This window comes from Advenella mandrilli, from assembly GCF_016595155.1.
GTDB lineage: Bacteria > Pseudomonadota > Gammaproteobacteria > Burkholderiales > Burkholderiaceae_B > Advenella > Advenella mandrilli.
On the sequence record NZ_JAENGP010000016.1, the window covers coordinates 57,301 to 98,520 of the forward strand.

At 50.3% G+C, this 41,220-nt stretch carries 42 protein-coding genes, 1 tRNA gene and 1 pseudogene (1 of these 44 only partly in view); 37 read left to right on the forward strand and 7 right to left on the reverse strand.

Annotation, left to right across the window (positions count from 1 at the left end):
* The 4 genes from JHL22_RS13535 to JHL22_RS13550 all read left to right on the forward strand — a co-directional run.
* A protein-coding gene (locus tag JHL22_RS13535) for a COX15/CtaA family protein (protein WP_200238541.1) crosses the window boundary here: on the forward strand, positions 1-866 show its 3' portion. The gene continues 151 nt to the left of window position 1, outside the view; 866 of the gene's 1,017 nt are visible here — the last part of the coding sequence; the start codon falls outside the window, past its left edge; its stop codon occupies positions 864-866.
* Complete coding sequence (gene cyoE, locus JHL22_RS13540; protein ID WP_200238543.1) at positions 863-1,756, forward strand: heme o synthase; 894 nt, start codon at positions 863-865, stop codon at positions 1,754-1,756. Before JHL22_RS13535 ends, cyoE begins: the two co-directional genes overlap by 4 nt.
* Positions 1,757-1,769: 13 nt before the next feature.
* A complete protein-coding gene (locus tag JHL22_RS13545; RefSeq protein ID WP_234041299.1) occupies positions 1,770-2,396 on the forward strand; it encodes an SCO family protein in 627 nt (208 codons plus the stop codon).
* A gap of 398 nt (positions 2,397-2,794) precedes the next feature.
* Positions 2,795-3,619, forward strand: coding sequence for an OmpA family protein (locus JHL22_RS13550; RefSeq protein WP_200238546.1), 825 nt, complete (start codon positions 2,795-2,797; stop codon positions 3,617-3,619).
* A 277-nt stretch (positions 3,620-3,896) separates the two neighbouring features.
* On the opposite strand, the gene rpoH is transcribed toward JHL22_RS13550, so the two are convergent.
* Both rpoH and fghA read right to left on the reverse strand, forming a co-directional pair.
* Positions 3,897-4,778, reverse strand: a complete 882-nt coding sequence (gene rpoH / locus JHL22_RS13555; protein WP_200238549.1) for an RNA polymerase sigma factor RpoH — start codon at positions 4,776-4,778, stop codon at positions 3,897-3,899.
* 143 nt (positions 4,779-4,921) lie between these two features.
* The gene (fghA, locus tag JHL22_RS13560; protein WP_200238551.1) at positions 4,922-5,761 is read right to left on the reverse strand and encodes an S-formylglutathione hydrolase; all 840 of its coding nucleotides are present in this window, start codon (positions 5,759-5,761) and stop codon (positions 4,922-4,924) included.
* 118 nt (positions 5,762-5,879) lie between these two features.
* Between fghA and JHL22_RS13565 the strand changes: the two genes are divergently transcribed.
* Both JHL22_RS13565 and glpK read left to right on the forward strand, forming a co-directional pair.
* Positions 5,880-6,581, forward strand: coding sequence for a hypothetical protein (locus tag JHL22_RS13565; protein WP_200238554.1), 702 nt, complete (start codon positions 5,880-5,882; stop codon positions 6,579-6,581).
* Between the two features lie 94 nt (positions 6,582-6,675).
* Positions 6,676-8,169 (forward strand): glycerol kinase GlpK, encoded by a 1,494-nt coding sequence (glpK, locus tag JHL22_RS13570; RefSeq protein ID WP_200238556.1) that lies wholly within the window; start codon positions 6,676-6,678, stop codon positions 8,167-8,169.
* Positions 8,170-8,203: 34 nt separating this feature from the next.
* On the opposite strand, the gene dbpA is transcribed toward glpK, so the two are convergent.
* On the reverse strand, positions 8,204-9,583 hold the full coding sequence (dbpA, locus tag JHL22_RS13575) for an ATP-dependent RNA helicase DbpA (RefSeq protein ID WP_200238559.1): 1,380 nt from the start codon (positions 9,581-9,583) through the stop codon (positions 8,204-8,206).
* Positions 9,584-9,872: 289 nt separating this feature from the next.
* On the opposite strand from dbpA, the gene JHL22_RS13580 reads away from it, so the two are divergent.
* The 22 genes from JHL22_RS13580 (at position 9,873) to tatC (ending at position 30,636) form a co-directional block, all read left to right on the forward strand.
* Positions 9,873-14,621, forward strand: a complete 4,749-nt coding sequence (locus tag JHL22_RS13580; RefSeq protein WP_200238561.1) for a glutamate synthase-related protein — start codon at positions 9,873-9,875, stop codon at positions 14,619-14,621.
* A gap of 27 nt (positions 14,622-14,648) precedes the next feature.
* Positions 14,649-16,115 (forward strand): glutamate synthase subunit beta, encoded by a 1,467-nt coding sequence (locus JHL22_RS13585; protein WP_200238564.1) that lies wholly within the window; start codon positions 14,649-14,651, stop codon positions 16,113-16,115.
* A gap of 147 nt (positions 16,116-16,262) precedes the next feature.
* The gene (locus JHL22_RS13590; RefSeq protein WP_200238651.1) at positions 16,263-17,099 is read left to right on the forward strand and encodes an ABC transporter ATP-binding protein; all 837 of its coding nucleotides are present in this window, start codon (positions 16,263-16,265) and stop codon (positions 17,097-17,099) included.
* The gene (gene mlaE / locus JHL22_RS13595) at positions 17,096-17,872 is read left to right on the forward strand and encodes a lipid asymmetry maintenance ABC transporter permease subunit MlaE (protein ID WP_200238567.1); all 777 of its coding nucleotides are present in this window, start codon (positions 17,096-17,098) and stop codon (positions 17,870-17,872) included. The genes JHL22_RS13590 and mlaE overlap by 4 nt, the downstream gene beginning before the upstream one ends.
* Positions 17,873-17,940: 68 nt before the next feature.
* A complete protein-coding gene (gene mlaD / locus JHL22_RS13600; RefSeq protein ID WP_200238569.1) occupies positions 17,941-18,417 on the forward strand; it encodes an outer membrane lipid asymmetry maintenance protein MlaD in 477 nt (158 codons plus the stop codon).
* Between the two features lie 79 nt (positions 18,418-18,496).
* Positions 18,497-19,312, forward strand: coding sequence for an MlaA family lipoprotein (locus JHL22_RS13605; RefSeq protein ID WP_407926779.1), 816 nt, complete (start codon positions 18,497-18,499; stop codon positions 19,310-19,312).
* 208 nt (positions 19,313-19,520) lie between these two features.
* Complete coding sequence (locus JHL22_RS13610; RefSeq protein ID WP_200238575.1) at positions 19,521-20,135, forward strand: MlaC/ttg2D family ABC transporter substrate-binding protein; 615 nt, start codon at positions 19,521-19,523, stop codon at positions 20,133-20,135.
* 63 nt (positions 20,136-20,198) lie between these two features.
* On the forward strand, positions 20,199-20,984 hold the full coding sequence (locus JHL22_RS13615; RefSeq protein ID WP_200238577.1) for an ABC transporter ATP-binding protein: 786 nt from the start codon (positions 20,199-20,201) through the stop codon (positions 20,982-20,984).
* Positions 20,984-21,769: an ABC transporter permease gene (locus JHL22_RS13620; RefSeq protein WP_200238580.1), complete on the forward strand. Its 786-nt coding sequence runs from the start codon at positions 20,984-20,986 to the stop codon at positions 21,767-21,769. The genes JHL22_RS13615 and JHL22_RS13620 overlap by 1 nt, the downstream gene beginning before the upstream one ends.
* Before the next feature lies 1 nt (position 21,770).
* Complete coding sequence (locus JHL22_RS13625) at positions 21,771-22,013, forward strand: BolA family protein (protein ID WP_200238582.1); 243 nt, start codon at positions 21,771-21,773, stop codon at positions 22,011-22,013.
* A complete protein-coding gene (murA, locus tag JHL22_RS13630; RefSeq protein WP_200238585.1) occupies positions 22,006-23,262 on the forward strand; it encodes a UDP-N-acetylglucosamine 1-carboxyvinyltransferase in 1,257 nt (418 codons plus the stop codon). The genes JHL22_RS13625 and murA overlap by 8 nt, the downstream gene beginning before the upstream one ends.
* A gap of 1 nt (position 23,263) precedes the next feature.
* Complete coding sequence (hisG, locus tag JHL22_RS13635) at positions 23,264-23,929, forward strand: ATP phosphoribosyltransferase (RefSeq protein WP_200238654.1); 666 nt, start codon at positions 23,264-23,266, stop codon at positions 23,927-23,929.
* An 81-nt stretch (positions 23,930-24,010) separates the two neighbouring features.
* A complete protein-coding gene (hisD, locus tag JHL22_RS13640; protein ID WP_200238588.1) occupies positions 24,011-25,309 on the forward strand; it encodes a histidinol dehydrogenase in 1,299 nt (432 codons plus the stop codon).
* 18 nt (positions 25,310-25,327) lie between these two features.
* The gene (hisB, locus tag JHL22_RS13645; protein ID WP_200238590.1) at positions 25,328-25,915 is read left to right on the forward strand and encodes an imidazoleglycerol-phosphate dehydratase HisB; all 588 of its coding nucleotides are present in this window, start codon (positions 25,328-25,330) and stop codon (positions 25,913-25,915) included.
* Positions 25,916-25,930: 15 nt separating this feature from the next.
* Complete coding sequence (gene hisH / locus JHL22_RS13650; RefSeq protein WP_200238593.1) at positions 25,931-26,611, forward strand: imidazole glycerol phosphate synthase subunit HisH; 681 nt, start codon at positions 25,931-25,933, stop codon at positions 26,609-26,611.
* Between the two features lie 162 nt (positions 26,612-26,773).
* On the forward strand, positions 26,774-27,523 hold the full coding sequence (gene hisA, locus JHL22_RS13655; protein WP_200238596.1) for a 1-(5-phosphoribosyl)-5-[(5-phosphoribosylamino)methylideneamino]imidazole-4-carboxamide isomerase: 750 nt from the start codon (positions 26,774-26,776) through the stop codon (positions 27,521-27,523).
* Positions 27,520-28,323 (forward strand): imidazole glycerol phosphate synthase subunit HisF, encoded by an 804-nt coding sequence (hisF, locus tag JHL22_RS13660; protein WP_200238598.1) that lies wholly within the window; start codon positions 27,520-27,522, stop codon positions 28,321-28,323. The genes hisA and hisF overlap by 4 nt, the downstream gene beginning before the upstream one ends.
* The gene (gene hisI / locus JHL22_RS13665; RefSeq protein ID WP_200238601.1) at positions 28,320-28,712 is read left to right on the forward strand and encodes a phosphoribosyl-AMP cyclohydrolase; all 393 of its coding nucleotides are present in this window, start codon (positions 28,320-28,322) and stop codon (positions 28,710-28,712) included. The genes hisF and hisI overlap by 4 nt, the downstream gene beginning before the upstream one ends.
* A complete protein-coding gene (locus JHL22_RS13670; RefSeq protein WP_200238603.1) occupies positions 28,709-29,062 on the forward strand; it encodes a phosphoribosyl-ATP diphosphatase in 354 nt (117 codons plus the stop codon). Before hisI ends, JHL22_RS13670 begins: the two co-directional genes overlap by 4 nt.
* A gap of 96 nt (positions 29,063-29,158) precedes the next feature.
* The gene (gene tatA, locus JHL22_RS13675) at positions 29,159-29,383 is read left to right on the forward strand and encodes a Sec-independent protein translocase subunit TatA (protein WP_200238605.1); all 225 of its coding nucleotides are present in this window, start codon (positions 29,159-29,161) and stop codon (positions 29,381-29,383) included.
* 69 nt (positions 29,384-29,452) lie between these two features.
* The gene (gene tatB / locus JHL22_RS13680; protein WP_200238607.1) at positions 29,453-29,863 is read left to right on the forward strand and encodes a Sec-independent protein translocase protein TatB; all 411 of its coding nucleotides are present in this window, start codon (positions 29,453-29,455) and stop codon (positions 29,861-29,863) included.
* Positions 29,863-30,636, forward strand: coding sequence for a twin-arginine translocase subunit TatC (gene tatC / locus JHL22_RS13685; protein ID WP_200238609.1), 774 nt, complete (start codon positions 29,863-29,865; stop codon positions 30,634-30,636). Before tatB ends, tatC begins: the two co-directional genes overlap by 1 nt.
* Before the next feature lie 77 nt (positions 30,637-30,713).
* Here the strand turns inward: tatC and JHL22_RS13690 are convergent, their stop codons facing one another.
* Positions 30,714-31,940: a S1C family serine protease gene (locus JHL22_RS13690; RefSeq protein WP_200238611.1), complete on the reverse strand. Its 1,227-nt coding sequence runs from the start codon at positions 31,938-31,940 to the stop codon at positions 30,714-30,716.
* Positions 31,941-31,953: 13 nt separating this feature from the next.
* Here JHL22_RS13690 and JHL22_RS13695 point away from each other — a divergent pair, with 13 nt between their 5' ends.
* The gene (locus tag JHL22_RS13695) at positions 31,954-32,730 is read left to right on the forward strand and encodes a Nif3-like dinuclear metal center hexameric protein (RefSeq protein ID WP_200238614.1); all 777 of its coding nucleotides are present in this window, start codon (positions 31,954-31,956) and stop codon (positions 32,728-32,730) included.
* Positions 32,731-32,779: 49 nt separating this feature from the next.
* Here the strand turns inward: JHL22_RS13695 and mscL are convergent, their stop codons facing one another.
* Positions 32,780-33,241: a large conductance mechanosensitive channel protein MscL gene (gene mscL / locus JHL22_RS13700; protein WP_200238617.1), complete on the reverse strand. Its 462-nt coding sequence runs from the start codon at positions 33,239-33,241 to the stop codon at positions 32,780-32,782.
* A 121-nt stretch (positions 33,242-33,362) separates the two neighbouring features.
* Here mscL and petA point away from each other — a divergent pair, with 121 nt between their 5' ends.
* The 6 genes from petA to JHL22_RS13730 all read left to right on the forward strand — a co-directional run bounded on the left by petA (position 33,363) and on the right by JHL22_RS13730 (position 37,650).
* A complete protein-coding gene (gene petA, locus JHL22_RS13705; protein WP_200238620.1) occupies positions 33,363-34,004 on the forward strand; it encodes a ubiquinol-cytochrome c reductase iron-sulfur subunit in 642 nt (213 codons plus the stop codon).
* Positions 34,005-34,057: 53 nt separating this feature from the next.
* On the forward strand, positions 34,058-35,446 hold the full coding sequence (locus tag JHL22_RS13710) for a cytochrome b (protein WP_200238623.1): 1,389 nt from the start codon (positions 34,058-34,060) through the stop codon (positions 35,444-35,446).
* A 13-nt stretch (positions 35,447-35,459) separates the two neighbouring features.
* Entirely contained in the window at positions 35,460-36,311 is an 852-nt protein-coding gene (locus JHL22_RS13715) for a cytochrome c1 (protein ID WP_200238626.1), read from the forward strand.
* Positions 36,312-36,449: 138 nt separating this feature from the next.
* Positions 36,450-37,061: a glutathione S-transferase N-terminal domain-containing protein gene (locus JHL22_RS13720; RefSeq protein ID WP_189384359.1), complete on the forward strand. Its 612-nt coding sequence runs from the start codon at positions 36,450-36,452 to the stop codon at positions 37,059-37,061.
* 4 nt (positions 37,062-37,065) lie between these two features.
* Complete coding sequence (locus JHL22_RS13725) at positions 37,066-37,485, forward strand: ClpXP protease specificity-enhancing factor (protein ID WP_200238629.1); 420 nt, start codon at positions 37,066-37,068, stop codon at positions 37,483-37,485.
* A gap of 89 nt (positions 37,486-37,574) precedes the next feature.
* Positions 37,575-37,650, forward strand: a tRNA-Thr gene (locus JHL22_RS13730).
* 105 nt (positions 37,651-37,755) lie between these two features.
* Here the strand turns inward: JHL22_RS13730 and JHL22_RS13735 are convergent.
* Together JHL22_RS13735 and JHL22_RS13740 are read right to left on the reverse strand one after the other, a co-directional pair.
* Positions 37,756-39,144 (reverse strand): HAMP domain-containing sensor histidine kinase, encoded by a 1,389-nt coding sequence (locus JHL22_RS13735; protein WP_200238630.1) that lies wholly within the window; start codon positions 39,142-39,144, stop codon positions 37,756-37,758.
* A 17-nt stretch (positions 39,145-39,161) separates the two neighbouring features.
* Positions 39,162-39,857, reverse strand: coding sequence for a winged helix-turn-helix domain-containing protein (locus tag JHL22_RS13740; protein ID WP_200238633.1), 696 nt, complete (start codon positions 39,855-39,857; stop codon positions 39,162-39,164).
* Positions 39,858-40,121: 264 nt separating this feature from the next.
* Between JHL22_RS13740 and JHL22_RS13745 the strand changes: the two are divergent.
* Both JHL22_RS13745 and JHL22_RS13750 read left to right on the forward strand, forming a co-directional pair.
* Positions 40,122-40,568: pseudogene (locus tag JHL22_RS13745) on the forward strand (tripartite tricarboxylate transporter TctB family protein); the annotation flags it as partial.
* A gap of 107 nt (positions 40,569-40,675) precedes the next feature.
* Positions 40,676-41,220, forward strand: a 545-nt coding sequence (locus tag JHL22_RS13750) for a tripartite tricarboxylate transporter permease (protein ID WP_200238639.1), incomplete at its 3' end; no start/stop codon positions are given.

Sequence of the window (41,220 nt, forward strand, 5' to 3'; positions counted from 1 at the left end):
CGTTTGGCGCATCGGGGCAGATTGCCGATGCACTGGTGCAACAGCCATATGGGCCGGTGTCCATGTCAAAGGCCTGGATTGAAATGATTCACCGGTATTGGGGTAGTGTACTGGGCATGCTGATTATTGCCATTGTGTTCATGGCATGGCGTTACCGGAAGCAGATTGGCCGCCCGGCGGGGCTGGCGACCTTTTGCCTGGTTGCAGTTTGCCTGCAGGGTGCTTTCGGCGCCTGGACCGTTACGCATAAATTAATGCCGGTGATCGTGACCGCCCATTTGTTGGGCGGCATGTTGTTACTGGCGCTGATGAGCTGGCTGGCCGCCCGTGAAAAAACGCATGCCCCGGTTTCTGTTGAGGTGGCATTTGCGCGACCATGGATGTTGTTTGGCCTGCTGATATTATTTGTGCAAATTGTGCTCGGCGGCTGGGTCAGTACCAATTATGCCGCCCTGGCCTGCATGGATTTTCCAACCTGTCACGGACAATGGGTACCCGAGATGGATTTTGCCGGTGGTTATTCAATTTTTCGTGAGTTGGGTGTATTACCCAATGGGGAGATCATCTCGCAACAGGCCCTGACTGCCATTCACTGGGTGCACCGGAATTTTGCGGTTTTTGTTTTCGTGTATCTGTTTGCCATTGCCTTGCGCCTGCGTCAAGAGCAGGGTTTACGCGCTCCCGCACAATGGCTGGTTTTGCTATTATTGATGCAGGTATTAACCGGACTAAGCACAATATTTTTCCAATGGCCATTACTCATTGCCGTTTTGCATAATGGTGGGGCCGCAGGGCTGGTGATTGCGGCGGTAACAATGCTTGTACGATTGAATCGTGCAGGATCTGACTATAAGGTATTGCCATGACGATAGCCTTGACTGCGCAAACAAAATTTTTTCAACAGTATTGGGTGCTAACCAAACCCCGGGTAACCCAGCTGGCGGTTTTTTGTGCCGTGATTGGCATGTTTCTGGCGTCAAACGGGTTGCCCCCGGTTAGTGTGGTGGTGGCAGGCACCATCGGGATCTGGCTGCTGGCTGCGGCCGCATTTGCCATTAATTGCCTGATCGAGCAGGAAATTGATGCCCGCATGTTAAGAACCCGACGCCGGGCAACGGCACAGGGCACGATTACCTCTTTGCAGGTGGTGCTTATGTCGGGCATGGTGGGTGGGCTGGGCATGCTGGTGCTGTACTGGTTTGTGAATGCCCTGACCATGTGGCTAACGTTTGCGACATTTATTGGCTATGCCTTGATCTATACCATTGTATTAAAACCGCGCACCCCCCAGAATATCGTTATTGGCGGTTTGTCGGGTGCGATGCCGCCAGCGTTGGGCTGGGCGGCCGTGGCAGGCTCGGTACCGGCAGAAGCGTGGTTGCTGGTGCTTATTATTTTTGCCTGGACACCTCCGCATTTCTGGGCGCTGGCCCTGTATCGCAGCCATGATTACCAAAAATCCGGTTTGCCCATGTTGCCAATAACGCATGGCAATGCTTTTACCCGCTTGCATATTTTGTTATATACCTTCATGCTTGTGGTCATAACGCTAATGCCATTTATTATCCGCATGAGCGGCCTGTTTTATCTGGCCGCGGCACTGTTTTTAGGGGGTTGGTTTATCAAGTACGCATTAAGCCTGTATAAGGTTTACAGCGATGAACTGGCCCGAAAAATATTCCGGTTTTCGATTCTCTATCTTGCCTTGCTGTTTGGGGCATTGCTGGTGGATCACTGGATCATGATTTTGATGTGATGGTAGGTATTTAATGAATAAATCATATAAAGCCAGAAAGCTGGCAATCAGTATGGGCCTGGTTTTTTCCATGCTCTTTGGCTTGTCAGCCTGCAAACAGGAAGTACTTGAAGGGGCCTCTGCGCAATCGTTGGCCTTTATCGGCTCGGATATTACCGGTACCGGTTTTGGTAAAAATGTCAGTGGCATTAACCAGAATGGCCAAGCGGTTTCTTTCAACGATTACAAAGACAAGGTGGTGGTTGTTTTCTTCGGTTTTACCCAATGTCCCGATGTCTGCCCCACGGCCATGGCTGAATTGTCGCAGCTCATGACAAAATTCACCCCTGAAGAAGCGGCACAGGTGCAGGTGGTCATGGTTAGCATAGACCCCGAGCGTGATACCCCAGAAATGCTTAAGGCTTATGTATCCGCTTTCGATGATCGTTTCAATGGTATTACTGGTACACCCGAACAAATTGCCCAGTTGGCCAAGTCCTTCAAGGCCTTTTATAAGAAAGTGGCCCATACCAATGGTACTTATTCAATGGAGCACAGTTCCAGTTTATATGTGCTGGATAAAAATGGTGAATCCCGCATTCTTTTCAAGCCGGGTACACTCATAGAAGATATGGAAAAGGATATTAGAAGCCTGTTTTGAGTTTTTCGTTGTAGTGCGTCATTATCTGCATCCGGCTTTCAGGCCGGATGTTTATTTTTGGGATAAAAAAATGTGGAGCCCGAGGGGGCAAGGTCCGGTGCTAAAAATAAGCGTGTAAGCCATTACATAATTCTTGTTTTGTATCTTAATGTTTTTATTTGTTATCTAAACATTATTTATTAAGATCTATGTTGTGTGATTGAAACAATAATTTACGATTAATGATTAAAATGCATGCAATTTAATTGAGTCATTGGCTTTCTGTCTTGGCTGGCCTGCCTGCGTTTTATTTAATAATTGTTGGCAAGAGTTTGGTCGTTCATGACAAAAAATTTCTATAAATATAGTATACGAATTCTTGGTCTGGATTTGTTTTGGACAAAATTGGTTGGAGTAAAATGAATTTCCCCAGAGTAATTGTGACAGCACTGGCAGGTGTTTCCCTGGCTGCTTGTGGTTCACTTAGCAATGTCATGCCCGACGGCACAAGTGATAATCCGGTTTTCCCAGAGATCCACAATATTACCTATGATAATGGCAGGGGCGTCGCCCCCAATCCAGAAAATCTTAAACTGGTACGTTCGGGTGTCACCAAAGACCAGCTTTATTACTTGCTGGGCCGTCCTCATTTTTCAGAAGGTTTTGCACCCCGCGAATGGGATTTCCTGTTTTACCTGAATACGCCGGGTAAAGGTACGAACAATGTGTCTTCCTGCCAATACAAAATTCTGTTCGACAAGGATATGCTGGCCCGCAGTTTTTACTGGAAACCGGTAGGCCCGAATGACATTTGCGAACCTGAATCCCTTGAGAAAGTGGCGGAACAAGCCAGAAAAGTCACCCTTGAAGCAGACGGCCTGTTTGCATTTAATGGTGCCGGCATTAATGATTTGCAGCAGCGCGGCAAATTGCGTCTTGAAGCCTTAAGCCAGGAAATCCGCAACCAGCCCAGTGTCAAATCCGTGGTTATTATCGGCCATACCGATCGTCTGGGCCCCAAGGCCTATAACCAGGCTTTGTCTGAAAGACGGGCAAGCAGTGTTGCCGGGTATTTAATATCCAAAGGCGTGTCTTCTTCCCTTATTACGGTGCAAGGACAAGGTGAATTGCAGCCGCTGGTTCAGTGCGAGAATACCGGTAATCGCCAGGAACTGATCAGTTGTCTGGCACCCAACCGCAGGGTTGAAGTACTGGTCAATCTTGAAGAGAATCAGGACAAATAAACAGCAAAAAAAAAGCACTTCATCTACTGAAGTGCCTGAATCATCCGTTTCAAAAGGGAGGGGAAAGAGGAGGAGCAGAAACGGATGTTAAACCCAAGCCTGCATTGCACAGATATTGCCGGGGCTTATAGTGTTTAGGCTTGCTGTTCCTACAATAGTTCAATAAGTTTCCCGTCCAGTTGTTTTAATATGTTACTGCAATATATAAACCCGGCGCGGTAAAAAAACGTCATCCCCTTATGTCAGGAATGACGTTAAATGTTTGAATCCAGAAAAACTATTCGCTTAATGCCTTGCGCATTTTTTTCAGGGAGGCGGCTTCAATTTGCCGGATCCGTTCGGCCGACACGCCAAATTCGGCAGCCAGTTCATGCAAGGTGGCGCCGCCACCTTCATCTTGTAGCCAGCGGGCTTCAATAATGCGGCGGGAGCGCTCATCAAGCAGCGAAAGTGCCTGGGAAATACCCGAGCTTTGCAGGGTATCGTAAGCCTGTTTTTCAATCACGGAGGTGGGTTCGTGATCGCCGTCGTCTGACAGGTAAGAAATGGGGGCGAACTCGTCATCATCATTGGTTTGTGATTCAAACGACATATCGCGGCCTGAAAGACGGACTTCCATTTCACTGACATCTTCGGGGCGGACATTCAGTTTGGCGGCAATGCCTTCAATATGTTCCGGATTAAGGGTTTGGCCATCGGGACGCATGCTGCGCAAATTGAAGAACAGCTTGCGCTGGGCTTTGGTGGTGGCAATTTTTACCATACGCCAATTGCGAATGACATATTCATGAATTTCGGCCTTGATCCAATGAACGGCAAAAGAAACCAGGCGGACACCACGGGACACGTCAAAACGCTTGACCGCTTTCATCAGGCCAATATTGCCTTCCTGGATAAGGTCGGCGTGTGGCAGGCCATAGCCCAGATACTGGCGGGAAATGGACACCACCAGACGCAGGTGCGACATGATAAGGTCACGGGCCGCATCCAGATTGCCTTCTTTTTGCAATTGTTCAGCCAAATTCTTCTCCTGTTCTGCCGACAGGAGCGGTAAACGGTTCACTGCGCTAATGTATGCCTCTATGGTGCCTAATGCTCCCGGGTTGGAGATGGCCATGGCTACATTGGAATTTGACAGTGCAAGCGCTTGATTTGACATAGATTTTGTTTGACTCCGTTGAAATTATATCTTCGTTGTATATATTAGCACTCAATAACAAAGAGTGCTAATAAGATATTGAAATCAGGAAAAAGTTCCTGTTTCAATCTATTTATGGCTTTTTTCCGGCGTTATGACCCACTTTAAAGGCGTTCGGCATGAAAACGGATATGGTCTTCCATGAAGGTTGAAATGAAATAATAACCGTGGTCATAATGCTCGTGGTGACGCAGGACCAACGGCTGGTTGGCTTGTTCACATGCCGCTTCGAACACCTCGGGATACAGCTGTTCTTGCAGGAAGCTGTCTTTCAGACCCTGGTCGACCAGGATGCCCTGGGGAAAAGGGTTGTGCAGGGTTTGCATCAGGCAGGAGGCATCATAAGCTTCCCATTGGGTTTTATCGTTGCCTAAATAACGGGAAAAGGCCTTTTGTCCCCATGGACATTTGACTGGGGCGGCAACCGGAGCAAAAGCAGAGACGGATTTGAACAGTTGGGGGTTTTTCAGGGCCAGTACCAGTGCGCCGTGGCCGCCCATCGAGTGGCCGAAAATACCCATCCGGTCTTTGGCTGCACCCAGTGTTTCGGCTATCGCATAAAGCTCTTTAGTAATGTAGCTGTACATCCGGTAGTTTTTATTCCAGCCGGGTTCGGTGGCATCCAGATAAAAACCGGCACCGGTGCCAAAGTCCCAGTGTTCGTCTTCTCCTTCTATGCCTGCCCCTCTTGGGCTGGTGTCCGGGGCAATTAGCATCATGCCGTGTTCGGCCGCGTAACGCTGGGCGGCTCCTTTGGTCATGAAGGTTTCTTCGGTGCACGTCAGGCCGGCCAGGTAAAACAAGGCGGGCAGGGCACCATTTTCGGCCTGGCGGGGTATAAATACGGAAAAACGCATGGGCAGGCCGATTTCACTGGACTGGTGTCGGTAAAAACGCTGTATCCCGTCAAAACAGGCATGTTCGCTGATAATTTCAAGATTCATGTTGTTGACCTAAGAATAGAAGGAAGAAAAACAAGTTGGCGTAAACACAAAGATTGTACCTGTAGATGGCTATGTTTTTCGCTACAATTTGTCTTGTCTATTCTTTGATTGAATTATCATGGCCCGACTTCCCCGTCTGTATGCGCCACACACCGCACAATTGGTGCATGCAAAGCTTGTCCATTCTTTTGATGCGGCCCCTGATGCGGGGCAACTTATGAATCAGGTTCTGGCCTGGCTCGCAGACCTGGTGCGCATGCATAACGTTGCCTTGCATGGCTGGACGCTGGTTGATGACAGCATTCTGCTTCTGGCCACCCCTGAAAACGAGCAGGGCATTTCCCGTGTCATGCAGTCGCTGGGCCGGAACCTGGCCGCTTCATTGCGGTCTGGTCCCGTTTTTTTAGGCCGTTATCATTCAACCTTGCTTGAACCCGGGCAATGGGTGCTGCCAGTGATGGTCTGGCTGGAGTCTTTTACCAGTCGCGAGAAAGGCATGGATGCACCCGAATTATGGCCTTGGTCATCGGTGGGCATTCATACCGGGGCCGGTTTGGGGGCCGTACCCTGGCTAACTGATCATGAAGACTACTGGCTTACCGGCAATACGCCGTTTGACCGTCAGGTCCGCTACAGAGAGATTTTTCATCATGGCTTGTCCATGAACGAGAGCGCCCGGATTGCTACCGCTTTGGCAGGGCAATGGGCGCTGGGTAGCGAAGCGTTCCTGCAGTCGCTGTCCAGCAGTGCCAGCAGGCGTGTCAGCCCCGGTAAGCGTGGCCGCCCAAGAAAAATCCAGCCTGAGTCCGACATGAAGTAAATGCTTGTTCATGGCTTGCTCTTATTTGTCGTCCTGTTTAAGCGTAATATTGGAACCGATATACTGTTCAGACATAAAAACGAAAAGGATGGGTATGGACTATTTACTGGCCCTTGATCAGGGAACCTCAAGTTCGCGCAGTATCTTGTTTGACCTGCAGGGCAATATTGTTGCCATGGCGCAGCAGGAGTTCCCCCAGTACTATCCGCAATCGGGGTGGGTGGAGCATGAGCCGCAAGAAATCTGGCAATCACAGCTGGCCACCCTGCGTGACGTTATTCGCCAGTCAGGAATCAGTCCAAACCGGATAGTAGCGGCGGGTATTACTAACCAAAGGGAAACCACCTTGGTCTGGCACCGTAAAACCGGGCAGGCATTATGCCGGGCGATTGTCTGGCAAGACCGGCGCGGTGAAGCCCTGTGCAGTGAGTTAAGGGAAAAAGGGCTGGAACTGTTTATTCAGACGCGCACCGGCTTGAAACTGGATGCTTATTTTTCGGCCACCAAATTAAGCTGGATGCTTGACAACGTGCCCGGTGCCCGCAAGCTGGCCGAGCAGGGAGAGTTGGCCTTTGGAACGGTGGATAGCTGGCTGTTATGGCAGTTAAGCAAAGGCCGGGTGCATGCGACCGATGTCAGCAATGCTTCACGTACTTTGTTATTCAATGTCAGGAATAATGGCTGGGATCCCGAATTGCTGGATTTGTTCGGCATTCCGGCCAGTATGCTGCCCGACGTACTGCCGTCAAGCGCTTTTTATGGACAAATTGATGAAACCATTGCTGGCCATTCCATTCCGATTGGTGGTGTGGCGGGAGACCAGCAAAGTGCCCTGTTCGGCCAGGCCTGCTTCCAGCCCGGCATGGCCAAGAATACCTATGGTACTGGCTGCTTTGCCCTGTTACATGCCGGTGGGCATTTTAGGGTGTCGGAAAATGGCTTGTTAACCACCCGGGTGGCCCAGCATCAGGATGGGCTTGAGTATGCCCTGGAAGGCAGTGTGTTTATAGGTGGGGCAGTGGTGCAGTGGTTGCGCGATGGCCTGGGGATCATTCAGCAAAGTGCCCAGGTACAGCCGTTGGCCGACTCGGTAAGCGATAGTGATGGTGTATTGTTTGTGCCCGCCTTTACCGGTTTGGGCGCACCTTATTGGGATGCCAATGCCCGCGGAACCATTACCGGACTTAGTCGTGCTACTACAGCGGCGCATATTGCGCGGGCAGCGGTAGAAAGCATTGCCTATCAAAGTGCCGCCCTGTTAGAGGCCATGAGCCTGGAGGTCAAGGCAGATAATGGGGTGCCCTTACAGGAATTACGGGTTGACGGTGGCGCTTGCGTGAATAATTCTTTAATGCAATTTCAGGCGGATTTGCTGGGCATTCCGGTGGTCCGTCCCCAAATGATTGAAACCACTGCCCTGGGCGCGGCTTATCTGGCTGGCTTGCAGCTTGGAGTGTGGTCGGGTACCGATGAGCTTGCTGCATTATGGCGCGAAGAACACCGTTTTGAGCCCAATATCGGGCGGGATGAAGCGACCAGCCTGATGGAAAAGTGGAACCGGGCAGTTCGCCAGACGATGGCGACATGATCGCCACAGTCTGACCGCGCTTTGCGCTGGATATTTATTCCATGAAGCGCATTTGCAATTGCCGGCCTTTAATGGTGCGTTGACGAAGTTGTGTGATGGTGTCATCGGCCACTTTGCGTTCGATGGCAACAAAGGAAACAAAATCGTAAATATTGATTTTGCCCACTTGTTTGGCGTGCAGGCCAATATCCTTGGTTAAGGCGCCCAGCAGGTCTCCGGGGCGGATTTTGTCTTTTTTGCCGGCTCGCAGGCAAATGGTTTTCATGGGGGGCTGCAAAGAACGGGCGTTGGTTTTGACTGACGGTAAATCCTGCCAGTCCAGCGCTGCCTCAAGCGCCTTTTCAATGCGTTCTGCCCTGAATTTTTCTTGCGGACTGCATAAGGTAAGTGCCAGCCCCTTGGCTTCACTTCTGCCGGTGCGGCCAATACGATGAATATGGGTTTCCGCATTGGGTGAAATATCCACGTTAATCACGGCGTCAAGGGTTTGGATATCCAGGCCACGGGCGGCCACATCGGTGGCGACCAGCACCGAGCAGCTTTGGTTGATAAACTGGACCAGGACATCTTCACGGTCACGCTGCTCCAGGTCTCCATGCAATATAAGTGCCCGGATGCCACGCTGTTGCAGGTCTTCGGCAAGTTCCTCGCATTGTGCCTTGGTATTGCAAAATGCCAGGGTAGATACCGGACGGAAATGGTTGAGCAGGTTGGCGGTTGCCACAAAACGCTGTTCAGGATTGATTTCATAAAAAATCTGTTCAATCTGGCTCTGGCTGGGCAGGGATTCTACCTGAACCTTTTCAGGGTTGATCATGAAGCCTTCGCAATCTTTCAGGATAGGCGCCGGATAAGTGGCTGAAAACATCAGGGTCTGGCGTTTAAGTGGACATGCACGGGTAATGGCACAAATATCATCATAAAAACCCATGTCAATCATACGGTCGGCCTCATCAAATACCAGTGTTTTGACGGTATTCAATTCAAGCTGCCCACGTTCTTGCAGGTCAAGAATGCGTCCGGGGGTGCCCACCACAATATGTGCACCGTGTGAAAGGGACTCGATTTGAGTGCGCAATGCCGCGCCGCCGCATAAGGTCAGGATCTTGATATTGCCTAATGCACGGGCCAGTTTGCGTAGTTCCCGGGAAACCTGGTCGGCTAGCTCCCGGGTGGGGCACAGCACCAATCCTTGAATGCCAAAAAAAGCAGGGTTGATTTTTTGCATGATACCCAGGCCGAAAGCGAGCGTCTTGCCGCTACCGGTTTGGGCCTGGGCCAGAACGTCCCGACCGTCCAGGATCAGGGGCAGACTTTCTACCTGTATGGGTGTCATGGCGGTATAACCCAGTTCTGACAGATTGTGTTGTTGTTCGGCAGAAAGGGGAAGGGAAGTAAAAGAGTTGGCGGTCATGGCGGGTGTGTTGTATTCAGGAAGGAAAAATAAAAGAGAATTGTAATCGTAATCGCGTCCGTACCCTGGTTTTATTTTGGCAAAAGGAAATTTTAATGATTAGACAAAAGCATGATTTTCCAATAAAAACAAAATCTTAAATGATCTGTCCCTTATTATTAAAAATAAAAATAACAAATTAAAAAAATAGGGTTTGACCCTTTTTATTTTTATTGCAAACGGGTGTTTTTGTCTTTATTCTTGAAAACTGAAAAGAGCCCATTTAGCCCGAACCCATTGCGGAGCATGTATGTCTACCCAGATTAACAAAGATGTTGTGACTGAGGCGTTTGTTGATGCCTCGGCTATCGGTTTAATGCCGCACCGGCAGCCCGAGTCCCAGGGCCTGTATGACCGGCACCATGAGCATGATGCCTGTGGTGTCGGGTTTGTGGCCCATATCAAGGGGCAAAAAAGCCATGCCATTATACAGCAGGGCCTGAAAATCCTTGAAAACCTGGACCACCGGGGAGCGGTGGGTGCCGATAAGTTAATGGGTGATGGAGCCGGTATCCTGATCCAGATTCCCGATGCCCTGTACCGGGATGAAATGGCCCGCCAGGGTGTTACGCTGCCGCCCGAGGGCGAGTATGGGGTGGCCATGGTTTTTCTGCCCAAAGAAACCGCCTCGCGGCTGGCCTGTGAAAAAGAGCTGGAACGGGCGGTGCGCGATGAGGGCCAGGTCCTGCTGGGCTGGCGCGATGTACCGGTAGACAGTGACATGCCCATGTCACCGGCGGTGCGAGAGTGCGAGCCGGTTATTCGCCAGCTGTTTATTGGCCGTGGACCCGATGTGATGGTGCCTGATGCACTTGAACGAAAACTGTATGTAATCCGTAAAACGGCCAGTCACGCCATTCAGGCCATGAATCTGGCCCATAGCACCGAGTATTTTGTGCCGTCCGCTTCGGTACGGACGGTAGTTTATAAGGGTTTACTGCTGGCCGATCAGGTGGGTACCTATTACCGTGATCTGGCCGATACACGTGCCGTTTCCGCCCTGGCCATGGTGCACCAGCGCTTTTCCACCAATACCTTTCCGGCATGGCCATTGGCACACCCTTACCGCATGATTGCGCATAATGGGGAAATCAATACGGTCAAGGGCAACTTCAACTGGCTGCGTGCCCGTGAGGGCGTGATGGAGTCGGCGGTGTTGGGCAATGACCTGCAAAAACTGTATCCTATTGTTTATGAAGGCCAGTCGGATACAGCCACCTTTGATAATTGCCTGGAATTGCTGGTAACCGCGGGTTACTCGCTGGCCCACGCCATGATGATGATGATTCCCGAAGCCTGGGAGCAGCATGCCGATATGGATGTTAACCGTCGTGCTTTCTATGAATACAATGCGGCTAAAATGGAGCCCTGGGATGGCCCGGCCGCCGTGGCATTTACCGATGGCCGCCAGATTGGCGCAACGCTTGATCGCAATGGCCTGCGTCCGGCCCGTTACCTGATTACCGATGACAATATGATCATTCTGGCTTCCGAAGCCGGCACTTTGACCATACCCGAACACCGCATCGTGAAAAAATGGCGCTTGCAGCCCGGCAAAATGCTGTTGATCGATCTTGACCAGGGCCGTATTATTGATGATGAGGAAATCAAGTCTCAATTGGCTAACAACCGCCCCTACCGGCAGTGGATCGAGCGTTTGCGGGTTCGCCTGGATGATTTGCCCGCTACCGATACCGTTCATGCCGCCGATTACATGAGCCATGCCTCATTGCTGGATCGCCAGCAGGCTTTTGGCTGGACCCAAGAGGACATCAAGTTCATTCTTGAACCCATGGGAAAAAATGCTGAGGAAGCCATTGGCTCTATGGGCAATGATGCGCCGCTGGCCGTGCTGTCCAGCCGTCCGAAGTCTTTCTATAACTATTTCCGCCAGCTGTTTGCGCAGGTTACCAACCCTCCCATTGATCCGATCCGCGAGCAGCTGGTGATGTCGCTGGTTTCCTTCATTGGGCCCAAACCCAATTTGCTGGATATCAATAACGTCAATCCGCCACAGCGTATCGAGGTCTCCCAGCCCGTGCTGGATAGCATTGGCATGTCCCGTCTGCGTGAAATTGAACGTTATACCAATAACAAATTCCGTTGTCATGAACTGGATATTACCTACCCGGCAAGCTGGGGGGGGGAAGGGATTGAAGCCTGTGTTGCCGCTTTGTGTGCCAGTGCCGTCGATGCGGTCAAGAGCGGTTATAACATCTTGATTATCTCTGACCGGAAGGTGAACAGCGAGCAGGTGGCTATTCCCGCCTTGCTGGCCACTTCGGCCATTCATCAGCATCTTATCCGTTCTGGCCTGCGAACCAATACGGGCCTGGTGGTGGAAACCGGTTCAGCCCGGGAAGTGCATCATTTTGCCTTGTTGGGCGGTTATGGTGCCGAAGCGGTTTATCCCTATCTGGCGATGGAAACCCTGGCCACCATGGATGCAACGGGCAAGGCGGTTAAAAATTACGTCAAGGCGGTGGGCAAGGGTCTGAACAAGGTCATGTCCAAAATGGGTATTTCAACCTATATGTCTTATACCGGTGCGCAGATTTTTGAGGCGGTGGGTCTGAAAAACGACCTTGTCCGTAAATACTTTACCGGTACGCCCTGCAATATAGAAGGGTTGGGTATTTTTGAAGTGGCCGAAGAGGCATTCCGGCTGCACCGGCAGGCTTTTGGCAATGATCCGGTATTGGCTAATGAGCTGGATGCCGGCGGTGATTACGCTTTCCGGATCCGTGGTGAAGACCATATGTGGACCCCCGACTCTATTGCCAAGCTGCAGCATGCCACCCGCGCCAACAATTACCGTACCTACAAGGAATATGCCCAGCTGGTCAATGACCAGTCGCGCCGTCATATGACTTTCCGTGGATTGTTTGAGTTTAAAGTGGATCCTTCCAGGGCGATTGCGCTGGAAGAGGTTGAGCCGGCCAGGGAGATTGTCAAGCGTTTTGCCACGGGGGCCATGTCTTTAGGCTCAATCTCCACCGAGGCGCATGCCGTGCTGGCAGTGGCCATGAACCGGATTGGCGGTAAGTCCAACACCGGTGAAGGCGGTGAGGATGAGTTGCGCTATCGGGCTGAAATGCAAAACGGTAAAAGCAAGATCAAGACGGGTGATACGTTGGCTTCGGTATTGGGAACCGACCGAATTGTGGCCGAGGTTCCGCTGCTTAAGGGAGATTCGCTGCGTTCAAAAATCAAGCAGGTGGCGTCGGGCCGTTTTGGTGTCAGTGCCGAATACTTAAGCAGCGCAGACCAGATCCAGATCAAAATGGCCCAGGGGGCCAAGCCCGGTGAGGGCGGGCAGTTGCCGGGTCATAAAGTGTCTGAATATATTGCCAAATTGCGTTACTCGGTGCCGGGTGTGGGACTTATTTCGCCACCACCGCACCATGATATTTACTCTATCGAAGATCTGGCCCAGTTGATTCACGATCTGAAAAATGTCAATCCGGCGGCTTCCATTTCCACCAAACTGGTTTCAGAAGTGGGGGTGGGCACGATTGCTGCGGGTGTGGCTAAAGCCAAGTCTGATCATATTGTGATTGCCGGCCATGATGGTGGTACCGGCGCCTCTCCCATTGCCTCTATCAAGCATGCCGGTACGCCGTGGGAGTTGGGGCTGTCTGAAACCCAGCAAACCCTGGTGCTGAACAAGCTGCGCAGTCGTGTGCGGGTGCAGGCCGATGGCCAGATGAAAACCGGCCGTGACGTAGTGATTGGTGCCTTGCTGGGGGCGGATGAATTTGGTTTTGCTACAGCGCCCCTGGTGGTGGAAGGCTGCATTATGATGCGCAAGTGCCACTTGAATACCTGTCCGGTCGGCGTGGCAACCCAGGATCCGGTCCTACGCCAGAAATTCCAGGGCAAGCCCGAGCATGTGGTGAATTACTTCTTCTTTGTAGCTGAAGAAGTTAGGGAAATCATGGCCCAGCTGGGGGTTCGCAAGTTTGATGACTTGGTGGGCCGGGTGGGTTTGCTGGACATGCGTGCCGGTGTGACACACTGGAAAGCCAAAGGACTGGATTTTTCCCGCGTGTTTTACCAGCCGGAAACCGAAACCGGCAAATATCATACCGAAGAGCAGGATCATGCGCTTGAAAATGCCCTAGACAAACAGTTGATCGAACGCAGCAAGGGCGCGATTGAGCGGGGTGAGAAAGTGTCTTTCATCATGCCGGTACGTAACCGCAATCGTACGGTGGGTGCCATGTTGTCGGGCATGGTGGCCAGAAAATACGGTCATGAAGGGCTGCCTGATGACACCATTCACATCCAGTTCAATGGTGTTGCCGGCCAGAGTTTTGCTGCCTTTCTGGCCCATGGTATTAGCGTTGACCTGGTGGGTGAGGCTAATGACTATGTGGGCAAAGGCTTGTCCGGCGGGCGGATCTCCATTCGTTCACCCAATGATTTTCGCGGTTATGGCCCCGAGCATATTATTGTGGGCAATACCGTGTTGTATGGTGCGCTGGGCGGAGAAGCCTATTTCAATGGTGTGGCGGGCGAGCGTTTTGCCGTGCGCAATTCGGGTGCTGCGACGGTTGTCGAAGGTACCGGAGACCATGGTTGTGAATACATGACGGGTGGTACTGTGGTGGTACTGGGAGAAACGGGACGCAACTTTGCCGCCGGTATGTCGGGGGGCGTTGCCTATGTGTGGGACCCCGAAGGCCGGTTCAGGCAACGCTGCAACCTGAGTATGGTTGAGCTGGAAACGGTTGTGCCAGGGCAAGAGCAGGAAAAAGAAGGCCGGATTGAACGCTGGCATACCGTCAAGCGGGGTGAGACCCGGCAAACGGATGACGCTATTTTACGCTATCTGGTTGAAGAGCATTTTCGTCTGACAGGCAGTTTTCGTGCCCGCGACCTGCTGGGCAACTGGGATAAATCGCGTGGCCAATTTGTCAAAGTGATGCCGATTGAATATCGTCGGGCACTGTCGGAAATGTGGCAATCAGAACAAATCAGTCAGAAAGTGGCTTGAGTGGCGTAAGGGTTTTTAGGAAAAATCATGGGAAAAACAACAGGTTTTCTGGAATTTGAAAGAGTAAGTGAGTCGTATGAGCCAGCTGTGTCACGGATTAAGCATTACCGGGAGTTCGTGCTGGCCTTGGACGACAAGCAGGCGCAACAACAGGGCGCGCGTTGCATGGATTGCGGTATTCCTTTCTGTACCAATGGCTGCCCGGTTAATAATATTATCCCGGACTGGAATGATCTGGTTTACCGGCAAGACTGGAAACAGGCCTTGGCCACGCTGCATTCCACTAATAATTTTCCGGAATTTACCGGACGTATTTGCCCGGCGCCCTGTGAAGCTGCCTGTACCTTGAATATCAACAGTGAAGCGGTGGGTATCAAGTCGATTGAGCATGCCATTATTGACAAAGGGTTGAAAAAAGGTTGGGTAGTGCCTCAGCCTCCGGTAAAAAAAACCGGCAAACGGGTTGCTATTGTGGGATCTGGCCCGGCGGGGCTGGCTGCTGCCCAGCAATTGGCCCGTGCCGGACACAGTGTGACGGTTTTTGAAAAAAGCAACCGGATGGGTGGTTTGCTGCGCTATGGCATTCCCGATTTCAAACTGGATAAAAGCCTGATTGACCGGCGCATGACGCAAATGGAAGCCGAAGGCGTGGAGTTTTGCGGCTCTACCTATATCGGTTCACCCGGTGATAAAGTGGCAGATGGACTGACTATAATAAGCGCCGCAGACTTGCAACAGGCGTTTGATGCGATTGTGATGGCAGGGGGCGCTGAAGTACCCCGTGACTTGCCAGTACCCGGCAGGGAACTTAATGGGGTTCATTTTGCTATGGATTTCTTGCGCCAGCAAAACAAGGTCAATGCCGGTCATCGTTTAACCGGTCAAATTGTGGCCAAGGGCAAGCATGTGCTGGTGATTGGTGGTGGCGACACCGGGTCGGACTGTGTGGGCACCAGTAATCGCCAAGGAGCGGCATCGGTCACCCAGATCGAGCTGATGCCTAAATTGCCTGAAGAAGAAAACAGGGAACTGACCTGGCCGTATTGGCCGGCCAGATTGCGCACGTCTTCTTCCCATGAAGAGGGTTGCCATCGTGACTGGGCCATTGTGACCAAATCGTTTCAGGGAGAAAAAGGCAAGGTTGGCAAACTGGTGGCGGCCCGGGTTGAATGGGTGCGTGACGAAGCCACCAGCCAGATGAAAATGACTGAAATCGAGGGCTCTGAATTTGAGTTGAAGGCAGATCTGGTGTTGCTGGCCATGGGCTTTGTGGCACCTGTGCCCGCCGTGCTGGATGCGTTTGGGCTGGATCGGGATACGCGCGGCAATATTCGCGCCAATACCGAAGACTACCGTACCAGTGTGGACAAGGTTTTTGCCGCGGGTGACATGCGTCGTGGTCAGTCTTTGGTGGTTTGGGCCATTCGCGAAGGACGGCAATGTGCCCGTGCGGTAGACCAGTATTTAATGGGACAGACTGTTTTACCAAGATAAAGGGGCAAGATAAACAATCCTTTGACACATTTTTCCAAGCTATAACAGAAATCCCGAAAAGTTTTTTCGGGATTTCTTTTTTTTGCATTAGTTGATGTAGCGTAAACGTTGATCAGTTACAATGGTTCTTTTGAATTTTTAAGGGTTATCCCGTTGAACGATCATCTTTCCGAGTCAGATATCATTCTACGATTTTCCGATGTGTCACTAGGCTACGGAGAACGGGTGATACTTGATAGCCTCAATTTGCAGGTGAAGAAGGGGCAGGTTGTCGCGCTGATAGGTGGCTCTGGTTCAGGTAAGACAACCTTGTTGCGGGCCGCCATTGGTCAGCTTATTGCCAAAAAAGGGGTGGCTACCGCCTTTGGCCAGAATCTTGCCAAGGTAAATCCAGATAAGCTGCGTCAGATTCGTCGGCGGATGGGGGTTCTGTTTCAGCAGGGTGCCTTGTTCACTGATTTGAACGTATTCGATAACGTGGCTTTTCCCTTGCGCGAGTTAACCAATGACAGTGAGTCGATTATCCTTGAAAAAGTCCTGGACAAGCTGGATGCGGTTGGCCTGAAAGCCGCTGCGCACCTGGCTGTTTCGGAAATTTCCGGTGGCATGGCGCGGCGTGTCGCATTGGCCCGGGCAATCGTGCTTGAGCCCGAACTGGTGCTTTATGACGAGCCTTTTGCGGGGCTGGACCCCATCTCGCTGGGCATGACGGCTCAGCTTATCCGTAATCTCAGTGACCGTCTTGGTTGTGCGTCGGTATTAATTACCCATGATATTGATGAATCCTTTCAAATTGTTGATCAGGTATACATGGTTGGGCATGGAAAATTGCTGGCGTCCGGTACCCCAGAGGATTTGCGCGGCTCTGAAGACGGCTATGTCAAACAGTTTCTTCATGGTTCGCCCGAAGGCCCGGTGGTTTTTGAGTACCCGGATACCCCGGCATTTTCCAGCTGGCTGTCAAAACGCAAAGAGGGCTTATGATTTTCAAGAGTATCAGTGCCTTGGGGGCATTTATCATTAATGTCATCAGCGGCCTGGGTGTGTTCAGCAAATTTACCTGGGAGCTCTTCTGCAAATCGGGTATTGCGCTGCGTCGTCCACGGCTGGTCATCGAGCAGGTGCATTTCATTGGCAATCATTCTTTGCTGATTATTGCCGTATCGGGGCTTTTTGTCGGTTTTGTCCTGGGCTTGCAGGGGTATAACACCCTGTCCATGTATGGCTCCGAAGAAGCGCTGGGTTTGCTGGTGGCTCTTAGTCTGGTGCGTGAGCTGGGGCCGGTCGTCACCGCCTTGCTGTTTGCAGGCAGGGCAGGCACTTCTATTACCGCTGAAATTGGTTTGATGAAGGCCGGAGAGCAGTTGGCGGCTATTGATGTCATGGGCATCAGTCCCTTGCGCCGGATTCTTGCACCACGCCTGTGGGGAGGGGTAATTGCCATGCCTGTCTTGGCGGCCATTTTCTCAGCCGTGGGTATTATCGGTGGCTGGGTGGTGGGTGTCCTCATGATCAGTGTTGATGCCGGTTCGTTTTGGGCGCAAATGCAAAACGGGGTAGACGTTTTTTCCGATGTGGGTAATGGTCTGATTAAAAGCATTGTGTTTGGTTTTGCCGTCATGCTAATTGCCCTGTTTGAAGGTTGGTATGCCAAGCCGACACCCGAAGGGGTTTCCAGGGCGACAACAAGAACGGTGGTCAGAAGCTCCCTGGCGGTTCTGGGGCTTGATTTCCTGTTAACAGCAGTCATGTTTTGATCAATAAATGAAAAATGTATCAGGCAGGCGGGTTTTCTTGCCGTACCCTGATACCGGGATGAATGACAATGAGTAAAAAAACCGATTTTCTGGTGGGTTTGTTTGTATTGCTAGGCGCGGCGGCGCTTATGTTTATGGCATTAAAAGCGGGTAATTTAAGCTCTTTCAGCTTTGAGCCCACCTATACCGTTAGTGCTAAATTTGAAAATGTGGGCGCGCTTAAGGCGCGTGCCGCCGTTAAAAGCAATGGCGTGCTGGTGGGGCGTGTAAAGAGTATTCAATTTGATAATCGGGAGTTCAAGGCTGTGGTAGAGTTAAGTCTGGAATCCCGTTATCAGTTTCCCCTGGATTCATCCGCCTCTATCATGACGGCAGGCCTGTTGGGCGAGCAGTATATTGGTCTGACCCCGGGCGCAGATGAAAGCAACCTTGAAAATGGCAGTGAAATCCTGTTTACACAGGGGGCGGTTGTGCTTGAAGAGTTAATCGGTAAATTTTTGTTCTCAAGTGCTGAAAAGGAAGGTTCCTCAGCACAAGGGAAGTAACCGTCATGCAACGCTTTAGCGCCGGCATATTTGTGTTAAATTATTTTAAATGCCAAGATGCATATAAGAGAACATCATGATTAATAAAAAAAACATCAGAAAAACACTCGGTCTGGCCAGTGTCGGGTTTCTGGTCAGCGGGTGTGCCTCGGTGCCTCATCCCAGTCCTGAAGATCCCCTGGAAAGTTATAACCGCAGCATGTTTGAGTTCAACGAGGTTGTAGACAAAACATTGTTCAAGCCGGTAGCAACCGGTTACAAGGCGGTTATGCCCAGTCCGGCACGTACCTGTGTACGGAATATTTTTGGTAACCTGGGTGATGTCTGGTCGGCCATCAACAGTATGTTGCAGGGCAGGGCACTCGACTCAATCAATACCTTCGGACGGGTCCTGTTCAATTCCACCATGGGTATTGGGGGGTGTATAGATGTGGCCACCATGAATGGTGCCCATAAAATTCCCAATGACTTCGGTACTACGCTGGGTGTTTGGGGGGTTGGTAATGGTCCTTATGTCGTGCTGCCTTTCTTTGGGTCAAGCTCTGTGCGTGACAGTGTTGGTCTGGTTGGCGATGTTGCCGGGGGGACCGCAGTTTATGCTTCACCTGGCGCGATTAGTGATGTGCCTGTGCGCAATGCCCTTATTGGCCTTAGGGTGGTTGATACACGTACCAACCTGCTTGATGCCGATGAGCTGGCCGAGGAAGTTTCCCTGGATAAATACTCTTTTGTACGTGATGCTTACCAGCAAAATCGCAAGGCGCTGCTTGAAAGCAAGTTGCGCCCTGAAGTACAAGACAGCGCTGCGGGCGGTTTATCGGTTCCCGATTATGATGACCCCGAGCAGGCGGGTCATGACGCATCCGTGCCACAGTATGAGGATCCTGGCGAATAATTGGTTTGTAACGTAAAATCTTCAAACCCTGAAAAACCGCCTGTTGAAAAACAGAGGTTTTTCAGTTGATTTCAGTTTGCTCCCATCTTTAACGCTTTCTGACAAATCCTTAATTTACTTAATGTATTTGGGGGTGGTTTGTGTTTACATTAAAGCGTTCGTTTAGTTTATTTATTATTTTATTTTTTGTGAATATTCAGGAGAAATCATGAAGCTCCAATCCGTGTTTCTGTTGGCCCGGCGTTTTGCCGCCATGGCTTTCGTATCGGCCGGCTTGCTTGGCACGGCCCAGGCTGCTCAAAGCCCAACGCAATTTATTGAGCAAATTGCCAACCAAACCCTTGATGCTGTCAAACAAAACAGCGCGGCACGCAGTGGCAATGTCAATACCATCAACGAGATTGTCAATGACAAGTTGATGCCTCATCTTGATTTTCAGAAAACGACACGGCTGGCTACCGGGCAGCCCTGGCGTCAGGCAACCCCTGAACAGAAAACAGCGCTGACAAATGCTTTTAAAAGTACGTTGGTTCGTACCTATAGCGGCGCCTTCAAGCAAGTGTCATCAAGCACAAAAATTGATCTGCTGCCATTCCGTGGCAATCCGAATGCCAACGATGTAGTGGTTCGCTCAACCATTATTTCGGACTCTGGCCCGGTATCGGTTGACTATCGTCTGGAAAAAGCGGGCGATAGCTGGAAAGTATACGATTTCAGCGTTGAAGGCATCTGGTTGATCCAGAATTACCGTAACCAGTTCTCTTCGCAGATTGCACAAAATGGCATTGATGGCCTGATAAAAGCGTTAAATCAACGAAAGTAATGTGTAAAGGGCTATAATCAAGGGTCTGTTCCGTGTCAGGAGCAGGCCTTTTTTTATGTAAATATGTCAGCCGTTAAAATAGAAAATATTTCCAAAATCTATGCACCTTCCCTTTCCTTAAGGCAAAGGTTGCTTTCTGCTTCGCCTGCCCGCAAGGGGTTCCAGGCGCTCAATGATATCAGCATCAATATCGAGCAAGGAGAGTTTTTTGGCCTGCTTGGTCCCAATGGTGCCGGTAAAACATCGCTTATTTCCATTTTGGCAGGTTTGTCGCGTCCTACCAATGGCAAGGCCAGCATTTGTGGCTACGATGTGGTGGCCGATTATAAAAATGCACGGCGCGCTTTGGGGGTGGTTCCCCAGGAACTGGTCTATGACCCGTTTTTTACCGTCCGTGAAACCTTGCGCAATCAGTCCGGTTATTTCGGTTTGCGAAATAACGATGACTGGATCGATGAAATTCTCTTGAACCTTGGCCTGTCCGACAAGGCTGATGCCAATATGCGTGCCTTGTCAGGCGGCATGAAGCGCCGGGTGCTGGTTGCCCAGGCATTGGTGCATCGTCCGCCGGTCATCATTCTTGATGAGCCCACGGCCGGGGTTGATGTCGACTTGCGACGCAGCCTCTGGGACTTCATTTCAAGATTGAATAAAGAAGGCCACACCATTTTGCTAACGACCCATTACCTCGAAGAAGCACAAACCCTTTGCGGCCGTATCGCTTTTCTCAGAAAAGGTAAAATGATTGCGCTTGATACCACCCAGGCCCTGATGGCCAAGTTTGGCAGTGAAGATCTTGAGGAAACTTTTGTGCAAATCATGCATACCGGCAATGAGCAGGCAGCGTAATGAACCCTTTACAACAAAATATCAACTTCGGTTCCGGTTTTCCCACCTTGTTGCGCAAAGAGTTATTGCGTTTCTGGAAAGTATCTCTCCAGACCGTGGCGGCACCGGTCATGACTGCCTTGCTGTATTTACTGGTTTTTGCCCAGGTCCTTGAAGGGCGGGTGCAGGTTTATGGCACCTTGTCTTATGTGTCTTTTTTAATGCCCGGTCTCATGATGATGAGCATGATGCAAAATGCCTTTGCCAATCCCTCATCATCGCTTATCCAAAGCCGTATTACGGGTAATCTTGTCTTCGTGCTGCTGCCACCCTTGTCTTACCTGGAAATATTTGGCGCTTACGTGCTGGCGGGTATTGTACGGGGGGTTTGTGTAGGCCTTGGTATCTGGCTGGTGGCAATGCTATTCATGCCACTGTGGCCGGTTCAGCCGTTGTGGGTAGTGTTTTTTGTCATTATGTCCTGCGGTATTTTTTCCTGTCTGGGGCTTGTTGCCGGGCTTTGGTCCGAGAAATTTGATCAGTTGGCGGTGTTCCAGAATTTCCTGATCATGCCTGCCACGTTCCTGTCGGGCGTGTTTTATTCCATCCATTCCCTGCCACCATTCTGGCAGGCTGTGTCACACTGGAATCCGGTGTTCTACATGATAGACGGCTTCCGTCACGGATTCTTTGGCATTTCTGATGTCTCGGTCTGGCACAGTTTTGCAGTCGTGCTTTGTTTTTTCATCTTAACGTCATTGCTGGCAGTAAAATTGCTGGCAAGCGGCTATAAACTTAGGACATAAAATGTTACCCACTCCTGAACAGATTCGTGAATACATTGCTTCCAACCTGGCCTGTGAACACATAGAGGTGGAGGGCGACGGTTCCCATTTCCAGGCAATTATCGTGAGTGCGGCCTTTGAAGGCAAGCGCCCGATCGCCAGGCACCAGCTGGTATACGCGGCATTGGGCGATAAAATGAAGGCGGAAATCCATGCCTTGTCAATGAAAACGCTAACCCCTGAAGAGTATAAAGTGAATGGATAAACTGCGCATTATCGGTGGTAACCGGCTTTCCGGAGAAGTCACCATATCAGGCGCCAAAAACGCCGCCCTGCCTATTTTATGCGCAACCTTGCTAACCGCCGAACCGGTTGTTTTACGCAATGTGCCAGCACTGAATGATATTCATACTACGCTGAAAGTCTTGGGACAGCTTGGAGTGAAAATCCAGTGGCTGGAAGAGGGTGTCGTACAACTGCAGGCTGATCAGATCAACAGTTACGAGGCATCTTACGAACTGGTGAAAACCATGCGTGCCTCTATTCTGGTCCTGGGCCCTTTGCTGGCCCGTTTTGGCCAGGCCAAGGTTAGTTTACCAGGGGGTTGTGCCATTGGACAGCGGCCGGTAGACCAGCATATCAAGGGGCTGGCTACCCTGGGCGCCGACATTCGTGTCGAGCATGGCTTTGTGTTGGCCAAGGCCGCAAGGCTTCAGGGTGCCTCTATTCATACCGACATGGTTACCGTTGGTGGTACCGAGCAATTTCTTATGTCTGCGGCGTTGGCAAAAGGCACCACTATTCTTGAAAACGCGGCACGCGAACCCGAAGTTGTGGATTTGGCCGAACTGCTGATTGCCATGGGTGCCAAAATCAGCGGCCACGGCACTGACAGAATCGTTATCGAAGGTGTGGAACAGCTGCATGGCGCTAACTATCAAGTGGTTCCCGATCGTATCGAGGCGGGTACTTTCCTGTGCGCGGTGGGTGCCACTGGCGGCGATATCCTGTTGCGCAATGCGGCCCCTTCAACCATGGGCGCCATTCTGGACAAACTTGAAGAGACCGGGCTTACTCTGGAAACGGGGCCTGACTGGATTCGGGCCTCAATGAATGGCAGGCCCCGGGCAGTAGGGGTTAAAACCTTTGAACACCCCGGCTTCCCCACTGATATGCAGGCCCAGATTATGGCGCTTGATACTATCGCGAGCGGAACTGCCGTCATTGTTGAAAATATTTTTGAAAACCGTTTCATGCATGTCCCCGAGCTGATTCGCATGGGCGCGGATATTGAACTGGATAGCCATACTGCCGTGGTGAATGGCGTGCCACAATTGTTTGGTGCCAAAGTCATGGCCACCGATTTGCGCGCATCAGCCAGTCTGGTGATTGCGGCGCTGGCCGCCAGCGGAGAAACCATTATCGACCGGATTTACCACCTCGATCGTGGCTATGAACAAATGGAAGTAAAATTGAAAGGGCTGGGAGCACAAATTGAACGACTGCGCGGGTAATATGTCTAACGAAGATAATGAAATGCTAACCATGGCGCTTTCCAAAGGGCGCATTTTTGAAGAAACCATGCCTTTGCTCGAGGCGGCCGGGATTTCCGTCAATGAAAGTCCCGAGTCATCGCGCAAGCTGATTTTGCCAACCAGTGATCCCCGTTTGCGTTTGCTCATTGTACGGGCTTCCGATGTGCCCACTTATGTGCAGTATGGGGCGGCTGATTTTGGTATTGCCGGTCGCGATGTCCTGTATGAATATATGCAAGAACAGCCTGGTGGGCTGTATCAGCCCACCGACCTGAATATTGCCAAATGTCGTCTGGCAGTGGCGGTACGCGAGGGCTTTGATTACGAAGAGGCCGTGAAAAAAGGCGCCCGCCTGCGTGTGGCAACCAAATATGTCAATGTGGCGCGAGAACATTTCGCCAAGAAAGGGGTCTATGTTGATATCATTAAACTATATGGATCAATGGAATTGGCGCCCTTGGTAGGATTGGCAGATGCCATTGTCGATGTGGTTTCCACCGGTGGCACGTTACGTGCCAATAACCTGGTCCCCGTTGAAGATGTCATGCCGGTTTCCTCCCGCCTTATTGTCAACCAGGCAGCCCTGAAAACCAGGGCGACACGGCTGATGCCTATACTGGAAGCCTTTGAAAAGGCGGCCATTTAGACCACGTGGGCGACCTTTGACACAAAGGTTCTTACTGAGCCGGAAGGGTGGTTTGTTTTTACTATTTTTGCAAAGAGTGATATGTCTTTAATAAACCGGTTAGATGCCAATGATGCAGGTTTTGCTCAGCAGTTAAAAACCCTGCTTGCGTTTGATGCCTCGCAAGATGAGCAAATCGAGCAGTCGGTGGCGAAAATCCTGAACGATGTCCGCCAGCGCGGTGACGAGGCGGTTCTTGAATACACGCAACGTTTCGATCATGTAAAAGCAAGCCATATCCAGGAACTGGAAATTTCGCTTGCCGACTGTGTGGCTGCCCTGAATGCCTTGCCGGCAGACCAACGCAAGGCCCTTGAAAGTGCGGCTGACAGGGTTCGTGTCTATCATGAAAAGCAAAAAGCCACCTCCTGGACTTATACCGAAGCCGATGGCACCTTGCTGGGACAAAAAGTAACGCCCATGGACCGGGTTGGTTTATATGTGCCGGGCGGCAAGGCCGCCTATCCTTCCTCGGTATTAATGAATGCCTTACCGGCCAAAGTGGCTGGTGTGCCCGAAGTGGTCATGGTTACGCCTACCCCGGGGGGCAGCCGTAACCCCATTGTGCTGGCTGCTGCCGCAGTCGCCGGGGTTGACCGGGTGATCGCCATTGGTGGCGCGCAGGCGGTGGGTGCCCTGGCTTATGGCACCCGGTCAATCGCCGGTGTCGATAAGATCGTGGGGCCTGGCAATGCCTATGTGGCGTCAGCCAAACGGCGGGTTTTTGGAACGGTGGGCATTGATATGGTTGCCGGCCCCAGTGAAATCCTGATTATTTGTGATGGTACAACGCCCGCCGACTGGATTGCCATGGACTTGTTCTCCCAGGCCGAGCATGACGAACTGGCACAAGCCATTTTATTGTGTCCCGATGCCGCCTATCTGGATCAGGTGTACGAGTCTATTGGCCGCCAATTGCCGAATATGCCACGTGCCGACATTATCCGCACCAGCCTGGCCAATCGGGGCGCTTTAATTAAGGTGCGCGATCTTGAGCAAGCTTGTGAAATTGCCAACCAGATAGCGCCCGAGCACCTTGAGATTTCCACTGAAAACGCCCCGGCATGGGCCGAAAAAATACGCCATGCAGGCGCGATTTTCATGGGACGATACAGTTCGGAATCACTGGGTGACTATTGTGCCGGCCCCAATCATGTGTTGCCAACTTCCCGTACCGCCCGGTTTTCCTCACCCTTGGGTGTTTATGATTTCCAGAAACGCTCCAGCCTGATTCAGGTGTCACGCGAAGGGGCGCAAACCCTGGGCAAAATCGCAGCGACCCTGGCTTTTGGGGAAGGCTTGCAGGCACATGCCGAAAGCGCCCGCTACCGTTTAGATTAAATACTTGATGAGATGAATATGCGTACAGCAGAAATAGTTCGTAATACCAATGAAACCAAGATCAAGGTTGCCATCAATCTTGATGGTACCGGCAAGCAGTCACTGAATACCGGTGTGCCTTTTCTTGATCACATGCTTGACCAGATCGTGCGTCATGGCCTGATTGATATCGATATTACTTGTGATGGCGATGTGCACATTGATGACCACCATACGGTAGAAGATGTGGGTATTTCCCTGGGTCAGGCTTTTGCCAAGGCCGTGGGCGATAAAAAAGGCATTTTACGTTACGGTCATGCCTATGTGCCGCTTGATGAAGCCCTGTCACGGGTGGTCATTGATTTTTCAGGCCGCCCCGGACTGGAATATAACATTCCATTTACCCGCGCCCATATTGGCCGTTTCGATGTTGACCTGACTCGTGAATTTTTCCAGGGTTTTGTCAACCATGCACTGGTCACCCTGCATATCGATAACCTGCGGGGCTTTAACGCCCACCACCAGGCTGAAACCGTCTTCAAGGCATTTGGCCGCGCGCTTCGCATGGCGCTTACCGAAGACCCACGCAATGCGGGCGTTGTCCCATCCACCAAAGGCGTCCTGTAAAGGCATCATACTTAAATGAAATCCCCATCTATTGCAATTGTGGATTATGGTATGGGCAACCTGTATTCGGTTGCCCGCGCGTTAATGCATGCGGCTCCCCATGCCCATGTCTATCTGGCTTCTGATGTGGCGGGAATCAAATCCGCCGACCGGATCGTGTTTCCCGGCCAAGGTGCAATGCCCGACTGCATGCGTAATCTGGTGCAGTCCGGACTAAGCGATGCCATACTCGAGGCAGCGTCAAGCAAGCCTTTACTGGGGGTTTGCGTTGGCGAACAAATGCTGTTCGAACGTAGTGAAGAAGGGGGGGCGGCCTGTCTGGGGATTTTTCCTGGCAACGTCAAACGTTTTCAAGGGAAGCGGTTTGCCACGACAGCGGCTGCCAATACGCCTGCCGCTGCCATCGGGCTCGAAAACGAAAAACTTAAGGTGCCTCATATGGGCTGGAGCCGGGTAAAACAAACCCGGCATCACCCGGTCTGGCAGGGCATCCCCGATGATGCCTATTTCTATTTTGTGCACAGTTATTATGTTGTGCCTGCTGATAACAGCCTGACGGTAGGTACGGCCTTATACGGAGACGTATTTACTTGTGCGGTTGCCAGGGATAATATTTTTGCCGTACAGTTTCACCCTGAAAAAAGTGCCGATCATGGTTTGCGCCTGTATCGGAATTTTGTTGAGTGGCGCATTTAGTTGCGGGACTAAATCCTGAAAATGCGTTATAAATACAGTTGCGGGATTCCAATAACAAAGATACTGTCAACAATCAGTTATTACGGGGAGTGACAAGTCTGCTACTTAGGCTTTGCTCATTCTGTTTTGTTTTTTTTCTTCTTATCAAACTAATATAACGCTATGCTGCTCATACCAGCCATTGATTTAAAAGACGGACAATGCGTTCGCTTGCGTCAGGGTGACCTTAATGACGCGACTATTTTTTCCCAAGACCCTCAGGCAATGGCCCGTCAATGGGTCAACCAGGGCGCCCGTCGCCTGCATCTGGTTGACCTTAACGGTGCGATTGCGGGCAAGCCTAAAAACGAGGCGGCCATCCAGGCAATCCTGAAAGAGGTAGGAGACGAAATTCCAGTCCAGATTGGCGGCGGTGTCCGAGATCTGGATACGATCGAGCGCTACCTTGATTTGGGTATCCAATATGTCATTATCGGCACGGCAGCGGTCAAAAATCCGGGTTTTCTGCAGGATGCCTGCACCGCTTTTTCGGGGCATGTCATTGTGGGTCTTGACGCCAAGGATGGCAAAGTCGCCACCGATGGCTGGAGCAAGCTCACCAAGCACGATGTGATTGATCTTGGCCGTAAGTTTGAAGACTACGGGGTTGAATCCATTATTTATACCGATATCGGCCGCGATGGCATGTTAACCGGTGTAAACATAGAGGCAACGGTACGCCTGTCTCAGGCCGTCAAGATTCCGGTTATTGCCTCGGGTGGCGTGACCAACCTTAAAGATATCGAAGCCCTGTGCGAGGTAGAAGATGAAGGCGTTGAGGGGGTGATTCTGGGTCGCAGCATCTATGAAGGGACGCTTGATTTCCAGGAAGCCCAGACGCTAGCTGACGAATTGAACGGGGAAGAAAATTGAGCATAGCTGCCAATGCCGATTCCACGTTGACCAAACGTATTATTCCCTGCCTTGATGTGACGGCAGGACGGGTTGTCAAAGGGGTCAATTTTGTTGAGTTGCGTGATGCCGGAGACCCGGTTGAAATTGCCCGTCGTTATAACGAGCAGGGCGCCGATGAACTGACATTCCTTGATATTACGGCAACCAGTGACGGCAGGGATCTGATCCTGCCGATTATCGAACAGGTGGCATCCCAGGTATTTATTCCCTTGACGGTTGGCGGCGGCGTTCGCGCGGTTGCCGATATCCAGCGACTGCTGAATGCCGGTGCCGACAAGGTGTCCATTAACAGTGCAGCAGTGGCTAATCCCGAGCTGGTGCGGGAAAGTGCCGATTATTACGGTTCACAATGCATTGTGGTGGCGATTGATGCTCGCAAGGTTTCTGCCAACGGTGAGCCCGATCGCTGGGAAGTCTTTACCCATGGTGGCCGTAAGGCGACCGGCATTGATGCTATTGAATGGGCAATACGCATGGCCCGTTACGGAGCCGGCGAGCTTCTGTTAACCAGCATGGATCGTGATGGCACCAAATCAGGGTTTGATCTTGAGCTGACCCGTGCCGTTTCCGATGCCGTGTCTGTACCTGTTATTGCTTCCGGGGGTGTGGGTAATTTGCAGCACCTTTGTGACGGTGTTACTAAAGGCCGGGCCAGTGCCGTGCTGGCAGCCAGTATTTTTCACTACGGCGAATATACCATCGCACAGGCCAAGGAGTTTATGGCACAACAGGGCATTAATGTCCGGGAAATTGCATGAGCTGGATTGATGAAGTGAAGTTCGATGAGGCCGGCCTGATTCCTGCTATTGCGCAGGACTGGAAAACCGGTCGCATTCTCATGGTTGCCTGGATGAATCGCGAGTCATTGCAGGAAACCGTGACGACTCGCAAAGGCGTCTACTGGTCACGTTCGCGCCAGAAATTATGGCGCAAGGGTGAAGAGTCAGGCAATACCCAGCAAGTTCATGAAGTTCGCATCGACTGCGATGCCGATGTAATACTTCTTAAAATTGAACAAACTGGGGGCGTGGCCTGTCATACTGGCAGGGAAAGCTGTTTTTTCCGTTTGCTAAATGGCAAAGGCGACAGCGCCCAATGGGAAATAACCGATGAAGTCTTGCAAGATCCGGAGCATATGTACAAATGAGCACAGAATCCAGTATTGAATTGTCGTGTGTGCTTGGTCGCCTGGCCGATGTATTGCAAACCCGGTTGCCAGCCAATGGCGGCGATCCGGCGACTTCGTATGCCGCCAAATTATTTGCCAAGGGCCCCGATGGCTTCCTGAAGAAAATTGGCGAAGAAGCCACTGAATTGGTCATGGCTTCAAAAGATGGCCAAAATGACCGGATCATTGCAGAAACTGCGGACCTCTGGTTTCATTGCCTGCTGGCACTGGCCTACCACGGCTTGCGCCCAGAGGACGTGTTTGCCGAGTTGGCACGCAGGGAAGGATTATCAGGTCTGGTAGAAAAAGCTAACCGGGATCAATCCTGAATTTAATATATTTGTGGCACAATTCAGTATGAACATTATTGGCAGTTCCTGATATAGTAGAAATTGGTTCGGAATTGTCACTTTAGGAGTTGTTTTATGGGCAGTTTAAGTATTTGGCATTGGCTAATCGTTTTGGTGATTGTTGCGCTGGTCTTTGGTACGAAGAAAATTCGTAATATTGGTGAAGACCTGGGCGGTGCTGTAAAAGGCTTCAAGAAAGGCATGAATGAGGCCACTTCGGAAGACACGGAAACAACAGAAAAAAAACAGGCGGGCACAGAAACCATCGATGTGCAGGCAAAAGAAAAATCGGATTCCTGAAATCCAGCAGATCCCTTTTACGCTTGCATGATTGCTGGTGAAAAGGTTCTGTTTTTGTAAAGCGTATTTATGTTTGGTTTAAGTTTCGGTGAGCTGTTTGTCATTGGCATGGTTGCCTTGATCGTTATTGGCCCTGAGCGTTTGCCCAAAGTGGCCCGTACAGTAGGGCTTCTTATGGGGCGGGCGCAACGTTACGTCAATGACGTTAAAAGTGATATCCAGCGTGAGGTTGATATCCAGGAAATCAGCCAGCTCAAAAATGATTTGCAATCCACGGCTCAGGACATGAAAGCCTCGTTCGAGGAAACTACGCAGTCTTTACGTAATCCGGTTGAGCAACTTGGGCAGGAATTGACCAGCGCAGGAAACCAGGTCAAGGAAACGTTGTCGCCTGAAAAAAAAGACACGCCCAAAGAAAATGAACCCGACAATAATAGTCACAAGCCCGAAAATAATACTGGTTCAGGAACAAAGGTCTAATGCAAAACTCATCACCTAATGAAAATAATGGCGAGAAAGAAGAAAGCTTTTTTTCGCATTTGATAGAATTGCGTTCGCGTCTGATTCGGGCAGTTGTTACGGTACTGGGGATTTTTGCCATTTTGTGTATTTATCCCGGTACGGGGGCCATTTACGATTTCATTGCCCAGCCCATGATTCAAACCCTGCCCGATGGCAATAAAATGATTGCCACGGGGGTCATCACGCCGTTTCTGGTACCCCTTAAGGTTACGCTGCTGTTTTCTTTTGTGCTGGCTTTGCCTTACGTGCTGTATCAGGCATGGGCTTTTATTGCGCCGGGCCTGTATCGGCACGAGAAGCGTCTGGCCATACCGTTGGTGGTTTCCAGTACCCTGCTTTTTTTAATCGGTATGGCATTTTGTTATTTTATTGTTTTCCATACTGTTTTTCATTTCATCTCAATGGTCTCGCCCGATTCCATTAATTTTGCACCCGACATAGAGGCCTATCTCAGCTTTGTAATGACCATGTTCATTGCATTTGGCATTACTTTCGAAGTGCCTATTGTGGTGTTGGTGCTGGTGGGTACCGGCATGATGACCCTTGAAAAGCTGAAAGCGGCCAGGGGTTATGTGATTGTGGGTGCTTTTGTGATTGCCGCTATCGTTACCCCGCCTGATGTGCTTAGCCAGTTGTTGTTGGCTATTCCCCTGTGTCTGTTGTACGAGCTGGGTTTGCTGGTGGCGCGCTTTATCAAGCCCAGGAAGACGGCAGAGGAAGTTGACAGTTAAGCGGTGTTTTCCGGTTTTGGCATATAGCTTGACAATGCAATCAGAAACCGGAAACCTGTTACCCCATTAAATGGGGGTTATTTCTTTGAGGTGATTCCGGGGCGCTGCCCCAAGGTTACCGTTACATCCTGGGATTTGCCCGAACGTAATATCTTGAATTTCATCTGGGATTTTGGTGGAAAGCCGGCAATTTCATTGAGCATCTGGTCGGTGTCAATAATTTCTTTATCATTCATGCCCAGCAGGATATCTCCGACCAGCAAGCCTGCCTGGCCTGCCGGGCCATTGGGTACCAGTGATGCAATAATAATCCCTTTGGTGCTGTCCAGGTTGAAGGCTTTGGCAAGATCGCTGGTAATGTCCTGCGGCTCAATACCTAGCCATCCACGTGAAACGGTACCGGTTTCAATGATTTCCTGCATGATCTTGAGAGCGGTATGGGCGGGTGTGGCAAAACCAATGCCCAATGAGCCGCCTGCCTCGGACTCGGAATAAATGGCGGTATTAATACCAATCAGGTCACCGTTGACATTAATGAGTGCGCCACCCGAGTTCCCCGGGTTGATGGCGGCATCGGTCTGGATGAAATTTTCGTAGGTGTTGATGCCCAGGCCAGTTCGGCCCAGTGCCGAGATAATGCCCATGGTTGTGGTTTGTCCTACGCCAAACGGGTTGCCAATGGCCAGCACGACGTCACCCACACTGAGTTGCTGTTTGTTGTCAGGGTGAATGGGTACCAGATCGGGTAAATCAATTTTCAATACGGCCAGGTCGGTGTCGGGGTCTGCGCCAATGAGTCGTGCATTGGTCTTGCGGCCATCGGTCAGGGCAATCTCAATCGAGTCGGCCGCTTCAACCACATGGTAGTTGGTCAGGATATAGCCGTCAGCAGAGGCAATAACACCAGAGCCCAGGCTGGTGGTGTTATTAAGCATTTGCATGTTTTCTTTCTGCTCCTGGATAAACGGACGCAGGGCAGGAACATCGGGCAGGTTCTTGAATGGGGACTCTATGTTCTTGCTGGTGTAAATATTCACCACAGAAGGTGCGGCAACCTTAACCGCACCGGCATACGATGTGATAATAGTAATGAGTTGTTCAGGCTCTTTTGTTTTCTCGCTGTTGGTTTCTGTTTCTTTGGCGGGTTCTGCCGGCTCTATTTTGGCGGTTGCAGTAGGCACAGAAGCGGGTATGGCTGCTTGCTTTTTAAAATCAAGCCAGTCAGGTCGTAGCGTCGTGACCGTAAACAGAATCGCGAGAAAAACAGTTACGGTTTGAGAGAAAATTAACCAATAGCGATGCATAAAGGAAAATGAAGTGAGTGAAATTTTTACACAAGACTTGGTAAAGTGGCTTGATGAAAACCTGAAACCACATTTATATCAAGATTATGCACCAAATGGGCTTCAGGTGCAGGGAAGGCCCGTAATAAAAAAAGTAATTACAGGTGTAACTGCATCGCGGGCTTTGCTTGAAAAAGCAATTGAGCATCAGGCGGATGCCGTCATTGTGCATCACGGATGGTTTTGGAAAAATGAAGATGTACGTATATTGGGCACCAAATACCAGCGAATTGCCTTGGCCATCAAGCATGATTTAAACATTATTGGCTACCATTTGCCTCTGGATGCCCATCCTGAGTGGGGAAATAACAGGCAGTTGGCCAAAGTACTGGATCTGCAGCCTTTTTATGAAGAAGACCAGCCGCTTACCTGCGGCAGGGATGGGCTGGTTTGGCTGGGTTCGGTGGTCACAGGTGAAACCACATTGGCAGATTTGGGTGTCTTAATTTCACAACGTTTGGAAAGGGATCCGTTGTTAATTGGCGACACTCATAAAATGATTAAAAAGGTGGCCTGGTGCACGGGTGGGGCTCAAGGCATGTTTCAGGATGCCATTGATGCTGGTGTGGATGCGTTTATTACCGGAGAGGCTTCGGAGCCTGTTTATCATATGGCCCGGGAAAGTGGGGTTGCTTTTATCGCTGCCGGTCATCATGCCACCGAACGTTATGGTATTCAGGCGCTGGGCAATGCACTGGTAGACCGGTTTGGCATCACATCATCATTTGTGGATATACCCAATCCGGTTTAGGACGGCTCACTGAAAAACAGCCCCCGCCGGTAACAGGCGGGGTACTGCATTAGTGTTTGTTTTTTAACAGATCTCGAATCTCGGCTAACAGGACGATATCAGCCGGTTCGGGTGCAGCAGCGGCTTGCGCTTCTTTTTCTTTCTCCATAGAGGCACGGGCCTTGGAGATGAGTTTAACTAGACAAAAAACAACAAAGGCTAGCAGGATGAAATTAATAAGAATGGTCAGAAAATTTCCATAAGCCAGTACATTGGCACCTGCGTTGGTCATTTCTGCATAGGTTTCAGGCCCGGAATAGCCTTCTGGTTTTGATAAGATAATGAATTTATTGGAAAAATCAACAGATCCCCCCAAAATAAAGTTGATGAACGGCATCATGACGTCCCTGACGAGAGAATCGATGATTTTACCGAAGGCCGCACCAATAATTACCCCAACTGCCAAATCAATCATATTGCCTTTGACAGCAAATTGTTTGAATTCGTTTATAAAACCTTTAGCTTTGCTCATAAGAAATCCTTTTTTCCTCTGTCCCCGAGCGGACACAGTATATAATAAGCGGTTGTTAAGCTTTGTACACAAGTTTTAAGTAATTTTTTTAATACCTTAGTAGTATCAATAAGGATAGATAATGAGTCAGGATTCAATACAGCATGACAATGAAGAAACTGCATCTCCTGCAGTTCTTCCACCCGATCCATCACGTCGTTTCTGGTTGGGTACTGCCTGTGCGGTTGGTGGCGTAGCCGGTGTCGCAACAGCAGTTCCGTTTGTCGCCTCTATGTCACCCTCAGAACGCGCCAAGGCGGCAGGGGCCCCCGTTACCGTTAACCTTAGCACGATTGCTCCGGGCACAATGCTTACTGTCGAATGGCAGGGCAAACCCGTCTGGATCTTGAATCGTACGCAGGAAATGATAGACGGCCTGAAAGACAATGATTCCTTTTTGGCAGATCCCCTCTCGGATCGGCCAGGCTTTACGCCTGAATTTGCCAAAAACATCGATCGCTCACGCAAGCCAGAATGGTTCATTTGCGTTGGTATTTGTACGCATCTGGGTTGTTCACCATCCCCACGGTTTGCTGTTGGTGGCGGGGAAGGCATGCCCACAGAATGGGAAGGCGGGTTTTTGTGCCCATGCCATGGTTCTCATTTTGATTTGGCCGGCCGGGTATTCAAGAACCAGCCTGCGCCCGATAATCTGGAAGTGCCGCCGTATTATTTTATTGATGATAATAATATTATGGTTGGCCTTGAAAAAGCAGCGGGCTAGTAGCTACGGTTACTGAGTTTAGTATCTTGCCAAGTTAGAAAAGGAGCCTCTACATGGCTAGCGAAAAAGTTGTCGAAACGACAGGGTTATTGGGGTGGGTAGACAAGCGTTTCCCGCTGACCTCCCTATGGAAAGCGCATTTATCAGAATACTATGCGCCCAAGAATTTTAATTTCTGGTATTTTTTCGGTTCACTTGCATTACTCGTGTTGGTAATTCAAATTGTGACCGGTATTTTCATGGTCATGCACTACAAGCCCGATGCCGAACTGGCGTTTGCATCGGTCGAATACATCATGCGTGAAGTGCCTTATGGCTGGATTATCCGCTATATGCACTCAACAGGTGCGTCCATGTTCTTTGTCGTGGTCTATCTGCATATGCTGCGCGGCATGCTGTACGGTTCGTACCGCAAGCCCCGTGAACTGGTGTGGATTTTCGGTGTTGCCATTTTCCTGTGCTTAATGGCAGAGGCTTTCTTTGGCTACCTGTTGCCATGGGGTCAAATGTCTTTCTGGGGTGCCCAGGTTATTGTTAACCTGTTTGCAGCCATTCCTTTTGTTGGCCCAGAACTGTCTGTCTGGATTCGTGGTGATTTCGTGGTATCCGATGCCACGCTAAACCGCTTCTTTGCCTTCCACGTGATTGCCATTCCGCTGGTCCTTATCGGCCTGATCGTGGCTCACGTTATTGCCTTGCACGAAGTGGGTTCAAATAACCCCGACGGTATCGAGATCAAAGATAAAAAAGACGCGAACGGCCGTCCCCTTGATGGTATTCCGTTCCACCCTTACTACTCGGTCCATGACATCATGGGTGTAGCTGGGTTCCTGTTCATTTTTGCTGCAATCATGTTCTTTGCACCAACCATGGGCGGTTACTTCATCGAAGCCAACAACTTCCTGCCGGCAGATCCTTTCCAGACGCCTGCGCATATTGCACCGGTCTGGTATTTCACGCCGTTCTATTCAATGCTACGTGCCACTACCGATGAATTCACATGGGTGATGGTTGCGTTGGCGCTGATTTTTGCGGTTGGTTTGCTCCTGAGCAAAAATGTCAAAGGCATCTGGAAAATTATCTGGCCCGTTGTCCTGATTGGCGTTGCCGTTTCGCTTCGTGTGTTTGATGCCAAATTCTGGGGTGTGGTTGTCATGGGTGGTACGGTTGTTATCCTGGGTTTCCTGCCATGGCTGGATCACTCCAAGGTTAAATCAATCCGTTACCGTCCAACCTGGCACAAATTCCTGTATGTCGTTTTCATGATCGACTTCGTTGTTCTGGGCTACATTGGTACGCAACCACCAACGCCTGTATTAAATATCATTTCACAGGTCGGTACGCTCATTTATCTGGCATTTTTCTTCTTTATGCCAATCTGGAGCCGTTTGGGTACATTCAAGCAGGTACCTGATCGTGTGACTTTCCATCCTCATGCGTAAATCAGGAATGAACATGATTAAAAAACTATTAGGTGCGTTAGTATTGATGTTTGCTGTATCAGGTCCCGCCATGTCTGCCGCGGCGGGGCATCCTTGGGATCACGCCCCCAACCGGATTACTGATCTGGCTGCTTTGCAGAACGGTGCAAAACTGTTCGTCAATTACTGTCTGAACTGTCATAGCGCCAATGCCTTGCGCTATAACAAGCTGGTAGACCTTGGTCTGACCGAAAAAGAGATTGAAGAAAATCTATTGTTTACGGGCGCTAAGGTGGGTGACAAAATGACAGTTGCCATGAACCCCACAGATGCAAAACTCTGGCTGGGTGTTGCACCACCAGACTTGTCTGTTATGGCACGAGCCAAGGCGGCTAACCTGGGTCAGCCGGGTACCGACTACATTTATACTTACCTTCGTACGTTTTACCGTGATGTTACCCGTCCATTGGGCTGGAACAACCTGGTATTCCCCAACGCTGGTATGCCTAATGTGTTCTGGCAAGAGTCTGGCCCCAGCGAGCTAACCACTGTTGCTGTCCATCCCGTAGAAAAAGACGGGCAGGTACAATGGTTCAAAACAACCACACTGGTTGATGCAGAGGGTTTTAGCTCTGTTGTTAGCGATGAGCCGTTGGTTGATTACAAGGGTCAGGCTTCTGTTAAGCAAACGCTTAAATATCTGGATCCTGCCAAACAGACCGAGTTTGACAACAACATGGCTGATCTGGCTGCTTTCCTTGGCTGGATGGCTGAACCTGACCAACAATTCCGCAAGCAATTGGGAACTTGGGTTCTGCTGTTCCTGGCCTTGTTCTTTGTGATTGCATGGCGCCTGAACAAGACATACTGGAAGCATGTAAAATAAGCGGTTAGGGGTAAGGCAGACAAAATTTACCTTTAAATGAGGTACAATCAGACAGTCTGCCAAAATCCTTTTCATAGGGTCAGTGCTTTTTGTGGGCACTGGCCTTTCTTCATTTTCTTCAGTGGGAGTCCGCACAATATGATGGTGCTTTACTCTGGAACAACATGTCCATTTTCGCAACGGTGCCGCTTTGTCTTGTATGAAAAAGGCATGGATTTCGAGGTGCGTGATATAGATTTGTTTAATAAGCCAGAAGACATTTCTGTCATGAATCCTTATGGCAAAGTGCCTATTCTCGTTGAACGTGATCTGATTCTTTATGAATCAAATATCATCAATGAATATATTGATGAACGCTTTCCGCATCCTCAACTCATGCCCGCTGATCCTGTCATGCGTGCACGTACTCGCCTGTTCCTGCATAACTTTGAAAAAGAATTGTTTGTGTCAGTGGGTGTGCTAGAGGACCGTAGCTTGCAGGCAGATGAAAAACGGCTTGATCTTGCCCGTCGTACCATCAGGGATCGCCTGTCCCAGCTGGCCCCCTTGCTCATTAAAAACCGTTTCATGCTGGGTGAAGAGTTTTCCATGCTGGACGTGACGGTGGCTCCGTTGTTGTGGCGTCTTGATCACTATGGTATAGAATTGCCAAAAAGCGCAGCACCGCTGATGAAGTATGCCGAACGTATTTTCTCTCGTCCTGCCTATATCGAAGCGTTGACGCCTTCAGAAAAAGTAATGCGACGTTAATATCATGACTTCTGTTTCTACAAAACCTTATTTGCTTCGTGCCTTGTATGAATGGTGTACTGATTCCGGCTATACCCCGCATCTGGTGGTCAAGGTGGATCAATATTGCCAAGTGCCTCAAGAGCATGTGCGTGATGGCTATATCACCCTGAATATCGGTGCTCTGGCAACCGGTAAGCTGTCCATGGAAAATGACTGGATCAGTTTCAATGCGCGCTTCAATGGGGCTTCACGCAACATTGCCGTACCCGTTAGCGCCGTTTCCGCGATTTATTCCCGCGAAACCCAGGAAGGCATGCAGTTTGAAACAGAAGAATATGTGCCAGGGCAAGATGCAGAAGCAGAAGATATGCCCAATGATCCCGATGATCATCCACCTGCAGGTGGCGCAGGAAAAGCGCCGTGGTTGAAGGTGGTGAAATAAGCCAGTTTTTTTGTTTGTGTTTTTTTACAACAAATATGACTTTTTATCTGGACATTAAAACTATAAAGCGTATATAATTTCTTTCTTTAGCCGGCTTAGCTCAGTTGGTAGAGCAGCTGATTTGTAATCAGAAGGTCGAGGGTTCGACTCCTTTAGCCGGCACCAAATTCAAAGGCCTACGTTTTTTTAACGTAGGCCTTTATTATTTTTAGCGCTTGTTTAAGCAGAAATTTAATGCTTGCTTTGATAAAGCCAGATTGTTATTTGGGCTTATTGCCTGAAGCCCGGAGAATCTTCAAAGATGGGTAATTGGATATTCACAACCAAACCCGGTTGATTGTCGGCAAAGTCCAGTTCTCCGTCATGTAATGAAAGAATGGCGCGTACACTGGCCATACCCAGCCCAAAACCGCTGCTGTCAGGGTCCAGTTGATGGAAGTGCTGGCCTATGTTGGCGTATTCTTCGGCAGGAATGCCGGGGCCGTCGTCAGATACCTGCAGATTAATATGTTTGCCGGCTGTCGTGATCGTAATACGAATATCCTTTCTGGCGTGTTTGATGGCGTTTTCAATAAGCTGTGAAAGCATGCTGGCCAACAGGTCTGCATCGCCCCATACCCGTGCCTGGGCAACAGACTTAAGTTGCAGCATCAGGTTTTTTTCTTCAGCATAAGCTTCGTACATATCCACGACGTTGGCGGCGATTTGTTGCAGGTCGCATTGCCAGAATCGTTGGCGTTGAATGCCTGATTCAATTTCTGAAATATAAAGCAGTTTTTCAAACAGTTTGTTCAGGCTTTCAATTTCCGAAATTGAACGATGAATCGCTGCCCGCAAGTCGGATTCATTGTATTGTGGGTTTTGCACGGAACGCAATTGGTTGAGAATCCGGGTCAGGGGGGTGCGAAGATTATGGGCGATGGTATCGGACACGTGCCTGACGCCGGTCATGAGCGACTCAATTTTGTCCAGCATCGAGTTGATTTCGCTGCTCAGGAAGTAAAACTCATCTTTGGTGGCAGAAAGGGGGATGCGGGAAGAAAGATTGCCTTCACTGATTTTAACTGCGGTTTTCCTGATAGAACCAACCCGGTAATCCAGTTCCTTTCGGAACATATGAACGGCGACCATGACTAATAAAAAAGCGATGAATATGGTGGCCAGACAAGCCTGGCCAATTTGCCGGATGGTTCCATTCATGGAGTCAAGGTCAATGCCAGTAAAAAGAATACTTTGGTCGGGCAGTCTGGTTTCAAGCATCCGGGCCGTTGTGGGGTTACCATAAAGAACCAGTGGGACCTCGGTTTTGTTGGTTTCAGTCAGTTTGGGCCGTTGTTCCAGGTTGCCGGCCAGTTTTTGGCCATTTTCATCCAATAAAAGGTAGATCTCCTGGCTCCCGTCAATTTGATCCGAGAGGGTAATGTTGATGGCTTGTATTAACCCCTCCCGCCCTCCTAGATAAAACTCACCGGCCAGACGGGACATTGAGCTCGTGGCCTGCCGTGCGGCCTGGGAATGAAGGGTGCCAATAACCTGAAGATAGATAAAAGCCAGCAGAACAAGAATTGAGAAAAAAGCCAGCAGGCCATAGTTGACCATCAGGCGAAAGGAAACCGAGTCCCACGTCTTGCGGATTTTCATACGGATATATTCAGTCATAGGATTGAACGGGCGCGTTAATGATCGGGGGCCTGGGTGGATAGAAGATAGCCTTCTCCACGGACGGTATGAATCAGTGCGGGGGTGAATCCGGTGTCAATTTTCCGGCGCAGGCGGCTGATTTGCACATCAATGACATTAGATTGGGGGTCAAATCGGTAATCCCAAACCGCTTCAAGCAGCATGGTTCGGGTAACGACATTGCCTTCATTAAGCATGAGATGGTGTAAAAGGCGGAATTCACGTGGTTGCAGGTTAATGTACGTGCCTGAACGATCTACTTTACGGGTGACCAGATCCAGTTTCAGGTCTGCCACTTGCAATTGTTGTGGGGTTTGGTCGTTGCGGGTGGTTCTGCGAATCAGTGCCTCCATGCGGGCGATCAGTTCTGAAAATGAAAACGGCTTAGTCATGTAGTCATCGCAGCCTGACTTGAGTCCCTTGACCTTTTCATCGACGGCAGACAGGGCACTTAATATAATGACGGGCGTTTTATTGCCTGTCGACCTGAGGGTGGAAAGGATGGACAGGCCATCGATATTGCCAGGCAACATGCGGTCAAGAATAATAATGTCCCACTGGTCGCTGAGAGCCTTTTTCAACCCGTCGGGACCATTATTGCAAATTAACGTTTTATGCTTCAGTTCGGTAAGGCCTTTGGCGATATATCGGGCGTTTTCGTAGTCATCTTCCACAATCAGGCAATGCCACATTCGCTTTTCTCCATTAATGCTTGTTGTAATAATTAGTCATTATGCAATAAATTCAGTCGCTTAAGCCAATTGTAGTTAGGGTATCTACCAATAATTTATGTAAATAATGCGACATTAAGGGCATTGCCGTCAAAGATGACCAAATGGTAATGTTTTGTTCATTAATTTATGGATTGAATCCCTTACAATCTCGCTGTGTGGTTATATCCACAATATTAATTAAGCTTGAATAAAAGCGGTTAAGGAGAAAAAGAGGATGATTTCATGTTAATTAAGAACAATCAGGACTTCTGGTCGGGTTTGATGTTTATAGTTATTGGCGCAGGTTTTGCCCTGTTCTCCACGAGCTATGACATGGGTACGCCCGCCCGCATGGGGCCCGGCTATTTTCCATTCTGGCTGGGTGTCGTTTTGGCCCTGCTGGGTGGTATCGTTACGATCAACTCCCTGCGCGGTGAGGAAGGCGAAGATCACCATATTGGTAAATTCGACTTTGACATTCTGGCCCTGATCATCGGCTCGATTGTGGTGTTCGGTGTCATGCTGGATAACCTGGGTCTGTACATTTCACTGGTTCTGCTGATTATTTTCTGCAGCCTGGCCAGCCACGAGTTCAGCCTTAAAATTGCCATTGGCAATGCCATTTTCCTGGTTATCTTTACCTGGCTGGCGTTTGTCAAGGGCCTGGGTCTGATCTTCCCGTTGTGGCCGGTTCCCTTTGCCGAGTGGCCTACCTATGCAATGGTTATTATCCCCCTGTCGGTCATTGTGGGCGTCATCATTCTGATTAAAAAAATTAAAGGGAGCAAATAATCATGATGGAACTTTTAGAACACTTGTCCCTGGGGTTTTCCGTGGCTTTTACCATGGAAAACCTGACCTATGCATTTCTGGGCGCTTTGCTGGGCACCCTGATTGGTGTGTTGCCGGGCATTGGCCCCGTGCCCACCATTGCCATGCTGTTGCCGCTTACTTATATTCTGCCGCCTACCGCCGGTCTGATCATGCTGGCCGGTATTTATTACGGTGCCCAATATGGTGGTTCAACCACCGCCATTCTGGTGGCCTTGCCGGGTGAAACCTCGGCGGTAGTGACCGTGCTTGACGGGCACCAGATGGCCAAGAACGGCCGTGCGGGTGCTGCGTTATCCATTGCGGCCCTGGGCTCTTTCTTTGCTGGTTGTTTTGCCACTGTTTTGCTGGCCGCCTTTGCGCCACCCCTGGCTGAAGTCGCCTTCAAGTTTGGTCCGGCCGAATACTTCTCCCTGATGGTGCTGGGCCTGATTGGTGCGGTGGTACTGGCTTCCGGTTCCCTGCCCAAAGCGGTGTGCATGATTATCCTGGGCTTGTTGCTGGGTATGGT

What these genes read in the sequence shown, in the direction of transcription:
- cyoE (WP_200238543.1), top strand. Translation starts at nt 863, where the DNA reads ATGACGATAGCCTTGACTGCGCAAACAAAATTTTTTCAACAGTATTGG.
- JHL22_RS13545 (WP_234041299.1), top strand. Translation starts at nt 1,770, where the DNA reads ATGAATAAATCATATAAAGCCAGAAAGCTGGCAATCAGTATGGGCCTG.
- JHL22_RS13550 (WP_200238546.1), top strand. Translation starts at nt 2,795, where the DNA reads ATGAATTTCCCCAGAGTAATTGTGACAGCACTGGCAGGTGTTTCCCTG.
- rpoH (WP_200238549.1), bottom strand. Translation starts at nt 4,778, where the DNA reads ATGTCAAATCAAGCGCTTGCACTGTCAAATTCCAATGTAGCCATGGCC.
- fghA (WP_200238551.1), bottom strand. Translation starts at nt 5,761, where the DNA reads ATGAATCTTGAAATTATCAGCGAACATGCCTGTTTTGACGGGATACAG.
- JHL22_RS13565 (WP_200238554.1), top strand. Translation starts at nt 5,880, where the DNA reads ATGGCCCGACTTCCCCGTCTGTATGCGCCACACACCGCACAATTGGTG.
- glpK (WP_200238556.1), top strand. Translation starts at nt 6,676, where the DNA reads ATGGACTATTTACTGGCCCTTGATCAGGGAACCTCAAGTTCGCGCAGT.
- dbpA (WP_200238559.1), bottom strand. Translation starts at nt 9,583, where the DNA reads ATGACCGCCAACTCTTTTACTTCCCTTCCCCTTTCTGCCGAACAACAA.
- JHL22_RS13580 (WP_200238561.1), top strand. Translation starts at nt 9,873, where the DNA reads ATGTCTACCCAGATTAACAAAGATGTTGTGACTGAGGCGTTTGTTGAT.
- JHL22_RS13585 (WP_200238564.1), top strand. Translation starts at nt 14,649, where the DNA reads ATGGGAAAAACAACAGGTTTTCTGGAATTTGAAAGAGTAAGTGAGTCG.
- mlaE (WP_200238567.1), top strand. Translation starts at nt 17,096, where the DNA reads ATGATTTTCAAGAGTATCAGTGCCTTGGGGGCATTTATCATTAATGTC.
- mlaD (WP_200238569.1), top strand. Translation starts at nt 17,941, where the DNA reads ATGAGTAAAAAAACCGATTTTCTGGTGGGTTTGTTTGTATTGCTAGGC.
- JHL22_RS13610 (WP_200238575.1), top strand. Translation starts at nt 19,521, where the DNA reads ATGAAGCTCCAATCCGTGTTTCTGTTGGCCCGGCGTTTTGCCGCCATG.
- JHL22_RS13615 (WP_200238577.1), top strand. Translation starts at nt 20,199, where the DNA reads ATGTCAGCCGTTAAAATAGAAAATATTTCCAAAATCTATGCACCTTCC.
- JHL22_RS13620 (WP_200238580.1), top strand. Translation starts at nt 20,984, where the DNA reads ATGAACCCTTTACAACAAAATATCAACTTCGGTTCCGGTTTTCCCACC.
- JHL22_RS13625 (WP_200238582.1), top strand. Translation starts at nt 21,771, where the DNA reads ATGTTACCCACTCCTGAACAGATTCGTGAATACATTGCTTCCAACCTG.
- murA (WP_200238585.1), top strand. Translation starts at nt 22,006, where the DNA reads ATGGATAAACTGCGCATTATCGGTGGTAACCGGCTTTCCGGAGAAGTC.
- hisG (WP_200238654.1), top strand. Translation starts at nt 23,264, where the DNA reads ATGTCTAACGAAGATAATGAAATGCTAACCATGGCGCTTTCCAAAGGG.
- hisD (WP_200238588.1), top strand. Translation starts at nt 24,011, where the DNA reads ATGTCTTTAATAAACCGGTTAGATGCCAATGATGCAGGTTTTGCTCAG.
- hisB (WP_200238590.1), top strand. Translation starts at nt 25,328, where the DNA reads ATGCGTACAGCAGAAATAGTTCGTAATACCAATGAAACCAAGATCAAG.
- hisH (WP_200238593.1), top strand. Translation starts at nt 25,931, where the DNA reads ATGAAATCCCCATCTATTGCAATTGTGGATTATGGTATGGGCAACCTG.
- hisA (WP_200238596.1), top strand. Translation starts at nt 26,774, where the DNA reads ATGCTGCTCATACCAGCCATTGATTTAAAAGACGGACAATGCGTTCGC.
- hisI (WP_200238601.1), top strand. Translation starts at nt 28,320, where the DNA reads ATGAGCTGGATTGATGAAGTGAAGTTCGATGAGGCCGGCCTGATTCCT.
- JHL22_RS13670 (WP_200238603.1), top strand. Translation starts at nt 28,709, where the DNA reads ATGAGCACAGAATCCAGTATTGAATTGTCGTGTGTGCTTGGTCGCCTG.
- tatA (WP_200238605.1), top strand. Translation starts at nt 29,159, where the DNA reads ATGGGCAGTTTAAGTATTTGGCATTGGCTAATCGTTTTGGTGATTGTT.
- tatB (WP_200238607.1), top strand. Translation starts at nt 29,453, where the DNA reads ATGTTTGGTTTAAGTTTCGGTGAGCTGTTTGTCATTGGCATGGTTGCC.
- tatC (WP_200238609.1), top strand. Translation starts at nt 29,863, where the DNA reads ATGCAAAACTCATCACCTAATGAAAATAATGGCGAGAAAGAAGAAAGC.
- JHL22_RS13690 (WP_200238611.1), bottom strand. Translation starts at nt 31,940, where the DNA reads ATGCATCGCTATTGGTTAATTTTCTCTCAAACCGTAACTGTTTTTCTC.
- mscL (WP_200238617.1), bottom strand. Translation starts at nt 33,241, where the DNA reads ATGAGCAAAGCTAAAGGTTTTATAAACGAATTCAAACAATTTGCTGTC.
- petA (WP_200238620.1), top strand. Translation starts at nt 33,363, where the DNA reads ATGAGTCAGGATTCAATACAGCATGACAATGAAGAAACTGCATCTCCT.
- JHL22_RS13710 (WP_200238623.1), top strand. Translation starts at nt 34,058, where the DNA reads ATGGCTAGCGAAAAAGTTGTCGAAACGACAGGGTTATTGGGGTGGGTA.
- JHL22_RS13715 (WP_200238626.1), top strand. Translation starts at nt 35,460, where the DNA reads ATGATTAAAAAACTATTAGGTGCGTTAGTATTGATGTTTGCTGTATCA.
- JHL22_RS13720 (WP_189384359.1), top strand. Translation starts at nt 36,450, where the DNA reads ATGATGGTGCTTTACTCTGGAACAACATGTCCATTTTCGCAACGGTGC.
- JHL22_RS13725 (WP_200238629.1), top strand. Translation starts at nt 37,066, where the DNA reads ATGACTTCTGTTTCTACAAAACCTTATTTGCTTCGTGCCTTGTATGAA.
- JHL22_RS13735 (WP_200238630.1), bottom strand. Translation starts at nt 39,144, where the DNA reads ATGACTGAATATATCCGTATGAAAATCCGCAAGACGTGGGACTCGGTT.
- JHL22_RS13740 (WP_200238633.1), bottom strand. Translation starts at nt 39,857, where the DNA reads ATGTGGCATTGCCTGATTGTGGAAGATGACTACGAAAACGCCCGATAT.